Source organism: Streptomyces sp. NPDC091282 (assembly GCF_044757385.1).
Lineage (GTDB): Bacteria > Actinomycetota > Actinomycetes > Streptomycetales > Streptomycetaceae > Streptomyces > Streptomyces gramineus.
The window spans coordinates 397,839-455,509 of the sequence record NZ_JBIVUX010000006.1 but is presented as its reverse complement, the minus strand read 5'-3'; the positions used below and the strand labels follow the sequence as shown (position 1 = coordinate 455,509).

46 protein-coding genes and 1 tRNA gene (2 of these 47 cut by a window edge) are annotated in these 57,671 nt (G+C 72.8%); 16 read left to right on the top strand and 31 right to left on the bottom strand.

The genetic code is table 11. The features are described from left to right. The 5 genes from ACIQOE_RS29210 to ACIQOE_RS29190 all read left to right on the top strand — a co-directional run. Positions 1-583: the 3' portion of an ABC transporter permease gene (locus ACIQOE_RS29210; protein WP_351320847.1), read on the top strand. The gene continues 59 nt to the left of window position 1, outside the view; 583 of the gene's 642 nt are visible here — the last part of the coding sequence; its start codon lies beyond the left edge, outside the window; the stop codon is at positions 581-583. A gap of 1 nt (position 584) precedes the next feature. Further along, complete coding sequence (locus ACIQOE_RS29205) at positions 585-1,247, top strand: ABC transporter permease (RefSeq protein WP_351320849.1); 663 nt, start codon at positions 585-587, stop codon at positions 1,245-1,247. Positions 1,248-1,257: 10 nt separating this feature from the next. Beyond that, positions 1,258-2,187 carry an ABC transporter substrate-binding protein gene (locus ACIQOE_RS29200; protein WP_401414684.1) on the top strand — a complete coding sequence of 310 codons (930 nt, stop codon included), beginning with the start codon at positions 1,258-1,260 and terminating at the stop codon, positions 2,185-2,187. Between the two features lie 146 nt (positions 2,188-2,333). Beyond that, a complete protein-coding gene (locus ACIQOE_RS29195; protein ID WP_399012686.1) occupies positions 2,334-3,026 on the top strand; it encodes a carbonic anhydrase in 693 nt (230 codons plus the stop codon). A 73-nt stretch (positions 3,027-3,099) separates the two neighbouring features. Beyond that, complete coding sequence (locus tag ACIQOE_RS29190) at positions 3,100-3,519, top strand: hypothetical protein (protein ID WP_351320855.1); 420 nt, start codon at positions 3,100-3,102, stop codon at positions 3,517-3,519. 365 nt (positions 3,520-3,884) lie between these two features. On the opposite strand, the gene ACIQOE_RS29185 is transcribed toward ACIQOE_RS29190, so the two are convergent. Further along, positions 3,885-5,276 carry a cystathionine beta-synthase gene (locus tag ACIQOE_RS29185; RefSeq protein WP_362644481.1) on the bottom strand — a complete coding sequence of 464 codons (1,392 nt, stop codon included), beginning with the start codon at positions 5,274-5,276 and terminating at the stop codon, positions 3,885-3,887. A gap of 149 nt (positions 5,277-5,425) precedes the next feature. Between ACIQOE_RS29185 and ACIQOE_RS29180 the strand changes: the two genes are divergently transcribed. The 3 genes from ACIQOE_RS29180 to ACIQOE_RS29170 all read left to right on the top strand — a co-directional run bounded on the left by ACIQOE_RS29180 (position 5,426) and on the right by ACIQOE_RS29170 (position 8,978). Further along, positions 5,426-6,481 carry an SGNH/GDSL hydrolase family protein gene (locus tag ACIQOE_RS29180; protein WP_365562936.1) on the top strand — a complete coding sequence of 352 codons (1,056 nt, stop codon included), beginning with the start codon at positions 5,426-5,428 and terminating at the stop codon, positions 6,479-6,481. Positions 6,482-6,691: 210 nt separating this feature from the next. Beyond that, complete coding sequence (locus ACIQOE_RS29175) at positions 6,692-7,912, top strand: acetyl-CoA C-acetyltransferase (RefSeq protein WP_365576149.1); 1,221 nt, start codon at positions 6,692-6,694, stop codon at positions 7,910-7,912. Positions 7,913-8,183: 271 nt separating this feature from the next. Next, on the top strand, positions 8,184-8,978 hold the full coding sequence (locus tag ACIQOE_RS29170; RefSeq protein WP_351320863.1) for a hypothetical protein: 795 nt from the start codon (positions 8,184-8,186) through the stop codon (positions 8,976-8,978). 85 nt (positions 8,979-9,063) lie between these two features. Here the strand turns inward: ACIQOE_RS29170 and ACIQOE_RS29165 are convergent, their stop codons facing one another. Further along, complete coding sequence (locus ACIQOE_RS29165; protein ID WP_351320865.1) at positions 9,064-9,375, bottom strand: hypothetical protein; 312 nt, start codon at positions 9,373-9,375, stop codon at positions 9,064-9,066. 118 nt (positions 9,376-9,493) lie between these two features. On the opposite strand from ACIQOE_RS29165, the gene ACIQOE_RS29160 reads away from it, so the two are divergent. After that, positions 9,494-9,724 (top strand): DUF4287 domain-containing protein, encoded by a 231-nt coding sequence (locus ACIQOE_RS29160; protein WP_351320867.1) that lies wholly within the window; start codon positions 9,494-9,496, stop codon positions 9,722-9,724. Between the two features lie 75 nt (positions 9,725-9,799). On the opposite strand, the gene ACIQOE_RS29155 is transcribed toward ACIQOE_RS29160, so the two are convergent. The 6 genes from ACIQOE_RS29155 to ACIQOE_RS29130 form a co-directional block, all read right to left on the bottom strand. Then, positions 9,800-10,660, bottom strand: a complete 861-nt coding sequence (locus ACIQOE_RS29155) for a Bax inhibitor-1/YccA family protein (RefSeq protein WP_351320869.1) — start codon at positions 10,658-10,660, stop codon at positions 9,800-9,802. Positions 10,661-10,855: 195 nt separating this feature from the next. Then, entirely contained in the window at positions 10,856-12,034 is a 1,179-nt protein-coding gene (locus ACIQOE_RS29150) for a 4-hydroxybenzoate 3-monooxygenase (RefSeq protein ID WP_401414679.1), read from the bottom strand. A gap of 195 nt (positions 12,035-12,229) precedes the next feature. Beyond that, on the bottom strand, positions 12,230-12,904 hold the full coding sequence (locus tag ACIQOE_RS29145) for a hypothetical protein (protein ID WP_362644466.1): 675 nt from the start codon (positions 12,902-12,904) through the stop codon (positions 12,230-12,232). Between the two features lie 70 nt (positions 12,905-12,974). Continuing rightward, on the bottom strand, positions 12,975-14,888 hold the full coding sequence (locus ACIQOE_RS29140) for a hypothetical protein (RefSeq protein WP_351320875.1): 1,914 nt from the start codon (positions 14,886-14,888) through the stop codon (positions 12,975-12,977). A 104-nt stretch (positions 14,889-14,992) separates the two neighbouring features. Further along, positions 14,993-15,211, bottom strand: a complete 219-nt coding sequence (locus tag ACIQOE_RS29135) for a hypothetical protein (protein WP_351320877.1) — start codon at positions 15,209-15,211, stop codon at positions 14,993-14,995. 69 nt (positions 15,212-15,280) lie between these two features. Further along, on the bottom strand, positions 15,281-15,496 hold the full coding sequence (locus tag ACIQOE_RS29130; protein WP_351320879.1) for a hypothetical protein: 216 nt from the start codon (positions 15,494-15,496) through the stop codon (positions 15,281-15,283). A 231-nt stretch (positions 15,497-15,727) separates the two neighbouring features. Between ACIQOE_RS29130 and ACIQOE_RS29125 the strand changes: the two genes are divergently transcribed. The 3 genes from ACIQOE_RS29125 to ACIQOE_RS29115 all read left to right on the top strand — a co-directional run bounded on the left by ACIQOE_RS29125 (position 15,728) and on the right by ACIQOE_RS29115 (position 19,847). Further along, positions 15,728-16,123, top strand: coding sequence for a helix-turn-helix transcriptional regulator (locus tag ACIQOE_RS29125; protein WP_401414676.1), 396 nt, complete (start codon positions 15,728-15,730; stop codon positions 16,121-16,123). Positions 16,124-16,277: 154 nt separating this feature from the next. Continuing rightward, positions 16,278-16,538 (top strand): hypothetical protein, encoded by a 261-nt coding sequence (locus ACIQOE_RS29120; RefSeq protein WP_401414674.1) that lies wholly within the window; start codon positions 16,278-16,280, stop codon positions 16,536-16,538. Positions 16,539-16,805: 267 nt separating this feature from the next. Continuing rightward, positions 16,806-19,847, top strand: a complete 3,042-nt coding sequence (locus ACIQOE_RS29115; RefSeq protein ID WP_401414672.1) for an amidohydrolase family protein — start codon at positions 16,806-16,808, stop codon at positions 19,845-19,847. A 63-nt stretch (positions 19,848-19,910) separates the two neighbouring features. Here the strand turns inward: ACIQOE_RS29115 and ACIQOE_RS29110 are convergent, their stop codons facing one another. From ACIQOE_RS29110 to ACIQOE_RS29095, 4 genes are read right to left on the bottom strand one after another with little or no spacing between them, the layout of a single operon-like run. Continuing rightward, a complete protein-coding gene (locus ACIQOE_RS29110; RefSeq protein WP_401414670.1) occupies positions 19,911-21,482 on the bottom strand; it encodes a fatty acid--CoA ligase in 1,572 nt (523 codons plus the stop codon). Positions 21,483-21,504: 22 nt separating this feature from the next. Beyond that, positions 21,505-23,337, bottom strand: coding sequence for a beta-ketoacyl synthase N-terminal-like domain-containing protein (locus ACIQOE_RS29105; RefSeq protein WP_401414668.1), 1,833 nt, complete (start codon positions 23,335-23,337; stop codon positions 21,505-21,507). A 16-nt stretch (positions 23,338-23,353) separates the two neighbouring features. Continuing rightward, positions 23,354-29,815 carry an SDR family NAD(P)-dependent oxidoreductase gene (locus tag ACIQOE_RS29100; RefSeq protein ID WP_401414666.1) on the bottom strand — a complete coding sequence of 2,154 codons (6,462 nt, stop codon included), beginning with the start codon at positions 29,813-29,815 and terminating at the stop codon, positions 23,354-23,356. Continuing rightward, positions 29,812-30,216 (bottom strand): acyl carrier protein, encoded by a 405-nt coding sequence (locus tag ACIQOE_RS29095; protein ID WP_401414664.1) that lies wholly within the window; start codon positions 30,214-30,216, stop codon positions 29,812-29,814. The genes ACIQOE_RS29100 and ACIQOE_RS29095 overlap by 4 nt, the downstream gene beginning before the upstream one ends. Before the next feature lie 35 nt (positions 30,217-30,251). Between ACIQOE_RS29095 and paaI the strand changes: the two genes are divergently transcribed. Then, positions 30,252-30,722, top strand: coding sequence for a hydroxyphenylacetyl-CoA thioesterase PaaI (paaI, locus tag ACIQOE_RS29090; protein WP_399012681.1), 471 nt, complete (start codon positions 30,252-30,254; stop codon positions 30,720-30,722). Between the two features lie 5 nt (positions 30,723-30,727). On the opposite strand, the gene ACIQOE_RS29085 is transcribed toward paaI, so the two are convergent. The 8 genes from ACIQOE_RS29085 to ACIQOE_RS29050 form a co-directional block, all read right to left on the bottom strand. Further along, on the bottom strand, positions 30,728-31,330 hold the full coding sequence (locus ACIQOE_RS29085) for a TIGR03086 family metal-binding protein (protein ID WP_362644446.1): 603 nt from the start codon (positions 31,328-31,330) through the stop codon (positions 30,728-30,730). A gap of 2 nt (positions 31,331-31,332) precedes the next feature. Next, on the bottom strand, positions 31,333-32,733 hold the full coding sequence (locus ACIQOE_RS29080) for a lysine 2,3-aminomutase (RefSeq protein WP_351320897.1): 1,401 nt from the start codon (positions 32,731-32,733) through the stop codon (positions 31,333-31,335). Position 32,734: 1 nt separating this feature from the next. Further along, positions 32,735-34,168 carry an adenylosuccinate lyase family protein gene (locus tag ACIQOE_RS29075; RefSeq protein WP_401414661.1) on the bottom strand — a complete coding sequence of 478 codons (1,434 nt, stop codon included), beginning with the start codon at positions 34,166-34,168 and terminating at the stop codon, positions 32,735-32,737. A 2-nt stretch (positions 34,169-34,170) separates the two neighbouring features. After that, positions 34,171-36,141 carry an FAD/NAD(P)-binding protein gene (locus ACIQOE_RS29070; RefSeq protein WP_401414659.1) on the bottom strand — a complete coding sequence of 657 codons (1,971 nt, stop codon included), beginning with the start codon at positions 36,139-36,141 and terminating at the stop codon, positions 34,171-34,173. Positions 36,142-36,214: 73 nt separating this feature from the next. Further along, positions 36,215-37,945, bottom strand: a complete 1,731-nt coding sequence (locus ACIQOE_RS29065) for a class I adenylate-forming enzyme family protein (RefSeq protein ID WP_365562970.1) — start codon at positions 37,943-37,945, stop codon at positions 36,215-36,217. Then, complete coding sequence (locus ACIQOE_RS29060; protein WP_401414657.1) at positions 37,942-39,297, bottom strand: flavin monoamine oxidase family protein; 1,356 nt, start codon at positions 39,295-39,297, stop codon at positions 37,942-37,944. Before ACIQOE_RS29060 ends, ACIQOE_RS29065 begins: the two co-directional genes overlap by 4 nt. Continuing rightward, positions 39,294-39,515, bottom strand: a complete 222-nt coding sequence (locus tag ACIQOE_RS29055; RefSeq protein ID WP_401414655.1) for a phosphopantetheine-binding protein — start codon at positions 39,513-39,515, stop codon at positions 39,294-39,296. Before ACIQOE_RS29055 ends, ACIQOE_RS29060 begins: the two co-directional genes overlap by 4 nt. A gap of 75 nt (positions 39,516-39,590) precedes the next feature. After that, on the bottom strand, positions 39,591-41,126 hold the full coding sequence (locus ACIQOE_RS29050) for an amino acid adenylation domain-containing protein (RefSeq protein WP_351320909.1): 1,536 nt from the start codon (positions 41,124-41,126) through the stop codon (positions 39,591-39,593). 271 nt (positions 41,127-41,397) lie between these two features. Here ACIQOE_RS29050 and ACIQOE_RS29045 point away from each other — a divergent pair, with 271 nt between their 5' ends. Next, positions 41,398-41,820 (top strand): acyl-CoA thioesterase, encoded by a 423-nt coding sequence (locus ACIQOE_RS29045; RefSeq protein ID WP_399012676.1) that lies wholly within the window; start codon positions 41,398-41,400, stop codon positions 41,818-41,820. A gap of 49 nt (positions 41,821-41,869) precedes the next feature. On the opposite strand, the gene ACIQOE_RS29040 is transcribed toward ACIQOE_RS29045, so the two are convergent. The 11 genes from ACIQOE_RS29040 to ACIQOE_RS28990 all read right to left on the bottom strand — a co-directional run bounded on the left by ACIQOE_RS29040 (position 41,870) and on the right by ACIQOE_RS28990 (position 55,153). Then, positions 41,870-42,358 carry a hypothetical protein gene (locus ACIQOE_RS29040; protein ID WP_365562980.1) on the bottom strand — a complete coding sequence of 163 codons (489 nt, stop codon included), beginning with the start codon at positions 42,356-42,358 and terminating at the stop codon, positions 41,870-41,872. Further along, positions 42,355-43,626 (bottom strand): ATP-grasp domain-containing protein, encoded by a 1,272-nt coding sequence (locus ACIQOE_RS29035; RefSeq protein WP_351320915.1) that lies wholly within the window; start codon positions 43,624-43,626, stop codon positions 42,355-42,357. The genes ACIQOE_RS29040 and ACIQOE_RS29035 overlap by 4 nt, the downstream gene beginning before the upstream one ends. Before the next feature lie 20 nt (positions 43,627-43,646). Further along, entirely contained in the window at positions 43,647-44,915 is a 1,269-nt protein-coding gene (locus ACIQOE_RS29030) for an ATP-grasp domain-containing protein (protein ID WP_365562985.1), read from the bottom strand. A 19-nt stretch (positions 44,916-44,934) separates the two neighbouring features. Continuing rightward, a complete protein-coding gene (locus tag ACIQOE_RS29025; RefSeq protein WP_351320919.1) occupies positions 44,935-46,203 on the bottom strand; it encodes an MFS transporter in 1,269 nt (422 codons plus the stop codon). A gap of 57 nt (positions 46,204-46,260) precedes the next feature. Continuing rightward, entirely contained in the window at positions 46,261-47,508 is a 1,248-nt protein-coding gene (locus ACIQOE_RS29020) for an aminotransferase class I/II-fold pyridoxal phosphate-dependent enzyme (RefSeq protein WP_401414651.1), read from the bottom strand. Then, positions 47,505-48,449 (bottom strand): prephenate dehydrogenase/arogenate dehydrogenase family protein, encoded by a 945-nt coding sequence (locus tag ACIQOE_RS29015; RefSeq protein ID WP_401414649.1) that lies wholly within the window; start codon positions 48,447-48,449, stop codon positions 47,505-47,507. Before ACIQOE_RS29015 ends, ACIQOE_RS29020 begins: the two co-directional genes overlap by 4 nt. Further along, positions 48,446-50,515 (bottom strand): aminodeoxychorismate synthase component I, encoded by a 2,070-nt coding sequence (pabB, locus tag ACIQOE_RS29010; protein WP_399012674.1) that lies wholly within the window; start codon positions 50,513-50,515, stop codon positions 48,446-48,448. Before pabB ends, ACIQOE_RS29015 begins: the two co-directional genes overlap by 4 nt. Then, a complete protein-coding gene (locus tag ACIQOE_RS29005) occupies positions 50,512-51,750 on the bottom strand; it encodes a HemK family protein methyltransferase (RefSeq protein ID WP_351320927.1) in 1,239 nt (412 codons plus the stop codon). The genes pabB and ACIQOE_RS29005 overlap by 4 nt, the downstream gene beginning before the upstream one ends. 29 nt (positions 51,751-51,779) lie before the next feature. Further along, the gene (locus ACIQOE_RS29000) at positions 51,780-53,246 is read right to left on the bottom strand and encodes an FAD-dependent oxidoreductase (RefSeq protein ID WP_351320929.1); all 1,467 of its coding nucleotides are present in this window, start codon (positions 53,244-53,246) and stop codon (positions 51,780-51,782) included. Positions 53,247-53,535: 289 nt separating this feature from the next. Beyond that, the gene (locus tag ACIQOE_RS28995; protein ID WP_351320931.1) at positions 53,536-54,558 is read right to left on the bottom strand and encodes a DUF5937 family protein; all 1,023 of its coding nucleotides are present in this window, start codon (positions 54,556-54,558) and stop codon (positions 53,536-53,538) included. Between the two features lie 512 nt (positions 54,559-55,070). After that, positions 55,071-55,153: transfer RNA gene (locus ACIQOE_RS28990), tRNA-Leu, on the bottom strand. Positions 55,154-55,578: 425 nt separating this feature from the next. On the opposite strand from ACIQOE_RS28990, the gene ACIQOE_RS28985 reads away from it, so the two are divergent. Both ACIQOE_RS28985 and ACIQOE_RS28980 read left to right on the top strand, forming a co-directional pair. Further along, positions 55,579-56,373, top strand: a complete 795-nt coding sequence (locus ACIQOE_RS28985; protein ID WP_365563157.1) for an ABC transporter ATP-binding protein — start codon at positions 55,579-55,581, stop codon at positions 56,371-56,373. After that, on the top strand, positions 56,373-57,671 hold the 5' portion of the coding sequence (locus ACIQOE_RS28980) for an ABC transporter permease (protein ID WP_401414646.1). It continues 1,230 nt past the right edge of the window; 1,299 of the gene's 2,529 nt are visible here — the first part of the coding sequence; it begins with the start codon at positions 56,373-56,375; its stop codon lies off the right edge, out of view. Before ACIQOE_RS28985 ends, ACIQOE_RS28980 begins: the two co-directional genes overlap by 1 nt.

Sequence of the window (57,671 nt, the reverse complement as noted above, 5' to 3'; positions counted from 1 at the left end):
CTCCCACCTCCAGGCGGCGATGACCGCGGTCCTCCTCGGCCTGCTGATCTCGCTCCCGCTCGCGGTCCTCGCCCACCGGGTACGCCCACTGCGCGGCTTCCTGCTCGGCCTGTCCAACGTGCTCTTCACGATCCCCTCGATCGCGATCTTCGTACTGCTGCTGCCGGTCAGCGGCCTGACCCGCACCACCACGGTCATCGGACTCACCGTCTACACCCTGGTCGTGCTGCTGCGGAACACCGTCGAGGGCCTGGACTCGGTGCCCGCGAAGACCAAGGAGGCGGCCAAGGCGATGGGCACCCGGCCCCTGCGCACCCTCCTCACCGTGGAACTCCCGCTGGCCCTCCCGGTGATCATGGCGGGCGTCCGGATCGCCACGGTCATGTCCATCTCGCTGGTGAGCGTCGCCACCTACATCGGCGACGGCGGCCTCGGCCAGCTCTTCACCGACGGCTTCCAGCGCGACTTCCCGACCCCGGTGATCGCGGGCGTGGTGCTCACCATCCTGCTCGCCGTGGTCGCCGACGCCCTGCTGGTGGCCCTCCAGTACGTCCTCACCCCGTGGCGCAGGAGGCGAGCCTGAGATGTACGAGCTGTTCAAGAACCTCGGCACCTGGCTGACCAGCGGCTCCCAGTGGGCCGGCCCGGACGGCATCGGCCACCGGCTCGCCGAGCACCTCCAGTACTCGCTGCTCGCGACCCTGATCGCCGCCGCGATCGGCCTCCCGGTCGGCCTGCTCATCGGCCACACCGGCAGGGGCGCGTTCGTCGCCATCAACCTGGCGTCCTTCGGCCGCGCGCTGCCCACCGTCGGCCTGGTCGTGCTGGTCTTCCTGGCCGGCGGCCTGTCGATGCTCCCGGTGTACGTGGCGCTGGTCGCCCTCGCCGTACCGGCCATCGTCACCAACACCTACGCCGGGATGACGGCCGTCGACCCGGACGTCCGCGACGCCGCCCGCGGCCAGGGCATGCGCGGCCACCAGGTCCTCCTCCAGGTCGAACTGCCGCTGGCGCTGCCGCTGATCATGACGGGCCTGCGCCTGGCGCTCATCCAGGTCGTCGCCACCGCCACCATCGCCGCCTACGTCTCCTTCGGCGGCCTCGGCCGCTACGTCTTCGACGGACTCGCCCAGCGCGACCTCGTCCAGGTGCTCGGCGGCGCGGTGCTCGTCGCGGTCGTCGCCATCGCCCTGGACCTGCTCCTGAGCGGCCTCCAGCGCTTCCTCTTCCGCCACCGAACTGCCTAGGGACCAGAAGATGAACCGTCGTACCCTCCTCGGTGGCCTGCTCGCCGCCGGATCCGTCCCCGCCCTCGCCGCCTGCTCCGGCGGCATCACCTCCCTGAACGAGAGCAGCGGCTCGGCCGCGGGCGGCGGCTCCAGCAAGGGCGGGATCACCATCGGCACCGCCAACTTCACCGAGAACCAGGTGCTCGGCTACCTCTACGCGGCCGCCCTCAAGGCCGCCGGCGTGCAGGTGAAGGTCCGCCCGAACCTCGGCACCCGGGAGATCGTGATCCCCGCGCTCAAGGCCGGCGACATCGACCTGCTGCCCGAGTACCAGGGCGCCCTCCTCAACTACCTGGCCCCGAAGGACACCTCGTCGGACCCGGGCACCATGCAGAACGCGCTGGCGACGGCCCTGCCCGCCGGCCTCCAGGTGCTGCCGTACGGGCAGGCCGCCGACTCCGACTGCTTCGTCGTCACCAGGGCGACCGCGAGGACGTACGGCCTGGCCTCGCTGGCCGACCTGGCGAAGCAGAACGGCCAGCTGGTCATCGGCGCCGCGCCCGAGGTGAAGAAGCGCCGGGTGGGCGCGGTCGGGCTGCAGGAGGTGTACGGCGCCCGGTTCAAGGAGTTCAAGTCGCTGGACTCGGACGGCCCGCTGGTCAAGGGCGCCCTGAAGAAGGGCGACGTGGACGTGGCGAACCTCTTCACCACCGACACCGACATCGCGGCCAACGACTGGGTGGTGCTGAGCGACCCGAAGAACCTCGTCCCAAGCCAGCACATCGTGCCCCTGATCGCCGACCGCAAGGCCGACTCCACGGTCCGCAAGGCGCTCGCCCGGCTCGGCAACCTCCTGACCACCGAACAGCTCACCGAGCTGAACAGCCAGGTGGACAACGACAAGAAGGACCCGGAGGACGTGGCGGACGCGTACGCCGAGCAGCACGGGCTGGTCTGATCACGAAGCCGTATCGCATGATCGATGAGCCGCTGACGGAAGTGCCAAATGTCCGCAAACAGACACGCGGAGTGACGGTGCATGTGCTTACGGTGATGATGTGCCAACAGCACGCACCTGACCTCTGTGAACTCTGAGGAAGCGTCATGGCCTCGAACCGCAGGGCCTTTCTGACCGCCACCGCAACCGCCACCGCGACCGCAGCCGGCGCGCTGGCCGTCGTCCCCGCCCAGGCGACGGCCGGCACCGGCCGGCCGCCCGCTCCGGCGCCCGCCACCGCGCGTGCCGCGCTGGACGAACTCCTCGCCGGCAACCGGCGGTACGCGGCGGGCCGGCCGCGCCGCCCGCAGGACGTCGTCGGCCGGCGCCGGCTGCTGGCCGGCGGCCAGCACCCGTTCGCCGCCGTCCTCGGCTGCATCGACTCCCGGGTCGTCCCCGAGCTGGTCTTCGACCAGGGTCTCGGCGACCTGCTGTGCATAAGGACGGCCGGGCAGGTGCTGGACGAGGCCGTGCTCGGTTCCCTCCAGTACGGCGTGGAGGAGCTGCGGGTCCCGCTGGTCGTGGTGCTCGGCCACGAGCGCTGCGGGGCGGTCGCCGCCACCCTCGGCCGGCTGCGCACCGGCGCGGCCGTCCCCGGCCACCTGGAACTCCTCGTCGAGGAGATCTCCCCGGCCGCCCGCCGCACCAGGGCGCTGCCCGGCGACTGGGCCGAGCACACCCTGCGGGCGCACACGGCGTGGGTGCGGGACGCGATCCGCGCCGACCCCGCGTTCGCGGGAGCCACCGTGGTGGCGGCACGGTTCGACCTGGACAGCGGGCTGGTGGCGCTGCTGCCGTGAGGGCGGTCCCCCGGACGGTTCCGGGGGTCTGCCCCAGTGCGCCGGGCCCGCCGGGCGCCCTAGCGTGGGCCGCATGACGGACGCCCGTGACACCGATCTGAAGAAGGACCTCGACGCCATCCTGCACACCCGCAGGGACCTGGGGCCCGAGTACGAGTCGGAGCTGGCCGACTCCTTCCTGGAGAAGATCGACCAGCGCATCGACGGCGCGGTCGAACGCCGGCTGCGCAGGGTCCTGGCCGAGCAGCAGATGCAGCAGGCCAGGGGTGCGCGCAGCAGCCGGGCGAGCGATTCCTGGGGCGAGCGCTTCGGCTTCGGGATCGTGTCGCTGGTGCTGGCGGTCCCGCTGTCGGCGATCGGCGGCGGCGTCGCGCACCTGCCGGGCCTGGTGGCCGCCTGGGCGGGCATCGTCGGTATCAACGTGGCCCAGGCCGTGCGCCTCAACCCCGGCATGTTCGGCCGCCGCGACCGCGACGACCGCGACGCTCTCTGACACCCCGGGCGACGGCCACGACCGGGCCCGGCGGCGGGGGAACGTAATGCGCGGGGACCGCCGCACCCCCGTTTCCGGGGGGCGGGACGACGGCGGTCCCCGCGAGGGACGCGAGCCGGGTCAGGGCCGGGCTTGCACGTCCTGGCGTCCATGGAGGTCCGGGAGCCGCTCCGGAGGTCCTTGGACGTTCGGTGCCGGCCGGGGCGGGGAGCCGCTCCCGCCCTGCCGACATCCACCAATGTGCCGGAGCCGTGTTAAGCGTGTGCTGCGCGGACGTGACACGCTCGTACCACTTCCGCGAAGTCCACCGCTCGGACACGGGACGGCAAGTTCCCCGGTGTCACGGCCGGTTCACCGGACGTTCGTCAGTGCTTGCCGCCCTTGGCGAGAAACGCCAGCAGGTCCTGCCGGCTGATGACGCCCTTGGGCTTGCCCTCGACGAGGACGATCGCCGCGTCCGCCGCGCCCAGCACCGTCATCAGGTCGCCGACCGGCTCGCCGGAGCCGACCTGCGGCAGCGGCCCGCTCATGTGCTTCTCCAGCGGGTCCTGCAGCGAGGCCCGCTTGCTGAACAGCGCGTCGAGCAGCTCGCGTTCGACGACCGAGCCGACGACCTCGGCGGCCATCACGTCCGGGTGCCCGGCGCCGGGCTTGACGACCGGCATCTGCGAGACGCCGTACTCGCGCAGCACCTCGATGGCCTCTCCGACGGTCTCCTCCGGGTGCATGTGGACGAGGGACGGGATGGAGCCGCCGGCCTTGTCGCTGAGCACGTCGGCGACGCGGGCGCTGGAGCCCTCGTCCTCCAGGAAGCCGTAGTCGGCCATCCACTCGTCGTTGAAGATCTTGCTGAGGTAGCCGCGGCCGCTGTCCGGCAGGAGGACGACGACCACGTCGTCCGGGCCGAGCCGCTCGGCGACCCGCAGCGCCGCGACGACGGCCATGCCGCAGGAGCCGCCCACCAGCAGGCCCTCCTCCTTGGCCAGGCGCCGGGTCATCTGGAAGGAATCCTTGTCGGACACCGCGACGATCTCGTCGGCGACGGTCCGGTCGTAGGCGGTGGGCCAGAAGTCCTCCCCGACGCCCTCGACGAGGTACGGGCGGCCCGATCCGCCGGAGTAGACGGAGCCCTCCGGGTCGGCGCCGACGACCTGCACCCGGCCCTCACTGGCGTCCTTCAGGTAGCGGCCGGTGCCGGAGATGGTGCCGCCGGTGCCCACGCCCGCCACGAAGTGGGTGATCTTCCCCTCCGTCTGCTCCCACAGCTCGGGGCCGGTCGAGTGATAGTGCGACAGCGGGTTGTTCGGGTTGGAGTACTGGTCCGGCTTCCAGGCGCCGGGGGTCTCCCGGACGAGCCGGTCGGAGACGTTGTAGTACGAGTCCGGGTGCTCCGGGTCGACGGCGGTGGGGCAGACGACGACCTCGGCGCCGTACGCCCGCAGCACGTTGATCTTGTCGGTGCTGACCTTGTCGGGGCACACGAAGATGCACTTGTACCCCTTCTGCTGGGCCACGATCGCCAGCCCCACCCCGGTGTTTCCGCTGGTCGGCTCCACGATGGTGCCGCCGGGCCGGAGCTCTCCGCTCTTCTCGGCGGCCTCGATCATCCGCAGCGCGATGCGGTCCTTCACGGAACCGCCCGGGTTGAAGTACTCGACCTTGGCGAGCACGGTGGCCTGGATGCCCTGGGTGACGCTGTTGAGCCTCAGCAGCGGGGTGTTGCCGACGAGACTGATCATCGAGTCGTGGAATCGCACCGTTGTCTCCGGTTGCTTTCAAAAGAAGTGGTCCTGGTGGTGCGGCCAGCCTAAGGCCCGCTCCGGAGGTTCACTCCCCGTTGAGATTGACGCACGGGCTGTACGGGGCAAGGAGTGGATGAGCGGCAACGAGGAGGTGGCGGCGACGTATGTCGAGCATGTCGAGGGCGCGCGTGGCCCGGCGGATCGCGGCCGGGGCGGCGTACGGCGGAGGCGGGGTCGGACTGGTCGGCGCGGCCGCGGTGGGCCTGGTGCTGGCCGAGGTGCGGATGGCCCGGACGGCGGTGGGCAACGGCAACAGCGGCGGCCGGGTCCCGGTGGCGGACGGCCGCTACGGCGACGCGTACGGCACCGGCGAGGCTCCGCTGCGCCTGGTGATGCTCGGTGACTCCACGGCGGCGGGGCAGGGCGTGCACCGGTCGGCGCAGACCCCGGGCGCGCTGCTGGCGTCCGGTCTCGCGGCGGTCGCCGAACGGCCGGTCGAGTTCGTCAACGTGGCCCTGCCCGGCGCCCAGTCCGACGACCTGGACCGCCAGGTGGCCCTCGTGCTGGGCTCGGCCTCGCCGCCGCCCGACGTCTGCGTGATCATGATCGGCGCCAACGACGTCACCCGCCGGATGCCGCCGACCCGCTCGGTGCGCCACCTCTCGGCGGCGGTCCGCCGGCTGCGCACGGCGGGCGCGGAGGTGGTGGTCGGCACCTGTCCCGACCTGGGCACGATCGAGCCGGTACGGCAGCCGCTGCGCTGGCTCGCCCGGCGCGCGTCGCGCCAGCTGGCCGCCGCCCAGACGATCGGCGCGGTCGAGCAGGGCGGCCGGACGGTGTCGCTGGGCGACCTGCTGGGCCCCGAGTTCGCGGCGAACCCCCGTGAGCTGTTCGGACCCGACAACTACCACCCCTCGGCGGAGGGCTACGCCACCGCCGCGATGGCGGTGCTCCCCACCGTCTGCGCGGCCCTCGGCCTGTGGCCGGCGGACGAGGAGCGCCCCGACGTCACCCGCCGCGAGGGCTTCCTGCCGGTGGCCCGTGCGGCGGCGGAGGCCGCGGCCGAGGCCGGCACGGAGGTCACGGCGGCGATGCCGACCGGGCCGCGCGGGCCGTGGGCCCTGCTGAAGCGCCGCCGGCGCCACCAGGTCGAGCCGTCCGCGCCGCCCGCCGACCCGGCTTCCCGGGAGGCGAGGTCGAGGGCGGGGACGTCGGAGTAGAGGACGGCGAGGCGTACGGCGTGTCGTCGGGTGCGGCGACGGGTGCGGCGCCGCCGCGGCCGGACGCGCGGTTCCGCGCGCCTCTTGGCGGCCCGCACCACCAAAGCAAGCGCTTAGAAAGTGCGGTCAGTGTCACATGCCGACACCCGTGACCGATGACGTACGTACGGGTAACTTCCCAAGCACCCCTGCCAACCCATTGGAGCCGTGATGCCCGAAGCCGTCATCGTCTCGACCGCCCGCTCCCCGATCGGCCGTGCCGTCAAGGGCTCCCTGAAGGACCTGCGGCCCGACGACCTCACCGCGACGATCATCCAGGCCGCCCTCGCGAAGGTCCCCGAGCTGGACCCCAAGGACATCGACGACCTGATGCTCGGCTGCGGCCTGCCCGGTGGCGAGCAGGGCTACAACCTCGGCCGGATCGTCGCCGTGCAGATGGGCATGGACCACCTCCCCGGCTGCACGATCACCCGGTACTGCTCCTCGTCCCTCCAGACCAGCCGCATGGCGCTGCACGCCATCAAGGCCGGCGAGGGCGACGTGTTCATCTCGGCCGGTGTCGAGACGGTCTCCCGGTTCGTCAAGGGCAGCTCGGACGGCCTCCCGGACACCACGAACCCGATATTCGCCGAGGCCCAGGCCCGTACCGCCGCCACCGCCCAGTCCACCGGTTCCACCTGGCACGACCCGCGCGAGGACGGCCTGGTCCCCGACCCGTACATCGCGATGGGCCAGACCGCCGAGAACCTGGCCCGGGTCAAGGGCGTCACCCGTCAGGACATGGACGAGTTCGGCGTCCGCTCCCAGAACCTCGCCGAGGAAGCCATCAAGAACGGCTTCTGGGAGCGGGAGATCACGCCGGTCACCCTGCCCGACGGCACGGTGGTCAGCAAGGACGACGGCCCGCGTGCCGGCGTCACCATGGAGGGCGTGGCGGGCCTGAAGCCGGTCTTCCGCCCCGACGGCCTGGTCACGGCCGGGAACTGCTGCCCGCTGAACGACGGCGCGGCCGCGGTGATCATCATGTCCGACACCAAGGCCCGCGAGCTCGGCCTCACCCCGCTCGCCCGGATCGTGTCGACCGGCGTCACCGGCCTCTCCCCCGAGATCATGGGCCTGGGCCCGGTGGAGGCCTCCAGGCAGGCCCTCGGCCGCGCCGGCCTGACCGTCGACGACATCGACCTGTTCGAGATCAACGAGGCGTTCGCCGCCCAGGTGATCCCCTCCTACCGCGACCTGAACATCCCGCTGGAGAAGCTGAACGTGAACGGCGGCGCCATCGCCGTCGGCCACCCCTTCGGCATGACCGGCGCCCGGATCACCGGCACGCTCATCAACTCCCTCCAGTTCCACGACAAGCAGTTCGGTCTGGAGACGATGTGCGTCGGCGGCGGCCAGGGCATGGCGATGGTCATCGAGCGCCTCAGCTGAGTCCCTGAGTAACCGTCACGGGACCTACCGTGACGCCACGGCCCGGTGTTCGAGAAAACCCCGAACACCGGGCCGATTTGTGATCCAATCTCCCCCAGGATGTGACCTATCTCCCTCGGGGGGATATCGCCGCAGGTCAGCGCCATTGTCCAGCTATACACGCGGGTCAAAGCCCTGTCCGTTTCGTGACGTTACGCACTGACAGCTTGATAGTCCACCCTTCAAGCTGATGTAGGAAGTCGGGGGTCGACTTTGAACCGGGAGTACGTCAGTGAGCGCCATGCCGATCGCCTTGCTGCTCACCACGGCCGCCACGGGCGCCGTGGGCGTCGCTGTCCTGCGCACTGTGATGAAGCTGCGCCGTCAGGTCGCCGAGCTGCACACCCAGCTTGCCCAGAACCAGGCCGCCGCGATGCGCGCGCTGCTGCCGGCCGCGCGCAGTCACGCGGACGCCGAGCAGATACGGGCCGCCGTGGCCGAGGCGCTGGCCGAGGAGCGGGAGCGGGAGCTGGCCGAGGCGCGGGCCTTCTGGGCCGCGCAGGAGGCGCGTGACGCCTCCGACACCCCCTCGCTGCTGGGCCTCGCGGACGGCGAGCCGTTCCTGCCCCGGCACAGCGACTTCGCGGGCCTGGAGCCGGTCGCCGAGCAGACCGCGGACGCCGACGACTTCGCCGGGGGCGCCGCCACCGATTCGCCGGAGCTGGCCGCGGCCCGCCGCCGGCACCCGTCGCACCCGGACTTCGTGCCCGTGCAGTCGCCGGTGGTGAACGACCACGAGCGCACGGTCGCGACGCTGGAGCAGCTGGCCGAGTCCCAGGTCGAGCTCTCCGACGTGCGGCCGGGGCCGCTGGGCACGCTGGACGTCTACGTCTTCGCCGACGGCACGACCCTGTGCATGACGCCGGGGCACCGGGAGACGGCGGAGCGGCTGGCGGCGGCGCTGAACGCGGGGGAGACGCCGTACCTGCTGGGCGGGTCCGGGATCTCCGGTGCCTACACGCTGACGTTCGCGTGCGGCGAGGAGAACGTGTACATCCTGGCGGACCGGGTCATAGCGTCGCTCTGAGCGCGGTGCGTGTCCGGGTGCGGGTGCGATGTGGCTGGTCGCGCAGTTCCTCCCCCAGCCCCTGAAGGGGCGCGACCAGCCGTTCTCACACCCCCGCCTTCTTCTGTGCCTCCTCCACCAGGCGGACCGCGTCGCCGACCTGCGCGTCGCTCTCCAGGACCACCGCCAAGTCGTTGCCGGCCACCGTGATTTGGTCGGCGACCGCGAACATCCCCGCGTCCGGCATCTCCCGGGCCTCGCCGCCGGGCTCCTCGACGTCCTGCGCCCAGTTGGCCAGCTGCCTGGCCAGCGACAGCGCCTCCGCGGCGGCTCCCCGCTGCAACCGACTCTGCGGCGCCGCCCTCAACTTGTCGGCGAAATGCTCCACGGCACGGGTAAGAGGCGTCGTATCAACCACGCGGTGAGCGTAACGCCTGGCGTCGGCTGTCCTGTCCCGACTGTTGCCAACACGCCAACACTCAGGCACGGTGACGTGAAGGACCGGCTACAACCCCCTTTGCGCACCGGAGGCGCCGATGTCCCAAGTCTTCTCCGAGGAGACCCATCGCAACATGCTCGCCCGCATCCCCCATTGCACCGGTCGTGAAGTGTCCGACTGGCTGCGCACCGTCGACGAAGGCCCGGCCCTCTTCCGCTTCGAGGAGAAGGTCAGCTGGCTCCGGCACGAACACAACCTCGCGTACGGCCACGCCAAGGCACTGGTCCACGAGTACGACCTGAGGAGGGCCGCGCGCAAACTTCTCTAGGCGCGCACGGACGGCGAAGGGCCCCGGGGGTGCCGGGGCCCTTCTCGGTTCGCGCGCGGCCCGGGGCCGCCGCCGCTAGTCGTTGCTGCTGAAGATCGCCACCAGGCGCAGCATCTCGACGTAGATCCACACCAGCGTCAGCGTCAGGCCGAACGCGGCCAGCCAGGCCTCGTTCTTCGGGGCGCCGTACGCGATGCCGTCCTCGATCTGCTTGAAGTCGAGGGTCAGGAAGAACGCGCCGAGCAGGATCGCGATGATGCCGACGATCGCGCCGAGCGGACCGAAGCTGCGCAGCCCGCCGTCACCGGCGACGCCGAACGCGACCAGCAGCAGGTTGACCGCCATCACCAGCACGAAGGCGATCGCGATGGCCATGCCGATGCGGGCGTAGCGGGCGGTGACGCGGATCCAGCCGGCCTTGTAGACCAGCAGGGTCGCGCCCGTGACCGCCATGGTGCCGAGCACCGCCTGGAACGGGGCGCCGCTCCACCGGCTGTTGTACATCTCGCTGATCACGCCGAGGAAGACGCCCTCGAAGGCGGCGTACCCGAGGATCAGCGCGGGCACCGGGGTGCGCTTGAAGCTCTGGATCAGGGCCAGGACCATCGCCACGATCGCCGAGCCGAAGGCCAGGCCGTAGCTGGTGGTGGAGACCGGCAGCAGCGCCCAGGCGAGGGCGGCGCCGACGGCGACCGTGCCCAGCGTCATCGCCGAGCGCAGGACCACGTCGTCCATGGTCATCCGGCCGGTGGCGGCCGGGGCCTGCGGCGGGGCGCCCTGCTGGACGTCCTGCTGGGCGTAGGGGTTGTTCGCGTACGGGTTCTGCGCGTACGGGTTGCCCTGTGCGTACCCGGCCTGCGGCGCGGCGTTGAAGCCCGCGTAGCCGTTGTCGCGGCTGAACCCCCGTCGCGAGAAGACCGGGTTGCTGCTCCTCATTTCACTCCTCCATGGCCGCCTCGCGCGGCCTTGGCATCAAGAGTAATGGATTGGCAAAGGAATGACCCTCGTACCTGGGGAGGATCTTTCCCTCGTCCTGCTGCGCAACACGCTACGCGGACCCCTCATTCCCGGCCATGGAGGGCTTCATTCCATGACGGAGTCGCGACACGCCCGGAACCCGCCGGAGATGCCTCAGGCGTCCAGCGGGAAGCCCGTGTAGGCCTCCGCCAGGTCGGTCTCGGCGCCCCGGTGGGAGGCGATCCGGCCGAGCCTGGCCAGCTGGAGCCGGGCGTCGAAGGGGGTGTCGGCGGGTCCGCGGTGCAGCAGGGTCGTCAGGTCGTACGAGAACCGCTCGGCCTGCCAGACCCGGCGCAGGCAGGTCTCCGAGTAGGTCTCCAGGAGCTCGGACGAGCCGGTGTCGCGCTCGTGGACGAGGGCACGGGCGAGGGTGACGACGTCGCCGACGGCGAGATTCAGCCCCTTGGCCCCGGTCGGCGGCACGATGTGGGCGGCGTCCCCGGCGAGGAGGACCCGGCCGTGCCGCATGGGCTCGTGGACGTACGACCGCATGGGCGTCACCGACTTCTGGGTGACCGGGCCGCGTTCCAGGCGCCAGTCGTCGCCGGTCTCCAGGCGCCGCTCCAGCTCGTCCCAGACCGCCTGGTCGGTCCAGTCGCCGGCGTCCGTGCCGGCCGGGACCTGGAGGTAGAGGCGGGAGACGGACGGGGAGCGCATGGACAGCAGGGCGAAACCGCGGTCGTGGCGGGCGTACACCAGTTCGTCGTGGGAGGGCGCGACGTCGGCGAGTATGCCCAGCCAGGCGTAGGGATAGGTGCGCTCGTAGACCCGGGAGGAGGACGCGGGGAAGACACCGCGGGTCACCCCGCGGAAGCCGTCGCAGCCGACGACGTACGCGCACTCCAGCACGTCCTGCCGCCCCGCGTGGCGGAACCGCACCCGCGGCCGCTCGCTCTGCGCGTCCTCCACCGCCAGCGCCTCCGCCTCGAAGAGCAGCGGACCGCCCTCCTCCAGCTGGAGGGCGATGAGGTCCTTGCAGACCTCGGTCTGGGCGTAGACGGTCACGGACCGGCCGCCGGTGAGCGCGGGGAAGTCCACGCGGTGACGGCGTCCGGCGAACCGCAGCTCGATGCCGTCGTGGCGCAGGCCCTCGCGGTCCATCCGGGCCCCGGCGCCGGCCGCGCGCAGCACGTCCACCGTGCCCTGCTCCAGGATCCCGGCGCGCTGGCGGTGTTCCACGTAGGCGCGGTCGCGGCTCTCCAGGACGACCGAGTCGATGCCGGCGTTGTGCAGCAGCCGGGCGAGCAGGAGCCCGGCGGGTCCGGCTCCGATGATGCCGACGGTGGTGCGCATCAGGTCGATCCTTCCGTGGACGGGGCGCCGACGCCCTCGCGGAGACCCCGGAGTTCGCCTGGTGAAATTTCCTTCACACCGGTCCCCGAAGTCTCCGTCCGCACCCGCCCCCTGTCAATGGACACGCACCGGCCGCCCGGCCCACCACAGGCGGTGGCGGGCCGGGCGGCCGGTGCGGTCGGCGGCGGCGCGGGATCAGCGGCGCGGCCAGCCGTCCAGGTGGCGGTGGAGGGTGACGTCGGAGTGCGGGTCGCCCTTCGGCGCGTTGGCGACCGCGTCGTGCAGGACGGCGGTGACCTCGGCGGCCAGGCCGTCGGCCTTCGTGCGCAGCTCGTCGGCGGGCAGCGTGGAGCGGCTCAGCGCGTCCAGCCGGTGGTGGATGTCCGCGAGCTTGCCCCGCGCGGTGGCGTCGAGGAGCAGCGGGTTCGGGGTGGAGACCACGAACTGGTAGGCACCGGCCAGGGTCTGGCAGCCCGTGCACTCCTTGTTCGCGGCGTCGCTGAGGTTCACCGCGTTCAGCCGCGTGTGCTCCCCGGCGACCGTGACGATCTGGAAGGACAGCGCGACCGAACGGCAGTGGTCGTCCGCCGAGCAGCCCGCCGAGACGGCGTTGGCCTGGTTGCGGACGGTGGCGGCGTTGACCTTGCCGAACTGCCGGACGGTGAACGAGTCCCGGATCTGGGTGTGGTGACCGCGGTCGGCGTGGCTGAAGACGTGGTCGGAGGCGAACGCGGCGTGCGGCATCGCGGTGGCCGCCTGCGCGGGCACGGCGGTGGCGGCGCCCGCGACCCCGGCGGCGAACAGGCCGATCCGGACGGCCCGCCGGGTGAGCGGACCTGGGGTGGTGCGTGGTTTTCGGTGACTGCTCATGGATGCTCCAGTGCTCCTGTGCTTCTGCGGTGAATGGTTCGGTGGCCGGACGCCGGCCCGGAGCCGCTCGTCAGGACGCGGCCGGTGCCGGATCGGGCGTGTCGCTGGCCGGCGGCGGGGTCGGAGTGGGCGTCGGGGACTCCGGGACGCTCTCCGAGGGCGTGGGCGACGGCTCGGGCTGCGGCGCACCGGTCCCGTCGGACGGCGAGGGCACCGGATCGGCGGCCGTTCCCCCGCTGGACGGCACCGGTGACCTGGAGGCGTTCGGGCCGGTCGCGCCGGGCGCCGAGGCGGACGGCGACGCCGAGGCGGACGCCTCGCGCGAGGACTCCGCGGGTGAGGGCCCCTCGCTCGCCCCGGCCGGAAGGCCCGGCACGCCGGAGGCCGGGGCCGACGGATCGCCGGGGCCCGTGGACCGGTCCGGGGTGTCGGCCTGCCGGGCCGGCGGTGCCTCGGTCGGCACCCCCGGCTGCAGGATCGGCGCGATCGGCGGCTGCTTGGGCAGCGGCTTCGGCGTCACCCCGGACACCCAGGCGTAGCTGAGCCCGGTGAGCCCGGCGAGCACGAGGGCGCAGACCACCAGTCGCAGCGCGGGCCGGCCCTCGGTGGTGCGCTTCGCGGCCCGGACGAGCCGCCCGCCGATCTTCACGGACAGGTAGACGACACCGGCCATCGGGCAGAGCAGCATCACGCTGCCGATCGTCCCGACCAGCCCCTCGACGATCTTCCCGTCCACGAACGCCGAGCCGGTCCCGACCAGTTGCTCGGTCAGGGAGCGGACCATGGTGGTGAGGATCCGCGGCAGGTTCCACAGCGCGTACCCGAGTTCACCGATGATCAGCGGGACCATCGTCAGCACCCAGGTGGCGACGATGGTGCGCGCCGACTTCTTCAGTCCGGCAACCTCCTCGCGGGCCTTGTCCCCCCGCGGCCCCGGCACCAGTGCCAGCAGGATCGGCTTGATCTTGCCGTACAGGTCCGGGACCCCGGCCAGGTCGCCGAGGATGTAGTAGCCGTCCAGCCGTACGGCCGGCATCAGCTGTTCCAGGATCTCGAAGTGCCCCAGGTAGACCGTGGCCAGGAAGAACTGCGCCCCGGTGGCGAAGTAGGCACCGGCCATGGCCAGCATGAAGACGATGTTGAAGTAGACGCCGCCGAGGTCGGTGCGCAGCCGCCCGGCCCGGCCGATCCGGTAGACGTCGGTGACGTCGGTGTACATCGAGGGCCAGATGAGGAAGAGCCCGCACCCGATGCAACCGGGGCGGGCTCCGCCGTATCTGCACGCGGAGGCGTGGCCGAACTCGTGGAAGACGAGGGAGGCCACGGTGAGCACGAACACGACGAGGATCAGGACGGGCTGGTCGAGCACCTGGAGGACGGGTTCTATCGCCCCGAAGAAGCCGAACAGCCAGACGTCCATCGCGACGACCGCGGCCAGCACCAGGGCCACCACCACCGGTCGGTGCAGCCAGGACAGCGAACGGGCGATCTTCGCCGTACGCCGCTCGTCGAAGATGACCCGGTGGCCCTTGAGGGCGAGCAGCAGGTCGGAGCGCGGGGCGTCGACCTCGTCGTCCTCCTGGCCCTCGGGGACCGTCACGCCGAGCGGTTCGAGCTTCTTCTCGACGAGGAAGCGGATGTTCTCCCCGCTGACCTCGCGGCCGAAGCGTGCGCTGACCCGGTGGGCGATGGCCTCCACGTCGCGCACGCCGTCGACCGACGACGCCACCAGATACAGCAGCCTCGACAGCTGCACGACCTGCCCGTCCCCCCGACGGGCGATGTACTTGGGCTCGGTGAATCCCGATCCCTGGTACTCGCCGTGCAGCCGCAGTCCCGCGCTCAGCCGCGGGACGGTCGGCGGTGGCTCGGCCACCGGCAGGTTGCCCGTCGCGACCTGCTCGTAGGTGACCGGCCAGCCGCCGGGTCCGGGCACCGGGCCCGTGTCGTGCAGTGCGGCGGTCCCGTCTCCGAGCACCGTCATGTGTGGTCTCCCCCCGGATCCCGCATGCAGTTCCCCCCTGGGCGCCCGCTGGGCGCCGGCCGCGAGCGCCACCGCCGGGGCGACGGCGGTGGCGCTCCCGGGGACTACTGGGTGACGCTGATCGACTGCGCGGCGGACGAGCTGGCGGACGACCACGCGGAGTGGTCGTTCAGCGCGGCGGACTGGTTGGACGCCTCGATGTTGGCGACGTGCTTGGTGACGTTGACCGTCTTGCCGAAGCTGAACTTGAGCTTGCCGAGGGCCTCGCGGCCCGGCAGCAGCTCGGCGGACTCGTTCTCCAGCTCGTTCATGTCCATGCTCATGACGGATGTCCTTTCGTTTGCTGCGCGATGAGGGTGAGGTCGACGCCGGCGCCGTGCGCCGGCACGGCGTTACTGGTGAACGCTGATGGTCTGGGCGGCGCCGGAGTCGGCCACCGACCACGACGAGTGGTCGTTCAGGGCGGCCGACTCGTTGGCGGCGCTGATGTTGGCGACGTGCTTGGTCACGTTGACCGTCTTGGTGATGCCGAACTTCAGCTTGCCCAGGGCCTCACGGCCCGGCAGCAGCTCAGCGGACTCGGCCTCGAGCTCATGGGCGTCCATCATGATCGCTTCCCCCTCAGGGATAGACATTTCCGATCGGACCGAGTCAGGTTCCCCCCGGACTCTGTCCAATCTGGTCGGACGAGCTGTCCAACGAGATTGGACACTAGGCCCTCGGGAACCCGCCGCGCAACCCCTTCCGGAAATCACCCGCTCGGCCGATCGGCTACCCGCCCGTAGAATCGGCCGCGACATGGCGGGACTCCGCAGGCGGCGAGCAGGAAGTGACGGTCAGTGGCCAACGCACTGCAGCAGTTGATCCGTGAGCACCTCGACCGCAAGGGCTGGTCCTACGGTGACGTGGCGCGGCGCGGCGGTATCCCCCGCTCCACCGTGCACCACCTGGCCACCACCGAGCGGGTGGTCCGCATGCCCCAGACGACGACCCTGGAGGGTCTGGCCAAGGGGCTGGAGCTGCCGCTGGAGAGCGTGCGGAGGGCCGCCGCCGAGGCGTGCGGCATCCACGTGTACGACACCTCGCCGGACGCGGAGCCGCAGGGCGCCGCCGACCCCGAGGTCGCGCTGCTCATCGCGAGCGTCCAGAAGCTGTCGGCGGACGACCGCCGGCACGTGACGGCCCTGGTCGAGTCCCTGCTGGACCGTTCCTCCGGATCCGCCAAGAAGAAGTGACCGCCCGCGGACCGCCGCTCGAACGGTATCGGACGTTCTTTCGCCAAGTCGGAAAAAGAATCCGACTCCGCACGAAACCGTGAAGATCCAGGACTAGTCTCTCGTCCTGCCCGGGACGCGAGAGCCGCACGACCACGGGCTCTCAGGGGGACATGTGTTGTTCGTGCACGGCGGACCGGCGACGGCTGTGGTCCGAGGACCCGACGGCGAGTCCGTCGTCCTGCTCTCCGGCGAGCTGCCCGAGGTGCTGACCGACGCGTCGGTCAGCGAACTGCTCGACCTGGCCGCCGCCATCCTGGACACCGCCGAACTGGCCCTCTTCGAGGAGTGCCTCGACGCGCTGCGCCGCAACGGCATGAGAGCGGGCCGCCGCATCGAGGTCGACGGCGCGGTCCTGACCGTCTACGAGGGATGAGCCGGCCGCCCGCGAAGGTTTACGGAAAGTCCCGGTAACGCCTTTCGGATTTCCCGTCACACCGATTCCGCACACGGATTCGAGATAATCACCCCGCGGTCGCGGCATGCCCGTTATAGGGTTCTGACGCCGTATCACGACAGGGGGAAGTCCGTGACATCGAACAGCTCCGATCCGCATTCCGCGCACCAGGAGACAACCGGACGGATATCACGGCGCACGTTACTGAGAGGCGGAGGCGTCGCGGGACTCGGGGTACTCGTACCCGTGGCCGGGAACGCGGACTCCGCCGCCGGTGCGCCCGCCGCGCACATCACCGCCCGGGAGGGCGCCAACCTCGCCGTCTCCCTCGCGCCCGACGGGCGCACCCTCGCCTTCGACGCGCTCAACGCGATCTGGCTGCTGCCCGTCGCCGGCGGCACCGCCCGCCGCCTCACCGAGGACGGACTGGACGCCACCCAGCCGCACTGGGCGCCCGACGGCCAGAGCCTGGTGTTCCAGTCGTTCCGCGAAGGGGCCTACGACCTGTGGCGGATCGGCGCCGACGGGTCCGGGCCGCACCGGCTGACCGACGGACCCGGGTACGACCAGGAGCCGAAGTTCTCGCCGGACGGACGGTTCGTGGCGTTCGCCTCCGACCGCGGCAACGCGGGACGCGTGTGGCTGCTGGACACCCGGACCGGCGCCCTGCGCGCACTGACGCAGGGCGACCGCAACGTCGCCATGCCCACCTGGTCGCCCGACGGACGACAGGTCGCCTACACCGCCGACGGCACCGCCGTCGAAGCCGTGGACATCCACACCGGGACGGTCCGCACCCTGGTGACCGGACCTGCGGACGCGACCCTGTACGCGCCGTCGTTCAGCCCCGACGGCCGGCACGTGGCCCACGTGCGGGTGACCGGGCCCCGCGCCTGGCTGGTGCTGGACGACCGGGTGCTGACCGACGAGGAGGACGTCTTCCCGCTGGCACCCTGCTGGCTCGGCGCCGGCGAACTCCTCTACACCGCCGACGGGCACATCCGCCGCCGCACCCTGGACGGCATGCGGACCGACATCCCGTTCGCCGCCGAGGTGAGCCTCGCCCGGCCCGCCCCGTACCGGCGCCGCGGCCCGGACCTCACCTCCACCCGCCCGCAGGACGTCCTCGGCATCGCCGACCCGGTGCTCTCGCCCGACGGGCGGAGCGTCGCCTTCCGCGCGCTCAACGCCCTGTGGGTGCTGCGCGACGGCGAACGGCCGCGGCGGATCGCGGGCGACGGCTACTGGAACGCCTCCCCCGACTGGTCCCCCGACGGCCGTTCCCTGGTCTACGCGAGCGACCGCGCGGGCACCGCCAACCTGTGGCGCCACGACCTCGCCACCGGTGCCCGCGAGCGGCTCACCGACCTGCCGAACGCCCAGCTCGCGCCGCGCTGGTCGCCCGACGGGACCCGGATCGCCTACCAGGACGAAGCCGGTGCCACCTGGGTGCTGACCGTCGCCGACGGCTCGGTGACCAAGGTCGTGCAGGAGCTGTACCAGCCCGGTCCTCCGGCCTGGTCGCCCGACGGCCGGCTGATCGCGCTGGCCGCGGTCGCGCCGTACTCCCGCCGCAGCAGCAACGGCCACAACCAGATCCTCACCGTCGACCTGGACAGCCGCGAGGTGCGCTACCAGGCCCCGGCGCCGGGGCGTTCGCTGTCCACCCGCAGCGGTGACGGCCCGCTGTGGACGCCGGACGGCCGCCATCTGATCGTGGGCATGGAGAGCCTGGCCTGGCGGATCCCGGTGGACGCCGACGGCCGGATCACCGGCGAGCCCGAGGGGCTGACCGGGGAGACCGCCGACTCCCTGTCGGTCGACGCCCGCGGCACCACCCTGCTGTACCTGTCCGACGGGCGGCTGCGCGCCCACGGCCTGGACGGCTCCGGCACCCGCACCGTCCCCACCCGGCTGACCTGGACCCGCCGTCCCGCACCCGCGGGGCGGACCGTCGTACGGGCCGGGGCGCTGTGGGACGGCACCGGCGACCGGCTCCGACACGACGTGGACATCGTCGTCGAGGACGGCCGGATCACCGAGGTGGCGCGGCGCGGCGGCGTCCGCGGCGGCCGGACGGTGGACGCGTCCGCGCTGACCGTGCTGCCCGGCCTGATCGACACCCACAACCACTGGCACTGGCACGGCCCGCAGTGGGGCGACCGGCAGGGCCGGACCTGGCTGGCGTACGGCGTGACCACCAGCCGGACGCCGGGTGACCCCGCCTACCAGATGGTGGAGAACCGGGAGGCGCTGGCGGCGGGCGCCCGGGTGGGGCCGCGGTACTTCGGTTCCGGGGAGGGGTTCGAGGGGACCCGCGGCCAGCACCGGGTGATGCGTCCGGTCTTCTCGCGCGCCCAGCTCGACCGCGACCTGCGGCGCGCCCTCGCCCTCCGCTACGACCTGCTCAAGTCCTACATCCGGCTGCCGCTGGACCTGGAACGCGAGGTGGTGGAGCGCGGCCACGCGGCCGGCGTGCCGGTCACCTCGCACTACCTCTACCCGGCGGCCCGCACGGGTCTGGACGGGATGGAGCACACCGGCGGCGGCAACCGGCTCGGCTACTCGCGCACCCTGAGCTTCGCGGCCGGCCGGACCTTCCAGGACTCCGTGGACCTGCTCGCCGCGAGCGGCATGTGGATCTCCACGACCACGCTGTTCGCGACGGAACTGTTCGCCGACGACCGGTCGCTGGTCGAGGACGAACGCACCCGGATCCTGTTCCCGGACTGGGAGTACGAGCGGCTGCGGCAGAAGGCGGACGCCGCCGGCTCGGGGCCCGACGCCGAACTCGACCACGCCTGGACGACGGGCGACTGCGACATGCTGCTGCGGGTGCACCGGGCCGGCGGCCTGGTCGTCGCGGGCACCGACGCGGCGCTGGACGACATCGGCATCAGCATCCACCAGAACCTCCGGGCCCTGGTCAAGTACGGGTTCGCGCCCTGGGAGGCGCTCACCACCGCGACCGGCAACGCCGCCCGCTGCCTCGGCCTGGCCGGCGAGCTGGGCGCCGTCGCCCCCGGCCACCTCGCCGACCTGGTGTTCGTCGCGGGCGACCCGCTGCGCGACATCGGCGCGGCCGCGGCCGTACGGCAGGTGATGTCGGGCGGCAGGCTGCACACCGTGCCGGAGCTGCTGGAACCTTTCCGCAGGCCCGCGGGGGCCGCGGAGCGCGTCGCGCACCCGCACCGGGTGCGGACCGCGGCGGCCACCGCCGGACGCGACGCGGACCACTACTGGCACGAGGCCGACCCGCGCCACCAGGGGTGCTGCCGCCAGCGCTGAGCCGGGGCACGGCGAAGGGCCGGGCGGGAGGAATCCCGCCCGGCTCCGCACGTCATTCCGCCGTCAGTTGACCTGACGTTCCCGGTCCGCCCAGAAACGCTCGCGCAATTCCCTGCGGAGAATCTTTCCACTGGGATTCCGCGGAATCCGTTCGACGAATTCGTACCCGCTCGGGGATTTGAAGTCGGCGATACGGTCCTGAAGGAAGAGTTTCAGTTCCCGCGGTTTCGCCGCCGTCCCGGGACGCAGCACGACGAAAGCGCGCACGGCCTCGCCCCAGCGTTCGTCCGGTACGCCGATCACCGCCGCCTCGGCCACCGCGGGATGGCCGCACAGCGCGTTCTCCACCTCGGCCGGATAGACGTTCTCGCCGGCCACGATGACGGTGTCCTTGATGCGGTCGCAGATGTGGACGTAGCCGTCCTCGTCGAGGTAGCCGGCGTCACCGGTGCGCAGCCAGCCGTCGACGAGGGTCTCGGCGGTCGCCTCCTTCAGGCCCCAGTACTCCAGCATCACCGCGGGCGTGCGCAGCCGGATCTCCCCGATCTCGCCGGCCGCCAGCACGGCGCCGTCCTCGCCGGTCACCGCCACCTCGGTCCCGGGGTAGGGGCGGCCCGCCGCGCGCAGCCGGGGGCTGCCCGGCACGTGGTCCCCGGGCGGCAGGCACAGCGCGGTGTTGCCGCTCTCGGTGAGCCCGTACAGCTGCGCCAGATCGCAGCGCAGGGTCTCGATGCACCGCAGCAGCAGCGCCTCGGAGATCGGGGAGCCGCCGTAGGTGACCTTGCGCAGGGAGACGAAGTCCTGCGGGCCGACGCCGGGTTCGGCCAGCATCATCTGCAGCATCGCGGGCACGGCCAGGGTCGTGGTGACGCCGAGTTCCCGGACCAGCCGTACGGCGTCGTGGGCCGAGAACATCCGCATGGCCACGCTCGTCACGCCGGCGTTGAAGCCCTGCATGGCCCACCAGATGCCGGCGACGTGGAAGCCGGGGATGCTGATGAGGCTGACGTCCTCGGACTGCCAGTCGATCCAGTCGAGGCCGTGCTCGGCCAGCAGGCCGGCGACGGCGAAGAAGCTCCGGTGGGCGAGGACGACACCCTTCGGCAGGCCCGTCGTGCCGCTGGTGTAGAGCTGGACCACCGGGTCGTCGGAGCGTGCCTCGATCGCGAGGTCGTCCTGCGCGAACCCGGCACGCCACTCCTCGAAGCCGCTGCCGCCGCCCTGGCATCCGTCCACGCCCACCACCGCGGGCCGGGACGGCAGCCGGGCCCGGGACCGCTCGGCCACGTCCATGTACTCCCGTTCCGCGAAGACCAGTTCGGCCTGCGAGTCGGCCAGGATGTGGTCCACCTCGGCCGCGGTGAGACGCCAGTTGACCGGCACCAGGACGGCGCCCGTCTTGGCGCAGGCGAAGAAGATCTCGTAGTAGTGCTCGGACTCCTTGCCGAGGTAGGCGACGCGCGCGCCCCGGCCGATCCCGGCGGCGGCCAGCGCGCGGGCCGATCGGTTGCTGTCGCGGTGCAGCCGCTCGTAGGTGACCTCGCGGCCCTCGCACACCAGTGCCACCTGCTCGGGCCGCCGCTCCGCGTGGAAGGCCACGGTGTCCACGGCGGTCCGGAGATTCGGATAGTGCATGGGGCGTCCAATCCGTAGACGGTCAGGTCCAGTCGTGGTGGCCGGGCCAGAAGCGCCGGCCGGTCAGCGCCGGCCCCGGCAGCCGCAGCAGCGGCGGGCGCGGGGCGCCGGCGGGCCACAGGGCGGCGAGGTCGGGCGGGTCCCCGGCGAGGTGGCGCCGTGCGAGCCGGGACAGCAGCAGGGTGCGCTCCGGGGCGTCCTCGGGCGCCTCGACGGCGGGCCGGGCGCCGTCCGCGGCCCGGGACAGCTCCCGCAGCAGACCGCCCCGGTCGTGCACCACCGCCGCGTACCGCACCGCCAGGTGGTCCCGTCCCTCGGCGAGCGTGCGGCTGACCGCGGCCGGGCTCCAGTCCGTGGTCTCGCTCAGGTGCCGCAGCAGCCGCCGGGCCGTGCCGGCGAGGGCCGGTTCGCTGTGCCCGGACAGCGGCAGCAGCCACGGCCCGGGGAGTTCCGGGTCGCCGGCCGCGCTGCCGGGAGCGCTCTCCAGGACGACGTGCGCGTTGGTCCCGCAGAAACCGAAGCCGCTCACCCCGGCGCGCCGGACGTCCGTCGCGGGCCAGGGCAGCGGGGCGGCGGCCAGCCGCAGCCCGGTGCGCCGCCACGGGATGTCCGGGTCCAGGTCGTCCGCGCCGGGCTGCGGCGGCAGTTCGGCGTGGGCGAGGGCGAGCGCCGTCTTCATGAGTGCCGGGCCGCCGGAGGCGGTTTCCAGGTAGCCGATGTTCGCCTTGACCGACCCGATGTGCAGCGGCGGCGCGTCCGGGGAGAACCGCCCGTAGGCCTCGGCGATCGACTCGGCCTCGATCTGGCCGCCCAGCCGGGACCCGTTGGCCTGGGCCTCGACGTACTGCACGTCGGCGGCCGTCACCCCGGCGTCGCGCAGCGCCCGCTCGATCACCGCCTTCTGGCCGCGGGCCGAGGCGACGGACATGCTCGGCCGGTCGCCCTGCGCGTGCACCGCGCTGCCCCGGACCAGCGCGTACGACGGACGGCCCGCGGCCACGGCGTCGGCGTACCGCTCCAGGACGACGACGCCGCATCCCTCGCCACGCACGTGCCCGTCGGCCCGGCGGGTGAAGGGCCGGCTGCGGCCGGTCGGCGACAGCATCCCGGCCCGGTCCAGGATGCCCGTGCTGAACGGCGACAGCAGCAGGTTGGCGATGCCCACCAGCGCGATGTCGCACTCCCGCCGCCGCAGGGACTGCACGGCCAGGTGCACCGCGGTCAGCATCGACGAGGAGGCGGTGTCCACGGTGATCGCGGGGCCGGCCACCCCGAGCGCCAGGGCGATCCGGCCCGAGAAGGCGCTCGGGGAACTGCCGGTGCTCATGTGCGGGGAGAGCGCGCCGTCCGGAAGCCCGCCGCGCAGCCAGGCGTACGGGTACTCCACCGGCCCGGCGCCCGCGAAGACGCCGACGCTCGATCGGCGCAGCCGCTCCCGGGACAGGCCCGCGTCCGCGAGGGCCTGCACGGTGACCTCCAGCAGCAGCCGCTGCTGCGGGTCCATGTGCAGCGCCTCCTGCTCCGGGATGCCGAAGTAGGCGGCGTCGAACAGGTCCACGCCGCTCAGGTAGGCGCCCTGGCGCAGCCGGCCGGCCAGCGGCGCCAGGTCGGCCGCGCCGAGGTTCCAGCGCGGCCGGCCGAGGCTGTCGGCCGGCACGCCGGCGGTCTCGGTCGCGAGCACCCGCCCGGTGCGCACCGCGGCCCCCAGGGACCGGGCGTCGTCCAGGCCGCCGGGCAGCCGGCAGCCCATGCCGACGACGGCGACGCCCTGGGTCCGCTCCTGGCGCTGCCGGGCGAGCAGCACCATGAGCTGCTTCTTGGACAGCGTTTCCAGATGGTCGATGTAGCTCGTCACGTTCCCTCGCACCGTCCTACAGCAGGCTCTCGCGCAGCGCCGCCAGTTCCTCGTCGGCCTCCGCCTCGGACAGGTCCTCCACGTCACCGGCGCGGCCCGGCTCCGGTGCGTCCGCCGGTTCCGGTCCGTCCGGGACGAGCGCGCCGTCGACGAAGGCGGCCAGGGGCCGTACGGCCGGGTGGTCGAAGAGGGTGGAGGCGGGCAGCGGGATGCCGAACACCGCCTCCAGGGCGTTCTTCAGCTCGACCGAGGCCAGGGAGTCCAGGCCGAGCGCGACGAACGGGGTGTCGGGGTCGACGTCCTGCGCGGAGTCGTACCGCAGCACCTCGGCGACCTTGCCGCGCAGCAGTTCCCGCAGCGCCGCCTCGCGCTCCGGTTTCGGCCGGGACAGGATCGCGTCCAGGTCGGCCTCGGGCGCGCTCCTGCCTCCGTCGCCCGACAGCAGGTCCTTGAACAGCGCGTTGGCGAACGGCTGGGCGGCGGCGTACGCGTCCCAGTCGAAGACGCCGACGACTGTCTGGGCGTGCGGCCGGGACAGCGCCGTGAACAGGGCGCGCAGCGCGGCACCGGGCGGCACGAACCGCAGTCCCCGGTCCTCGATCCCCTTGATCTGCTGGGCGGTGAGCGAGGCGGCCATGCCGATCTCCGCCCACGGACCCCAGTTGACGCTCAGGCCCGGCAGTCCGGCGGCGGCCCGCCGCTGCATGAGGACGTCCATGTAGGCGTTGCCTGCGGCGTAGTTGGCCTGTCCGGCGGCGCCGAGGACCGCGGCGATCGAGGAGTAGCCGACGAAGAAGCGCACCGAGGGCAGGGCGGCGGCGGCCCGGTGCAGCAGCCAGGTGCCGTACACCTTGGCCCGCAGGACGCTCTCCATGCTGTCCCAGGTCTGGCCCGTCAGCGGTGCGTCGGCGAGGACGCCGGCCGCGTGCACGACGCCGCCCAGCGGGGCGGCCCCGCCGGTGAGGGCGCCGATGATCCGCTCGACGTCGGCCGGCTCGGCGATGTCGCCGTGGTGGACGCTGACCTCGACGTCGTCGCCGAGTTCGGCGGAGAGGTCCATGAGTTCGGGGAGCGTCAGCTGCCTGCGGCTGACCAGCGCCAGGCGGCGGGCGCCGAGCTGCACCAGCTTGCGGGCGGTGGCCAGGCCGAGCGCGCCGAGGCCGCCGGTGACGAGGTAGGTCTCCTCGGCGCTGATGCGGACCGGTTCGGCGGGCCGCTCGTGCTCGTCGCGGAAGGCGATCACGATCTTGCCGACGTTGGCTCCGCGGCTGAGCGCGCCGAACGCCTCCTCGACCTCGTCGAGCGCGTACCCGGCGGTCGGCAGGGCGCCGAGCCGGCCGGCGTCGACGTGGTCGGCCACCGTGCGCAGGATGTCGTGGTTGAGCCGGTCGAGTTCGTCCGGCGGCAGTTCGCTGAGGTCGAAGGTGTGATGGCCGACGTCGGGGCGTTCGGCGTGCATCCGCTCGGCGGACCAGATGCCGATCTTGCCGAGTTCGACGAACCTGCCGCCGTGCGCGAGGGTGCGCAGACCGGCCGGGATGTAGTCCTTGTTGAGGCTGTTGAGGACGATGTCGACGCCCTCGCCGCCGGTGGCCTCGAGGATCTCGTCGGCGAAGTCGAGGGTGCGCGAGTTCATGACGTGCCGTACGCCCTGGGAGCGCAGCAGCGGCCACTTGCGGGGGCTGGCGGTGGCGTACACCTCGGCGCCGGCGAGCCGGGCGAGCTGTACGGCTGCCTGGCCGACACCGCCCGCGGCGGCGTGGATCAGCACCCGGTCCCCGGCCTTGATCTTCGCGAGGTGGTGCAGGGCGTGGTAGGCGGTGACGTACGCGGCGGGCAGCCCGGCCGCCTCGGTGAAGGTGAGGCTCGCGGGTTTGCGCACCACGACGGTGGACGGCACCGTGACCCTGCGCCGCATGCAGCCGATCCGGCTGAGCACCACCTCGTCGCCTGGCCGGAACCCGGCGTCGGGGCCGGCCGCGACGACCGTGCCGGCGGCCTCGAAGCCGAGCGGCAGCGGCTCGTGGGGCAGTCCGTTGTCCAGGGCGTACTGGCGGAGCATCCCGAGGGCGTTGAGGACGTCCTTGAAGTTCAGGCCCGCCGCGTGGACCTCGACGGTGACCTCGTTCCCGGCCGGTTCGCGGTCCTCGGCCGGCACCGGGCGGACCGCGGAGAACTGGCCGTACTCGGTGACGGCCAGTTCGAAGTTGCCGTCCGGTCCGGCGGCGGGTGCGGCGGGCAGCAGGCGCTTGACGTGGCGGATGCCGTCCCGGTAGGCGATCTGGAAGTCGCCGCCCGCGCCGTCGCCTGCCAGCACCTCGTCGGCCAGCGGCCGCGGGTCCGGGCCCGCCAGGTCGAGCAGGGTGGTGCGCAGTGCCGGGTACTCGTTGAGGAGTACCGCGCCGAAGCCCCACAGCGACGCGGCGGCCAGCGGGTCCTGCCCGGTGGTGTCGGCGGGGTCGCCCGGCAGCCACTGCGCGCGTTCGGTGACCAGCAGCACGCGCAGGTCGCGGCCGGAGCCGAGACGTCCGGCGGCGCCGGTCAGGGTGAGCAGGTCGCGGTAGTTGCGCTCGGTCTCCGCGCGCAGCCGTTCGTCACCGGACGGGCCCGGCTCCGGGCTCCAGAACCAGCACAGGTCGGTGACCGCGGGGTGCTCGTCGAGCATCCGGACCGCGGTGGCCGAGTCCGGGGCGTGCAGCAGGGGCACGCCGGCCTCGGCGAGCAGCTGTGCCGCCCCGGCGAGCACGGCCGGGTCGGCGTGGACGGCCAGCACCTGGCGGCCGGACGCGGTGGCGGCGGCCGGGGGCAGTGAGCGCTTGAGCCAGCGGGGCCGTAGGAGCATCCGGTCGGCGGGGTCGGCGGGCGCGCCCGCGACCCGCTTCAGCCGTACCCCTTCGACGGCGAAGACCGGCCGGGTGCCTTCCAGGGCCGCGATGTCGGCGGTGAGTTCGCCCGCCGTCTCGTCCAGGGTCACCTGGATGAGGACCCGCAGGTCCGCCTTGGGCCGCTTGAGGAGTTCGATGCGGTCGAAGCCGACGGGCAGGTAGGTGCCGTCGAGGTCGACGGCCGCGCCGAGGGTCTGCATCGCGCAGTCGAGCAGCGAGGCGCGCAGCTGCTCGGGGGCCGGGGTGTCCAGTCCGCGCAGCTCGCCGACCGCGAAGCCGTCCGGGTAGCGGTCGACGCCCGTGACGCGCCGGAACTCGGGCCCGTAGGGCAGGCCGAGGGTCGCGTAGTGCTCGTACAGGTCCTCGCCGTGGTGCCGTACCTCGCGGGTGCAGGGCCGGTCGGCGGTGGCGCGCAGCCGCCGGATCACGGTGTCGGTGCCGGCGCCGGGGCGGCCGTCGGGCGCGGGGTCCAGGGTCGCGGTGGCGTGGACTCGTTCGATGACGCCGTCCCGGCCGTCCACGCGGCTGACGATCTCCACGGCGGCCGGGCCGCCGTCGGGGTCCTGGCCGGGTTCGGTGCGCAGCCGGGTGCGGACCTCGACCGGCTCGCCCTCCTTGAGGAACAGCGGCTCCAGGATGCGGACGTCCCGGACGGGCCGGGCGGTCTCGCCGTGGACCGCGTCCTGCAGGGCGAGGACGATCTCGACGTAGCCCGCTCCCGGGAAGACCACCTGGTCCATGACGACGTGGTCGGCCAGGTACGCCGGGGTGCCCGGGTCCAGTCGCGTGGCGAACTCCCGCTGCCCGGCGGCGCGCTGCTCGGCGGTGGACACCTCACGGCCCAGCAGCGGGTGGTGCGCGGGTCCGGTGCCCCGGCCGGCGAGGGCGGCGCGGGGGCGTGTTCCCGGGAGGCGGTAGCGCTTCCTGGCGAACGCGTAGCCCGGCAGCGGGACCAGGCGGCCGCGGCGCTCGTGGTGGTAGGCGGTCCAGGAGACGTCCAGGCCCGCCTCGTAGGCCCGCGCGAGGGCGGTGCGGATCGTGTCGGCGCCGGTGTCGGAGCGGGAGGCGCTGGTCAGCCACAGGTGCGGGGCCGCGTCGCCGTTCTGCCGGCCCATGCCGACGAGCGCGGAGGAGGGCCCGACCTCGACGAAGACGTGCCGTCCGCGGGCCTGCACGCAGGCCATTCCGGCGGCGAAGTCGACGGGTTCGGCGATGTGCCGTACCCAGTAGTCCGGTGTGCCGACCTGGTCGAGGACGGCGACCTGTCCGGTGAGGTTGGACACGAAGCTCAGCCGGGGCTCGTGGAAGGCGATGCCGGCGATCGCCTCCCGGAAGGCGTCGGCGACCTCGGCCATGAGCGGGGAGTGGAAGGCGTGCGAGACCGGCAGGGCCTTGGTGCGCACGCCCCGCTCCGCCAGCTTCCCGGCGATCTCGGCCAGCGAGTCCCGGCCGCCCGAGACGACGCACTGCTTCGGGGAGTTGACCGCGCCGAAGCTGACGTCGGCGTACCCCTCCAGCAATGGCGCGACCTCGGCGGCCGGGGCGAGGACGGCGGTCATGCCGCCCGGGGCCCGGACGGACTGCATCAGCTCCGCGCGTACGGCGACCAGCCGGACCGCGTCCTCCAGCGTGAACAGGCCCGCGAGCGCGGCCGCGGTGATCTCGCCGACGCTGTGGCCGAGGAGGACCGAGGGCTGGACGCCCCAGGACATCCAGAGCCTGGCGGTCGCGTACTCCAGGCTGAACAGGGCGGGCTGGGTGTAGAGGGTCTGGTCGATCGCCTCCGCGCTGTCCGGTGCCGTACCGAACATGATGTCCTTGACGGAGCGGCCGAGCCGGTCGGCGAAAAGGCGGTCGCAGGCGTCGAGGTGGCCGGCGAAGACCGGGTGGCGTTCGTACAGGGCGCGGCCCATGCCGACGTACTGCGAGCCCTGGCCGGTGAAGAGGAACGCCACCTGCGCGTCGCGGAATCCGCTGTCCGCGGCGGCCCCGGTGGCCGGGTCCTCGTGCTCCAGGTGGCGGGCGAGCAGGCCGTCCAGGTCGGCACGGGAGGAGACCGGGGCCGCGAGGCGGGCGCCGAGGTGGGTGCGGCCGACGTTGGCGCTGTAGCAGAGGTCCGGCACGGCGAGGTCCGGGTGGGCGGCGAGGAACGCGCGGTGGCTCTCGGCCTGGGCCCGCAGCGCCGGGCGGTCCTTGGCGGAGAGGGTGAAGATCTCGCGGCCGTCGGCGGGTGCGGCGGGCCGTTCGGGCAGGACCGGCGCCTCTTCGAGGACGACCGAGGCGATGGTGCCCGCGAAGCCGAAGGAGTTGACCAGGGCGCGCCGGGGGCCGTCGGCCGTCCAGGGGCGCGGTCCGCCGGTCGGCACGGTCACCCGGTAGCGGTCCCAGGGGATGTGCCGGGAGGGCGTCTCGAAGTTGATGTGCGGGTAGATCGCCCCTTCCCGCAACTGGCACACCACCTTGGCGACGCCGCCGACGCCGGCCGCGGCCTCCATGTGGCCGATGTTCGTCTTCACCGAGCCGACGACGAGCGGCGCGTCCTGGGCGCGGGAATCGGCGAACACGCTGTTGATCGAGCCCAGTTCGATGGGGTCGCCGAGGGAGGTGCCGGTGCCGTGGGCCTCGACGTACTGGATGTCGCCCGGTCCGAGCGAGGCGCTCGCCAGCGCCGCCTTCATCAGCGCGATCTGCGCGGTGCCGTTCGGGACGGTCAGGCCCCCGCTCTCGCCGTCCTGCCGTACCGCGGAGCCCCGGACCAGTGCCAGGACGGTGTCGCCGTCGCGGCGGGCGTCCGTGAGGCGTTTGAGGACGAGCATGCCGGAGCCCTCGCTGCGGGCGTAGCCGTCGGCGGAGTCGTCGAAGGTCTTGCACCTGCCGTCCGGGGAGAGCATGCCCGCGCGCGAGTAGACGACGTGGTTGCGCGGATGGTGGTTGACGTTGACCCCGCCCGCGAGCGCGACGTCGCATTCGCGGCGGCGCAGCCCCTGCACCGCCAGGTGCAGGGCCACCAGCGACGACGAGCAGGCCGTGTCGACGCTCATGCAGGGCCCGCGCCAGCCCAGGAAGTAGGACAGGCGTCCGGCGGCGGCGCTGTGCGCCGTGCCGGCGGCGACGTGCGGGTCGAGGTCGGCGAGATCCAGCGCCTCCATCTCGATCGCGAAGTCCATCTGGCCGACGCCGAGGTACACCCCGCCGTTCCCGCCGCGCAGGGTGTCGGGGTCGATGTGCGCGGATTCCAGCGCACGCCAGGCCGACTCGAGCGCCCAGCGGTGCTGCGGGTCGATGAACTCGGCTTCCTTGGGCGAAATGTTGAAGAATTTCGGGTCGAATTCGTCGAATCCGGAGACGAATCCGCCGCCGGCCGCGAGAGGGCGTTTTCCGGCCGATTCCTCGGCGTCCTGGAGTGCGGCCAGATCCCACCGGTCGGGCGGTACGGGTCCGGTTCCCGCGCGTCCGTCGCGGAGGAACTCGGAGAACTGCTCGATGGTGTCGTTGTCACCCGGCAGACGCAGACCCATGCCGACGACGGCTATGGGTTCGTACTTCTCCAGGAGCAGTTCTCTGACCAAGGCGTCAGTGCGGGTGTCGGTCACTGGTACAGCTCCTTGAGCATGTCGTCTACCAGGTCCTTCGTGGACGGCCCCGCCTGTTCGGCGGCTTGTGGTGCGGCCGTGCCCGCGGCGGCCGGGGCGAACAGTTCCGGGACGACCTCGGCGACCAGGAAGTCGACCAGGTGTCCCACCGTCGGATGGTTGAAGAGATGGGCGGAATCGATCGGGCGGCCGATTCCCTTTTCCAGCCGCTGCCGGATGTCGGTGGCGCCCAGCGAGTTCAGACCGAGTTCGAAATAACTCCGGTCGTAGGGCAGCACATCCGTGTCGTCCATCATGAGTTCACGCTTGAACTCCGGCGCGACGAGCGATTCGAGCAGCGCCCTGCGCTCGGACGGCGGGATTTCTCTCAATTCCTGCAGCCATGGTCCGGACGATGTCATGCTGCTCCTCGACGCCAGCAGATAAGGGGATTTCGATGACGGGGACGGAAACGGCCGGCGCACGGACGGCCGGGACGGCGGACGCGGAACGCGCCGCGCGGCAGCGTGCCGAGGAGCTGTACGCCACGGACCGCACCTGCGCGATGCTGGGCATCGCCCTGGAGGACGCCGGGCCGGGCCGGGCGACGGTGCGGATGCGGCTCGCCGACACCATGGTCAACGGCCACGGGACGGCGCACGGCGGCTTCCTGTTCCTGCTGGCCGACGCGGCGTTCGCGTTCGCCTGCAACACCCACGGTCCGGTGACCGTGGCACAGGGCGCCCAGGTCACCTTCCTGCGCCCGGCCGAGCCCGGCGACGAGCTGACCGCAGAGGCGGTCGAGCGGACCCGGTCCGGCCGCAGCGGCGTGTACGACGTCACCGTGCGGCGGCCGGACGGGACGGTCATCGCGGAGTTCCGGGGCCAGAGCCACATGGTGGGCCGGCCGGTCCGGCGGACGGACTGAGCAGGTCACTTCGGCGACCACCCCGGGTCACGGCCGAGGACCGCGAGCAGGCGGTCCTCGGTGCTCCCCTCGGTCAGCACGAGCGACGGCCGGAACGCCGCGCCCGGACGCTCCCGCGCCGGCCCCTCGGGCACCTCCGTGCGGGCCACCTCCGCCGCGGCGTCCAGCAGATCCGCGTCGTAGGCCGCCGGGACCCCGAGGGAGGCGGCCACGTCCCAGCCGTGCACCACGTAGTCGAGGAAGTGGAAGCCGATGGCGCGGGCGCCGCGGAAGCGCATCTCCGGGTGGATCTCCGGCAGCCAGAACTCGCGCTCCAGCACGCCGTCGGCGGCGAACGCGCCCAGCACCGTCCCGACGGCGTCGGCGTAGGCACGCCCCGGGTCCCGCAGCGGCTTCTCCTCCCACACCGACGCGTCGGAGGTCTCGCCCCAGGCGGCCGCGGCGAATCCCAGGTGCTGTGCCGTCATGTGGGCCAGCAGCCGGCGCAGCGACCAGCCCGCGCAGGGCGTCGGGTCGTCCCACTGGTCGGCACGGACCTCCGCGACGATCTCGGCGCTGCGCAGCACCGCACGGCGGTTGAGGTCGAGGACGCTCTCCTGGATGGTCATCGTCAGCCTTCTTTCCTGTGTCCGTTCTCGCGCCACCAGCGCCGGCCGGGCTCGGCCAGGGTCGCGATCGGGTCGTAGAACGGGTAGCGGCGGGTGAGCGCGTCCGGGTCGTCCAGCTCGATCCCGGTGCGGTAGTTCTTGGTCCAGTGCGAGATACCCAGCTCGCGGTCGTAGTCGGCGAGCTGGTGCACCCAGCGCTTGCCGACGTAGGGCACGTCGCAGACGATCCGCGGGGTGGCATAGCCCGGCAGGTAGCCCATGATCCGGTGCTGCAGTTCCTGCGCCTCCCAGACCGCGACCCGCCAGTGCTCGGCGTTGGGGATCATGTCGCACATGTAGAAGTAGTAGGGGAGGATGTTCGCCTCGCCCTGCAGGGCCATGCTGAGGTCGAGGAGCGCCCTGGGCGTGGTGTTGACGCCGCGCATCAGCACGCCCTGGTTGCGGATGTCCCGGACGCCGACGTCCAGGGCCACCCGGGCGGCCTCCGCCACCAGCGGGGTGACCGACTGGACGTGGTTGACGTGGGTGTGCACGGCGAGGTTGACCGACCGCCGGGCGGCCGTGCGGGCCACCCGCTCCAGGCCCTCGACCACCTGCCGCTGGAGCCAGTGCTGGGGCAGCCCGGCCAGGGCCTTGGTGGCCAGCCGGATGTCCCGGACGCTCTCCAGGTCCAGCAGCCGCATCAGGAACGACTCCAGGCGCGGCCAGGGCACGTTGGCCACGTCCCCGCCCGAGACGACGACGTCGCGCACCCCGGGCGTGCGCTTGAGGTAGTCGACGATCTGGTCCTGGCGGTCGGCCGGTGTCAGCGTGAGCTTGAGCTTGTCGACCTGCGGGGTGGAACCGCCCACCAGGTCCATGCGGGTGCAGTGGCCGCAGTACTGGGGGCAGGTGGAGACCAGTTCGGCGAGGACCTTGGTCGGGTAGCGGTGGGTCAGGCCCTCCACCACCCACATCTCGGTCTCGTGCAGCGAGTCCCGCTCGGCGTAGGGATGGCTGGGCCACTCCGGGTCCCGGTCGCTCGCCACCGGCAGCATGTACCGCCGTACCGGGTCGGCGAGGAAGGCCTCGGTGAACACGACCGGTTCGGCCGGCGCGTGCGGCGCCATGGTGTTGAGCATGTGCGGGGTCAGCAGGATGGACATCGTGGCGAAGCGTCGGCGGTCCTCCTCCAGGTCCTCGTAGAAGTGGTCCTGGAGCAACGGGCCCATCACGGCGCGCAGTTGCCGGAGGTTCTTCACGCAGTGGGCGCGCTGCCACTGGGCGTCGCGCCACTGCTCCCGGGTGATGTCGCGCCAGCCCGGGAAGCGCCGCCAGTCGGGCTCCACCAGGGTGACGCGCTCGTACTCGTACGGCTGCTGGGCCTCCAGTACGCCCGCTGCCGTGTCCCTCAGGGCTTCCATCTCAATCCTCAGCGTTCGACGTGGGCCGGTTGCGGTGCCGGCGGAGCACGCGCTCCACCAGTTCCTCGGCCGCCCCTAGGTAGTTGGCGGGGTCGAGCAGGTCGGCGAGTCCGGTGCCGTCGGGGAGTCCGCCGGCCGGGCCGGGTGCCGCCGCCAGCACCTCCTCGAAGGAGCGGCGGGAGGTGACGGCCTCGCGCGCGACGTCGGCCAGCAGCCGTTTCGCGGCGGCCTTGCCGAGCAGCGGTGCCAGGGCGGCGTTCAGCCGTTCGGAGACGACGGCGCCGCCGGTCAGGCGCAGGTTGCGGAGCATGCGGTCGGGAAAGACCGCGAGCCCCTCGGCGAGCGGCACGGCGGTACGGGCGGCGCCCGCGGCCAGCCGGAGCGCCTCGCGCAGCGGCTGCCACTCCGACTGCCAGCCGCCCGCGGAGCGTTCGTCCTCCGCGAGCAGGCTCTGCCCGAGGACGAGGGCCTGCGCGGGGGCCTGGCGGGCGGCGGAGACGATCATCGTGGCGAGTACGGGGTTGCGCTTCTGCGGCATCGCGGAGGACGCGCCGCTGCCCTCGGCGCCCGGTTCCGCCACCTCGTCCACCTCGGTGCGGGCCATCCCGAGGACGTCGACGGCGAACTTGCCGAGGCCGCCGGTGACGGCGACCGCGGCCCAGCCGAGGTCGGCCAGCGGGGTGCGGACGGTGTGCCAGGGCGCCTCGGGCGCGCGCAGGCCGAGTTCCCCGGCGAAGGCGCCGGTCAGCGCGGCCGCGTGACCCGCCGGGTCGACGCCCGCCAGCCGCGCGTACTCGTAGTACGCGGCGAGCGTCCCGGCGGCGCCGCCGAGCTGGACGGGCAGCGCCGCGCGCACCTGGCGGACCCGGTCGCTCGCGTCCAGCACCAGGGTGAGCCAGCCGGCCGCCTTCGCCCCGAAGGTGACCGGGACCGCGTGCTGGGTGAGCGTGCGGCCGGCCATCGGCGTCACGGCGTGCTCGGCGGCCAGCCGGGCCAGGGCGTCCGCCGTACGGCCCAGGTCGGCGTCGATCCGGGTCAGGGTCCGGCCCGCGAGCAGCATCGCGGCGGAGTCCAGGACGTCCTGGCTGGTGCCGCCGCGGTGCACGAACTCGGCGGCCGCGGGGTCGATACCGGCGACGGCGTCCGTGAGGACGCGGACGAGCGCGACGACCGGATTGGCCGAACCCCGGGCGTCGCGGGCGAGCCGGGCGACGTCCACGGGCCGGGACCGCACGGCGGCCTCGATCGGCGCGACGGCCCACTCGGGCACCACGCCGAGCCGCGCCTGGGCACGGGCGAGCGCCACCTCCACCTGGAGCATGGCCGCCACCCAGGCCTCGTCGGACAGTTCCTCGCCGTGGCCGGCCCACACCGGGGACAGCAGACCGGCGTCGCGGCCGGGGGCGCCGGTGCCCGGCAGGCGGTTCGAGGTCATCGTCACTCTCCTTCCACGGTGGCCACGGGCCGGGCCAGGCGGGTCGCCGCGCCCGCCGCCAGGCAAGCCCGTGCGATGGCGTCCGCGTCGCCGAGGATCACCGAGTCCGAGCCCGGCCGGATGCCCGCGGCGGTGGCCCAGTGGACCGACTCGGTCGGGATGCCGAAGGCGAAACGGCGCGGGTGCACGGCCCCGGACGCCTCCACCAGCCGGTACGGCTTCTGCGTGACCGTCAGCCCGCCCGTGCGGTGGTGCTGGTGCGCGGGGCCGGCGATCACGTAGGGGCGGGCGGCTCCCTGGGCCACGAGGTCGCGCAGCAGCGGATCCCGCGTCGTGCGCACGTCGACCTGCGGCAGGCGTGCCTCGACGAGCGTCGAGACCTCGTGCTCGGAGCCGGGGACGCGCGGGGAGGCGACGACGAACGCCTTGCCCTCGGGCGACGGGCGTACCGTCATGCCGGGGCCGACGACGTGCAGGACGCCTGCCTCGATGAGCGCGGTCATCTCCTCGATACGGCCGAGCGGCGGTCCGATGGAGACGTACGCGTTCAGCGGCGTGTACCAGGACTCCAGGTCGTCGCGGTAGGAGGCGCCGGTGATGCCGGAGTGGTCGACGACGAGCCGCACCTCGTTGCGCAGGTCGCGCATCACGTCCAGGGCGGCCTTCAGCGGACCCCGGACGTTGCCGCGGTGCGCCTCCCGGACGTCCTGGCGCAGATGGCCGAGCAGCCAGTCCCGGAAGTCCGCCGGATCGGTGAACTCCCGGTCGCCGTAGGGACGGGCGACGCGGTCCCAGTCCCAGCGCAGCCCGTCGGCGACCCCGAACCGCCGCAGCAGCGCGGGCTCGCCCTCCGGGCCGGTGGCGCCGCTCCCCGTGTCCGGGCCGACGGCCGCGCGGTACTCGCCGAGGAAGACGTCCGCGTCGTAGCGGCCGCGCTCCTGCGCGATCAGCGCGTGGTAGTAGACGGCCCGGACCTCCAGGTCGACCAGCGGCCACACGTCCCGGCCGAACCCGACCGGCTCGCCCGCGCCGCGCCGCGCCCGCAGCCCGGCGATGACCTGCTCGGTCAGGAACAGCGGGTGGTGCCGCCCGGTGGCTCCCTTCTGGTTCTCGCCGCGCGCGTGGTACGGCACGCCCCGCCGGGAGCCGGCGATCAGGACGGGTTCGTCGCCGGACGGCTGGTAGCGCAGCGTCCCGTCCCTGCGGGCGAAGGAGCCGCCGCGTCCGGTGGTGAGCAGGGCCATGTGGTCGAAGAAGTTCAGCCCCATGCCGCGCAGCGCGACCCGTTCCCCCGGGGCGATCCTCTCCAGCGCGGCCTCGGACGGGTTGCCGGGCGGGATGTAGCCGAGGCCGTGCCGCGCCGCGAAGGCGTCCAGCTCCCGTTCCCCCGCGGTCAGCGGCATGTCGACGTGGCCGACGGCCAGGACAACGGCGTCCAGGCCGGTCAGCCGGGTGCCGTTGGCCAGCGTGACCGTCTGCGTTCCGCCCGGTTCGTCGTGGACCGTGAGCGCTTCCGCGCCGTGCGGTTCGATCGCTATGTGCTCGGGGACGGTGCGCACCAGCCGGTCGAACACCCAGCCCAGGTAGCGCCCGTACAGGGCCCGGGTCGGGTACGAGTCCGGGCCGAGCCGTGCGGCCTCCTCGTACACGTGCGGCGGGTAGGGGACGTAGGGCTTCAGCCGCTCCAGCAGCTTCGCCCACTCGTACAGACTCGGGCCGTGCGAGACGGGACCCTCGCAGGTCACGCTCTCGTCGGTGAACATGGTCACCTGGGAGGCGACGGTGTTCATCAGCAGCATCGGGGGCTGGTTCACCCGCCAGACGCGGCTGCCCAGACGCAGGTACGGATCGACGAGATGCAGCACCGCCCGCTGTCCGGTGACCGTGGCGTTGGCGCAGACACGCTCGACGACGGACAGACCTCGCGGCCCGGCCCCGATCACACACAGGGTTGTGCCGTCGCTCTCCAGCATGCGGGAGTTCATCCTTCGCTCGATGTGACGACTTCGGACGGATCGGGGCCGGGCCGGTGAGGGCCCGGGAACCTCAGCCGCCGGCGGCGGCGCGGTCGGCGTCGCCGAGGAGGGTGGCCCAGCGGGTCCGCAGCTCACGCTTGAGGACCTTGCCGGTGACGCCGGTGGGGAAGTCGGCTAGGTCGCGCGCGACGATGACCTCGGCGAGCCGGGGCAGTCCGGCCGCGGCGAGCGCCTTGCCGGTCCGCTCGCGCAGTTCGCCGGCGGAGGGCTCCGCCACTCCGGGCTGGAGGCGCACCACGGCGATCGGGCGGTGTCCCCGGCCGTCCGGCGCGGGCACTCCGACGACGGCGCAGTCCTGGACCAGGTCGGCGCAGTCGGCGAGCAGCACCTCCTCGGCGGGGAGGCTGTAGACGGGGCCGTCCTCGGTGTCGATGACGTCCACGGTGCGGTCGAGGTGGTAGAAGTTGCCGTCCTCGTCCCTGCGGGCGACGTCACCGGTCAGCCAGTAGCCGTCGAGTTCGAAGCTGCGGGTCAGGTCGGGGTCGTTCCAGTAACCGGGGGTGCGCGAGGGGGTCTTGACGGCCAGCAGGCCGACCGTGCCGACGGGCACCTCGGCACCCTCGGTGTCCAGGACCGCGGCCGCGGTGACGACCTCGGTGGGCTTGCCGACGCAGCGGTCGTTGCGCTCCGACTCCGGCGTGGTGACCTGTCCGAAGAGGGCCATGCCCATCTCGGAGGAGCCGAGTCCGTCGATGAACTGCGAGCCGGGCAGCGGCTCCTCGCTGCTGTGGTCGCGGGGCAGCAGCCACGGCTTGATCAGGCCCGCGGGGCGCTCGCCTAGCTGCACCAGCCGCCGGATGTGGCCGTAGTGGGCGCCGTCGCCGGTGTTGAACCAGCTGTGCACCTTGGCGGCACCCCTGACGGGCAGCTCGCCCGTCGCCAGCTCGACGAAGGTGCGCGGGAAGGAGGCGACCATGGTCGGCCGGAAGGCCTCCATGACCGGTTCCACGGCCGTCCTGCGCCAGTCGCCCATGACCACGGTGGGCAGCCCGAGGAGGGTGGCGGTCAGGAAGTAGCTCAGTCCGCCGGCGTGGGTGTGCGGCATGAGGGACATCAGCCGGTCCTCGGGCTGCGCCGGGAACCGCTCCATGCGCGGCTGCTTGCCCTCCCAGAACTGCCGGTGGGCGAGCATCGTCGACTTCGGTGTGCCGGTGGTGCCGGAGGAGTGGATGAGGGCCACCACCTCGTCGGCCTCGTGCTGGTAGGGGTAGGCGTCGGGCAGCGCGCCGTCCTCCGGGTCGTACGCGCGTATCTCGGCGTTGGGCACGACGAACCGCGGGCGGCGCCGGTTGCCGTCGGCGCGGTAGGCCGCGACCAGCCGGGTCGGGTCGTCGGCGACCAGGCCGACCGCGCCGACGTGGTCGATGTAGCGGACGGCGGTGCGCTCCGGCATCGCGTTGTTGATCATCGCCGGGATCGCGCCGAGGGCGGTCAGCGCCAGGTAGTGGAGCAGCGGTTCGAGGCCCTCGGCGACGAACACCGCCACGGGCTCGCCCGGCCGCACTCCGTTGGCCCAGTACCAGCGCGCGTACCGGTCACGCAGCGCGGCGAGGTCGGTCAGGCTGTGGCCGCGCAGGACGACCTGGCCCCGGTGGTCGGTGGAGTGGCTGTAGGCGTACGGGACGGTGCGGTGCGGGTTGGCCTCCAGTGCCTTCTGGAGGAAGTTGCCGGCGCCCAGCGTCGGGTCGGCCATGAACTGCTGGCGTACGGACAGCGGGGCTATGGGGCTGGGGGCGGTCACAGTGCTCTCCCTGAGGTCGGTTGCTGGTCGGCGGCCTCGGCGGCAGCCCGGTGGCCGGAGCGGATGGCGCCCTCCATCAGCCCGAAGAACGCGGTGCTCGTCTCGGTGCCGGCCCAGTGGACGCGGCCGTGCGGACGGGTCAGTCCCGGGCCCCGGGCGATCCAGTCGCCGGGACCGAACAGGGCCGCGTAACAGCCCTGGCTGTAGGGCTCGTTCAGCCAGTCGGTGACGTGGAAGCCGATGGGTTCGGGCAGGCCGGGAAAGAGGCGGCCGGCCTGGGCGACGGCGGCGGCGCGCTGCTCGGCCAGGGGCAGCGCCGCATACCGTCTGGCCTCCTCGCCGGTGACGAACCCGGTGAGGACGCCCACGCCGCCGGGCGGCGAGTCGTCGACGGTGGACAGCAGCGGTCCGTCCGAGCTGACCGACCATCCGGACAGGCCCGTCTCCCGCCACAGCGGCGCGGGGTGCACCAGGTGCACCTTGACCGCGCAGCCGGGTGCGGTGCGGTCGCCGGAACGCGGCGCGGGCAGGGCCGGCCGGAAGTCGATCCGGTCGGCGAGGACCGGCGGTACGGCGATGATCACGGCGTCGCCGCGGTAGGAGGTGACCGCGGTCCCTACCGTGACGCCGTCGTCGTCCTGCGTCACGGCGAGCACCGGTTCGCCGAGTCGGACGCGGTCCCCGAGCCGGGCGGCGAGGACCTCGCACAGCCGGTGGGCGCCGCCGTCGATCCGTGACTCCTGGGCGCCGCCGGCGAAGGCGTTGAGGTAGCGCAGGCCGCCTCCGGAGCGCAGGTAGAACGCCATGTGCAGGACGGAGACGTCGGCGGGGTCGGCGGCCATCATCTCGCCGAGGAACAGCGGGAAGAACAGCCGGGCGTCGGCGTGGGTGAGGTGCTCCTCGGCCCACTCGGCGGCCGTGGTCGCGTCCAGGCGCTCCGCGTCGGGGGTCAGCCAGGGCGCGTCGACGCGGACCGTGCGGGTCACCTCGTCGAGCAGGTCGAACAGTTCGCCGAGCGCGACCCCGCTCAGCGGCGGGAAGCGGCCCGGCACGCTCTGCGCGTCCGGGGTGCGCGCGTCACCGGTGGTGAGGGCGAAGCGGCTCGCGCCCTCCATGGCGGTCGGTACCGCCTTCAGGTCCGTGTCGGCCATCAGCGCCAGCAGTTCGGTGTGGCGCTCGCCCAGGTAGGCGGCGCCCGCGTCGGCCCAGTCGCCGTCGGCCACCTCGATGCCGTGCGTGCGGCCGCCCACGCGGTCGCGTGCCTCCAGCACCTGGACGTCCACGCCGCGTGCGGCGAGATCATGCGCGGCGGTGAGGCCCGCGAGGCCCGCGCCGACGACCAGGGCCCTCATCGGGTGACGCCCTCGACCTTCTTGGCCAGCGAGCCCGGTGTGGGTGCGTCCAGGAGGTCCTCGAACGACAGCTCCACCCCGCGGGTCCGGGCGACGGCGCTCAGCACCCGCGTCCCGAGCAGGGAGTCGCCGCCCAGCAGGAAGAAGTCGGAGTCGGCGGTGACGCCGTCCGTCTCCAGTACGCGTCGGAAGATCTCGACCATGTCGTCAGAACTCATCGGCTGTCCTCGTCTGTGATGCCGTGGATGTCATCGGGGCGCCGCCGCCGTGGTGCCGGGCGGTGCGGTGTGCCGTCAGCCCCGGGTGCGCGTCGGCGCGGCCGCCGGGGCGTGGCGGTGATGGGTCGCGGCGCGGTCGACCTTGCCGCTGGCGGTGTAGAGCAGTTCGGGTACGACGGTGAGCCGGTGCGGGATGAGGTGGTTCGGCACGGTCTCGCGCAGGTACGCCAGGACGTCCTGGGTGAGGGTGCCGGTCGCGTCGTCGTACGCGTCGGCCACGAGGTAGGCGGCCATGGTGGTGCGGCCCGCGCTCTGCGTCCCCACCACGGCGGCGGCGCCGATCGCCGGGTAGGCGGTCAGCAGTGCCTCGACCTCGGCGGGGTCCACGCGGATTCCGCGCACCTTGATCTCCGCGTCGAGCCGTCCCTCGTGGACGAGGAGGCCGTCGGGCCGCCGGGCGGCCCGGTCGCCGGTGCGGAACCAGCGCTCGGGTGCGTCCCGGCCCGGCCGGGTCACGAAGCGCTCGGCGGTGGCCTCGGGCAGGCCGGCGTAGCCGAGGGCCACCGCGGGCCCGGAGACGAGGAGTTCGCCGTCCGCGCCGATGTCGTCGCCGACGTGCGGCAGCGCGGCGCCGATGGGCACCCGGCCGTCCCCCCACCAGGCGCCGTCGCCCGGCGCCAGCGGGCCGTGCAGGTCGACGGCGTGGGTGATCAGGGTGGTCTCGGTGCAGCCGTAGGTGTTGACCAGCCGGACGTGTCCGGTTCCCAGCGCCCGCCAGTCGGCGAGGCGGGCCGGGCTCACGGCCTCGCCGCCGATGACGACGGTCCGCACCGAGCCGGGCAGGGCCGCGCCGTCCTCGGCCAGGTGCCGGACGAGTTCGTGCCAGAACGCGGTGGGCAGGTCGAGCACCGTGACGCGTTCGGCGGCGACGGCCCTGAGCAGCCGGGGCAGCGAGCCCGTGTAGGCCTCGTCGTGGAAGACCAGGGTCGCGCCGGATGTCAGGGCGGGCAGGATCTCCTCGAAGCAGGTGTCCCAGTTGAGCGACGCGAACTGCAGGACGCGGTCGGCGGGCACCAGGTCGAAGAGTTCGCGCAGCGAGGCGACCGAGGCGTCGATAGCGCGCCGCGGGGTGAGGACCGGCTTGGGCGCGCCGGTGGAGCCGGAGGTGAACAGGGTGTACGCGGGCCGTTCGGGGTCGACGGGGCCGGGGACGGCGGCCGGCCGGTCCCCGGCCCGCGGGGCCGGGTCGGCGGACAGGACGCGCCGGACGCCCCGCGTGCCCTCGGGCGGCCGGGCACCGGGCCGGGCGGCTATCACGGCCGTGCAGCCGGCGGCCTCCAGCAGGGCCCGCTGCCGGGCCGCGGGGAAGGACGGGTCGACGGGGCAGTAGGTGCCGCCGGCGGCGAGTACGCCCAGCAGCGCGGTGACGGTGGCCGGCGACCGGTCGGTCAGCACGCCGACGGCCCCGGGCGACGGACCGAGTCGTGCCGCCGTCGCCCGGATCCGCAGCAGCAGCTCCGCGTAGCTCAGTTCCCGCCCGTTGTGAGATATCGCCGGTTCATCGGGACGTTCGTGGGACATCCTGGTCAGGATGTCGAGTAAGTCCGTCATCGGATTCGCTTTCCATGAGGCGTCGTGACGGCTGCTCTGGAAGGGCCGGATAATTCTGGATCGAATACCGATCGATCTCGGCCAGGTTCGGCATCGACGCTAACACCGCGGCACCCCTCGGAGTCAACCAAAATAATGCTGTGAGCCGACTCACAGCGGAATGCATAATTCCTCTGCGATTCATCGCCTACGAAGCGCCCCGAGGCATGGTTGCACGGAGATCGCCAATGGGGTATGAAGTGAGGAAATACCCGAAGGAGGGCGGTCCGGCATGACAGAGCCGTTTCAGGTGCGCATCGTTGTACGCGGATACGAGCTCGACACCCAGGGGCACCTCAACCAGGCCATCTACCTGCAGTATTGCGAGCACGCACGCTGGGAGAGCCTCCGCGCGGCAGGCATTTCCCAGGACAAGTTGATTTCCACCCGAATTGGCCCGGCCGTGTTGGAGAACACCATGCGGTTCCGGAATGAACTGCGTGGTGGTGACGAGGTCGACGTGACCTGCAAGTGGGTGTGGGGAGACGGCAAGATCTTCCACGTCGAGCAGCAGATCGTTCGCTCCGACGGCGTGCTGGCAGCAGAACTCTCCAGCGTCGCCGGCCTTATCGATCTGGACCGGAGGAAGCTGATCGACAATCCCGCCGATCATTTCTTCAAATTGGCGGAGCGCCCCGAATTCATGGGGTTCTGACCGCCGCCTCGCACCCAGGCGCCGGCGCCCGCGGGGAGACTTCAGCCGCTCATCGCGGCGGGTCCCCGCGGGCGCTTTCCGTTGTCCGGGCGGACGCATTCTCTTTTCGTGGCGATTCTCCGTTCGTCTCCTTCGTCCCGGGCCGCCGAGGGGCGGCCTGGGACAGGGCCAGCACGGCCCGTCCGATGTCGGTGCCCCGGCTGCCGAGCGGCTCGGCGTACCGGCCGAGCACCTGGTTCTCCCACGCCAGCTCCGACTGCGGCAGTCCCGCCGTGCGCCGCTGCGCGTGGTAGTGCCGGGCGAGCGCGGCCCGGCGCAGCACCATCGCGACGATCTGCCCGTCGAGGTTCTCCAGCAGGGCCCGCATGTCGGCGCCGTCCGCGCGCCCCGCGTCCTCCGCTGCCGCCGCCTCCGCCTCCGCCGGGACGGCACGCGACCGGCCGGTGCCGTGCGGTGCCGGCTGCCCCGTGCCGTGCGAGGCCGGCTGACCCGTGCCGTGTGCCGCCTGCTGGCGCCTGGACTCCACCTGTGCGCTCACAGCAGCTCGGGCTCCCCGGCCGTGACCCGGGTGACGAACTCCAGCCGCCCGATGGCCTCCTGGGCCAGTGCGAGTGCCTTGTCCGCGGTGGCGGCACCGGCCCGGGCCTGGGCCAGCCGGGAGTCGGAACTGCGCAGGCCGCGCAGCCGGTCCCCGGCCCGGCCCAGCACCTCCACCCGCACGCCGTCGGGGTGCGGCCCGTCCGCGCCGGCGACCTCCACGAGGACGCCCGCGGCGGGCGCCCCGGCGAACCAGATGGCCTCGCCGCGCCGGTGCCGGGAACCGGCCAGGGCGGCGCGCAGGTCGGGGAGCACCCGCTCGCCCGTGCACTGGCGCAGCTGGTACTCGACCAGGTCCACGCCGGTGGCGTCGGTGACCATGTTCCAGATCTCGTCACCGCCGACCCGCAGATGCGTCTCGATGACGCGGGGGCCGTGTTCGGTGAGCACCACCTCGGTGTGGGTGGGCCCGAACTCCACGCCCAGCGCGTCGAGCGCCCGGACCAGGTGCGTGCGGATCTCCTCCTCCTGGCCGGTGTCGAGCGGCGCGGGCATCACGTGGCCGAGCTCCACCAGACTGGCCGGGTCGGAGTACTTGCGGGTGAAAGCGACGGGCACGTGCTCGCCGCCCTCCGAGAAGGCCTCCACGCTGTACTGCGCTCCGGGGAGGAAGGCCTCGACGACGACCTGGGCCTCCGGCCCGGCACCGTCCGTACCGTCCAGGCCGCGGGCCCGCGCGAACGCGGCCGGCGCCTCCTCGGCCGAGCGGATCACCGAGACGCCCGTACTGGCCGTGCCCCGGCGGGGTTTGACCACGCACGGGTAGCCGTGCTCGGCGGCGAAGGCGACCAGCGCGTCCGCGTCGGGCACCTCGGCGGCGGGGATCGACTCCACGCCCGCCTCGGCCAGCCGCCGCCGCATGGCGAACTTGTCGAAGACCAGCCGCACGGTCTCCGGCGTGTGCGTGGCGACGCCCAGGGCCCGGCCGGCCTCGACCGCCGCCTCCTGGCACTGGTCGCCGAAGGTCGCGATGCGCGTCACCGGCTGCACGGCGTGGACGGCGCGCGCCAGTTCGGTCCACTCCGCGGCGGGCGCGTCGGCCCCGACCGCGACGATCCGGGCGTGCTCCCCGGCCTCCTCCACCTTCGCCAGGTGGTCGATCCGGCACAGCACGCTCGTCGAGTACGTGCGGCCCAGTCGCTTGCCCCGGGCGCGGATGCGGCCGGGGATGTCATATCCGTTACCGAAAATCAGGATGTGTTCTGACATGGTGTTACTTCTTCCGATGATCAGTCATGATTCGGCTCGGTGGTCACAGTGATCTTTCCGGCGAGCTGCCGGGCGAGCGCCAGGGCGGCCGCGGTGTCCGGGCCGGTGACCAGGACCTGGCCGACCCGGTCCCAGCTCGCCCGCAGCGGCCGTACGGTGCCGCCCACCTCGACCGCGACGTCCAGCCCGACCACGCCCTCGTGGGTGCGGGCCTCCTCGACGCCCTCGACGCCGGTGACCCGGCCCGGCTGAGCGGTGAGGAAACAGGTCGCGGCTGCGGCGCGGGCCGGTGGGGGCGCCTCGATCGCGGGCAGCACCCCGGCGGCCCAGCCGACGGTGTACGTCTCGATGTCGACGCCGTACGCCGCCTCGACCAGCTCCATGATCCGGTCGCCGCCGGGCCGTCCGTGCGACTCGATCACGCGGGGACCGCGCGAGGTCAGCTTCACCTCGGTGTGCGCGGGACCGTGGCGCAGCTGAACCGCGTCGAGGAACGCGCCGACACAGTCCCGTACCGCCTGCTCGTCCGCGGCCGGCAGGCGGGCCGGCAGAGCGTGCCCGGACTCGACGAATCCGGCCGCGGTGCTCTTCTCGGTGACGGCGAGCAGGACGTGCCGGCCGTCGAAGCTGAGCGACTCGACGCTGTACTCCGGCCCGTCCAGGTACTCCTCCATCAGGAAGCGCCCCACCGGGAAGTAGGCGGCGAACGGATGCCCGGTGCTGCCGCGCAGCGCGGTGATCGCCTGCCAGGCGTCCTCGGCCGCTTCCGGCGTCTCGACCAGGCGCACCCCGAAGCTGGCGGCCGCGTCCACCGGCTTGACGATGAAGGGATGGCCGTACCGGGCGCCGAACCGCTCCAGCGCGGCCCGGTCCTCGGCCACCGCGGCGGCGACCGCGCCGGGCCCGCCGGCCAGGTGCGCCCGCATCTCCGCCTTGTCGCGCATCAGCCGGGCGCACAGGTGGGTGTTGCCGCGCAGGCCCAGCGCGTCGCAGATCAGGCCGACGGGCTCCACGCCGGGCTCGGTGATGGTCGCCACGCCCGAGAAGCCGAAGACCTGGTGCGCGGCGGTCACCAGGGGCCGCAGGACCGACCAGTCGGTGTAGTCGGCCAGCAGCGCCGCGCGGACCAGCTCCGCGTACTCGGGCCGGTACTCGTCGGGACGCTGGACGTTGACGACGTCCAGGCCGAGTCCGCGGGCCTTGCGGACGGTCTCCAGCCGGCCGCCGATGAGCAGCACCGTGCGGCCTTCGCCGCCCGCCGCCGCGGGAACTCCCCCGTCCGAACCCATTCCCCCGTCTCCCTTCCCTTCAGTCCCTGGTCAGTTGGTGGTCGGCCGCGTCCACGGTGTCCGGCACCGCGTCACCCTGGGCGGCCAGGGTGCGCTCTCCCCACCGCACGACCGGCACCATCGCCAGGCCGGCCGCGACGAAGAGGGCGCCGAGCAGGATCCAGCCGGGCGCGCCCCAGTAGACGAGCAGCCCGGTCAGCGCGAGCGGACCGACGATCTCGGCCACCGTCAGCCCGGACCCGAAGAACGCCTGGTACTGGCCGTGCTTGCCGTCCGGCGCGAGACCGAAGCTGATCTCCCAGCTGCCGGCCATCTGCATCATCTCGCCGACCGTCTGCACCCCCGCGGCGGCGATCAGCAGCAGCACCGCCGACCAGGCGGAGTCACCGCTGCCGGAGAACGCGAAGACGACGCAGCCCGCGCCGAGCAGCAGCCCGCCGCGCACCACGTAGCGCGCCCCGCTCGCCAGGTCGGTCACCCCGCGCGCCACGCGCACCTGGAGGACCACGACGGCAAGCGTGTTGAGCACGAACATCACCGACAGCACCCACTTGGGGGCGTCGGTGTGCCCGACGATCCACAGCGGCAGCGCCACGTCGATCAGCGGCACGTGCAGCACGAGGACGAGGTTGAGCAGGCTGACGGCGACGTAGGGCCGGTCCCGGAACACCGTCTTCGTCCGCTCGCCGTCGGCGGGCGCCGGGGTGGGGGCGATGGGCGGCACCCGCCACAGCACCGCGGCGGCCACCGCGAAGGCCGCGGAGTTGAGCGCGAACGCCGCGAGATAGGCGCCGTGCGTGTCGAAGAGCAGCACCACGCCGCCGAGCGCTGCGCCCACGGAGAGCCCGGCGTTGTAGCTGGCCTGGAGAACGGCGCGGACCTTGGTGAGGTTCTCCTTCGGCACCACTCCGGCCAGCAGGGCCTGCTGGGCCGCGGAGCCGCTGCGCTGCCCCACCGCGTACAGGCACGCCGACAGCACGAACAGCGGGAAGGAACGCACCACCAGGTACGAGCCGACGGCCACCGCCGCGCACAGGAAGAAGAACACCGCCGTCCCCCGCGCCCCGCGGCGGTCGGCCACGTGTCCCAGCGGCACGCTCAGGGCCAGCGCCACCGTCCACGCGATGGTCAGCCCGAGGCCCAGCTGGGCCGCGGACAGGCCGACGACCTGGGTGAAGAACAGGGCCGCGGTCACGTAGTACGCGCCGTCGCCGGTCCTGCTGATCAGCTGGGCCAGGGCGAGCGTGCGCGCCGGTCCGGCCGGAGGGACGAGGCTCTTCGGGTTCATGTGGCTCCTTGGGCGGGCCCGCCGGGTCGTGGGCTCACCGTTGCAGTGGGGGGACGGTCATGGGGCGATCGGGCCGAGCGCCTCCACAGCGGCCGTCAGCTGGGAGGTCTCGTGGAGTGCGGAGAGCGCGAAGCGGATGAGCCCGGTGCCCTTCGCGACGGTCGGGAAGAAGGCGGGCAGCACCAGGACACCGGCCGCGCGCAGCCGCCTCGCGGCCTCGAACGCCGCCTGTTCGGTGGCGAAGTGCGCCCCGCGGACGGGCGAGCGCTGACCGGCGCTGACGAGCCTGCCGTCGGTCAGCTCGTCGAACAGGGCGGCGTTCCCCCACAGCCGCTCCTGCAGCCGGGCCACCTCGCCGCTCAGGTGCAGTCTGGCCGCCGCCACGTCCGCCGCGAGCAGCGGCAGCATGATGGAGTGTCCGAAGACCAGCGGGTTGGCGAACTTGCGCAGCACCCGCACGTCCTCCTCGCCGGGCAGCACGACGAACCCGCCGGCGCCGCCGAAGGCCTTGGACAGCGAGCCGACCAGCACCACGTTGGCGGGCAGTCCGCCGGTGAAGGCCTCGTAGGCGTAACCGGCGCCGTGTGGGCCGTCGATGGAGATGCCGTGCGCGTCGTCGACGTACAGCAGTCCGCCGGCCTCGGCGAGCGACCGGGCGAGGGTGTCGACGTCGATCAGGCCGCCCATCGAACCGACGCCGTCGACCAGCGCGATGGGGGTGCGGCTCTGCTCCCGTGCGTCGGCCAGCCGTGCCTCCAGGGTCCGCGGGTCCGCCAGGTCGAACCGGCGCACCGGGCCGATCTGCTCCAGGACGCCGCGCAGGACCTGCATCGAGGCGTGGGCGGTCTTCTCCATCAGGAACACCGGGCCGGCACCGGCGACCGGATAGCCGGGGAGCGTGCCGTTGCCCAGCAGCGGCAGCACCCCGAGGTGGACGTTGCTGACGGAGGTGAAGGGCACCACCGGCCGGCCGCCGTAGATCCGGCTCAGCAGGTCCTCCAGCTCCCCCAGGTACACCGGGCGCATCCGGTTGCGCGAGGAGGAGAAGTGCACGCCGAACCGGCTCATCGCGTCCTGCGCGGCCGCGACCAGATCCGGGTGCTCCTCCAGGCCCAGGTAGGAGCAGGAGACGAACTCGACGGCGCGGCTGCCGTCCGCGAGCTCCACCTCCTTGCCGTGGCGCCCGGTGATGACGTGCCCGGTGAGCCCCTCGTCGAAGGCGCGGTCCAGCGAGTCGGTGGTCCTGTCGATGCGGGCGGCGACCCAGTTGGCGGGCTTGGCGCCGCTCAGCTCGTCGGTGATCACGCGTTCTCCTCAGGGTCGGCGGGGGAGGCTGCGGGCAGTTCCGCGAACAGCCCGGCGCACACGTCCCGGAACTGTTCGAGCCGGTCGCCGAAGACACCGGACAGCTGGTGCAGATGGCGCTCGAAGTCCTGCTCGTCGCCGTCGCGGGCGAGAGCGCGCAGTCGGTCCACGCCGTGCGCGAGCGCGTCGCGGGCGTCCGAGGCGTACGGGTTGGCGGACTGGATGTCCCAGTAGACCTCCGGGGTGCCGGAGGAGATCCGGGCCAGCAGCGCCAGCAGGGTGGTGTGCGGCGGCGGCGCGACGGCCGCCAGTTCCGCGATGTCCGCGCCGAGTCCGGCCAGGGCGTGCCCGAAGGCCAGCACGGTGGCGTGGGTGAGGGCCTGGGACACGGCGGCCAGCCGGTCGTGGCGTTCGGCGTCCAGCCGTACGACGTGTGCGCCGCCGCCGGTGACCAGGGCGAGCAGTTCGCCGACGAGCGGGCCGTCGCGCAGGACGACCGCGGCCACCGGGCGGCCGGGCAGGCCGAGCGCCGGGGCGAACATCGGGTTGAGGCCGACCGCCTGGTGGTCCGGCAGCCGGGCGGTGACCGCCTCGGCGATCCGGGTCTTCACCGACAGCGTGTCCGCGAGCAGTGCGTGCCGCGGCAGGACGCCGGCCAGGGGGGCGGTCGCGGCCAGCGCCACCGGCTCGGGCACCGCGAGCACGAGCAGGTCGCAGGCGGCCAGTTCGGCGCGCAGCGCGTCGTCCGGTGCCGTGATGTCGGCCTTGAGCGCGCGGACGCCGGGCCGGGCGGCGCCGGCGGTCTCCGGGTCGGCCGCGCAGACGTCGAGGCCGGCGTCGGCGAGCACGGCGGTGAACAGGCGGCCCACCGCGCCGGATCCGCCGGCCACCACGCAGCGCCGCAGTCCGGGCCCGGCCGGTGCGGGCGGGTGCGCGCTCATGCGGCCCCCGTCCCGCCGCCGGGCGTGCTGCCGGCGATCGCCGCCGTCATCGTCCGGGACTTCACGAGGGTCTCCTCGTACTCCTCGACCGGGTCGGACAGGGCGATCACGGCCCCGCCGACGCCGAAGGACGCTCCCTCCGGGGACGCCACGATGGTCCGGATGACGATGCTGAGGTCGGCGGCGCCGCTCAGCGAGAACCAGCCGAGCGCGCCCGAGTAGACGCCCCGCGGGCCCTCCTCCAGCCGGTCGATGATCTCCAGGGTGCGCAGCTTGGGCGCCCCGGTCATCGACCCGCCGGGGAAGCAGGCCCGCACGCAGTCCACCGCGGACGTGCCCGGACGCAGGGTGCCGCGCACGGTGCTGACGAGCTGGTGCACGGGCGGGTAGGTCTCCACGTCGAAGAGCTTGGGCACGTGCACGGACCCGACCTCGCACACGGTGTTGAGGTCGTTGCGGAGCAGGTCCACGATCATCAGGTTCTCGGCGCGGTCCTTGTCGCTGGAGCGCAGGTCCCGCGCCAGCGCGGCGTCCTCCTCGGGCGTGGCGCCGCGCGGCCTGGTCCCCTTGATCGGCTTGGACTCGGCGGTCCCGTCGACGCCGATGGACAGGAACCGCTCCGGCGAGGCGCTGAGCACCGCCACTCCCGGGAAGTCCAGCAGGGCTCCGTAGGGGACGGGGCTGATGCCGCGCATCAGGCGGTAGGTGTCCAGCGGGTCGAGCACCGTGGAGGTGGTGACCATGTTGGTGAGGCAGATCTCGTACGACTCGCCGTTGCGGATCTCCTCCAGGCACTCGTCGATCCGGGCCAGGTAGTCCCCGCGGCCGTGCCGGGGCACCAGGGACGCGGCGGCCAGCGGGAGCGCGTCGACCAGCGGGCTCCGCGGCCGCGGGACCTCCGCGGGCAGCACGTCGAGCCGGCCCGCGGTGCTGTCCAGCCACTTGAGGGCGTCCGGGTCGTCCGGCGCGGTGCCCAGGCACAGCAGGTAGGTGGTCTGCTCGGCGTGGTCGACGGCGATCGCCCGGTCCGCGAAGAGCAGCGCGGCGTCCGAGGTGGGCGAGGTGTGCGCGGCGGCGGCGCCGGTCTCGGCCTTCAGTTCGTAGCCGAGGTAGCCGACGTAGCCGAGGTTGAAGGCGAACGGCAGCGAGTCGTCGGCGGGTACGGCGCGGCGCCGCAGCTCCGCGTCGAGGTAGCCGAAGAAGCCCTGGGACAGCACCTCGTCGGGCCGTCCCGCCCGCTCCACCCGCACGGTCCGGGTGCCGACCCGGTAGGTGACGTACTCCGCGAGCGGGCCGGTGCCGTCCCCGAGCACGGAGAAGCGGGCGTTGCCGTCGGCGTGGGAACCGCTGTCCAGCCAGAAACTGTGCCGCTTGCCGGCGAACAGCTCGGCGTAGGCGGCCGCGGTGTCGGGCGCGCCGGGCAGTCGGCGCACCAGCAGGTGGTACGGCGACGGGGTCGCGGCGGGGGCCTGGGCGCGGCGGGCGCGGGTCAGGTCGCGGAAGTTGCCGAGGAGTTCGCGGCCGTACTCGGTGGAGATGGACTCGGGATGGAACTGCACGCCCCACACCGGCTCGGTGCGGTGGCGCAGTCCCATCAGGACGCCGTCCTCGGTCCAGGCGATGCCCTCCAGGTCGTCGGAGAGCGAGGTGACGGTCAGCGAGTGGTAGCGCACCACGGAGAAGGGCGAGGGAAGTCCGGCGAAGATGTCCGTCCCGTCGTGGCGGACCGCGGAGACCCGGCCGTGCATCGGTTCGGGCGCGTGCTCGACCGTGCCGCCGAACAGTTCGGCGATGCCCTGGTGGCCGAGGCACACGCCGAGCACGGGCAGGCCGGACTCGCGGATCGCGCGGGCGCTCACGCCGAAGTCCCGCTCCCGGCCGGGGCGGCCGGGCCCCGGCGACACGACGACGTTGTCGTAGTCGCCGAGGTGCAGCGCGGACCAGTCGACGTCGTTGCGGACGACGGTCGGCGGCTGGCCGTTCACCTCGCCGAGCAGCTGGTAGAGGTTGTAGGTGAAGGAGTCGTAGTTGTCGATGAGGAGCGTGCGCACCGGGTGAGTGGTCATGATCCGTCGCCCGTGGCCTGCGTGGGCTCCGCGCCGATGACGATGTCCTCGACCCGGCAGGTCTCCTCGATGACCAGGTCGTAGAGGCGGCGCAGGAACGTCTGGTCGACGCCGTACTCGGCGCCGTAGCGGGCGGCGCGTTCCTGCACGATGCCGATCCGGTGCGGCTGCATCATCGGCACCGCGTGCTCGCGCTTGTGCTCCGCGATCCGCACGCAGCACTCGATGCGGTCCCGCAGGGTGTCCAGCAACCGGACGTCGATCCGGTCGAGTTCGGCACGGAGTCCCGCCAGTCCGGCCTCGGCAGTCGAGGTCGTGGTCATGCTCGTGCTCCCGTCGTCTGCCGTGCGGTACGTCGTCGTGGAGCGGGGCCGCCGCTCCTGGTCGAGGTGGCTCTCGGCGTCCGCGAACGCGCCGGTCCCGGCGAGCAGGTCCGGCACCACCTCGCGCTGCGCGTCCCCGTGCTCGATCGCCAGGCCGCCGCCGACGCGGAGCAGCCGCGCCGCGCACGCGACGACGGCGCGGATGACGTCGAGTCCGTCGGTGCCCGCGAAGATGGCCCGGGCGGGGTGGTGCCGGCCCCATTCCGGCAGCAGTTCGGTGCCGGTGGGCACGTACGGCGGGTTGGCGAGCACCAGGTCCACGCGGCCGTCGAGGGCGGCGAGCAGTTCCGGGTCCGTGACATCCCCCGCGTGCACGGTGACCGGAGTGTCGCCCGCCGCCGCCCGCGCGGCGGCGTTGTGCCGCGCACAGGCGAGCGCGGCCGGGTCGAGGTCGACGGCGTGCACCTCGGCGTCGGGCCGGGCGTGCGCGAACGCCAGGGCGAGCGCGCCCGAGCCCGTGCACAGGTCGACCACGACGGGCGCCCGTTTCCCGCGCACCGCCGACAGGCCCCAGGCCAGCAGGAGTTCGGTGGGGAACCGGGGGACGAACACGTCCTCGGTGACGGCGACCTCGATGCCGCCGAGCCGGGCCCGCCCGGTGAGATGACCGAGCGGGATCCGGGCGGCGCGGCGCGCCACGAGGGCGCGCAGTTCGGCCGCGGCGGCCGCGGGCACCGGCCGCCCGGCGGGCTCCAGGGGTCCGTCCGGAAGACCCAGCACATGGGCTGCCAGGGCTTCCGCGTCCTCCCGCGGGCTCCACACCCGGGCCTCGGCGAGCGTGCGCTCCGCTTCCCGGAGCAGGGCGTCGAGGCGCTCGTCCTCGACGTGCTGAGCGAGTGACTGGTCGGGCACGGTCCGTCGGTCCTTTCCCCGTGGTCGTGTCAACTGGCGGCGGCCGCGTGGCTGGCCGCGTAGTAGTCGCGCAGTGCCTGGGCGATGGAGGGGTGGATGCGCGAGGAGGCGAGCAGCTCCGGCGGCGGGGTGAAGGCCGGGTCGAACTCGTCCGCGATCCGGGTGTAGGCCACGCGCAGGTAGTGCTCGATGGTGAACGGCCACTCGACGGGCACGGTCCAGTTGGACTCGTAGCCGGTGGCGAGCATGTGGGTGACGGTCGCCTCCACGATCTCCTCGCGGCTGAGCGGCTGGATCGGCGAGCGGACCGGGCGGAACAGGTCCAGTTCGATGCCGGGTTCCTCGCCCAGCAGGAGAGCGGTCATCTCCCGGGCGAGCAGCGGGGACAGGGTGAGTCCGTCGCGGTAGGTGCCGGTCATCATCCACAGGCCCGCGAGTTCCGTCTCACCGAGCAGCGGCATGCCGTCGAGGGCGACGGGCCGGTTGCCGACCTGGATCGCGCGCACTCCGCTCTCGCCGAGGTTGCGGCGGACCTGGCGGTTGCCGCAGTTGAGCAGGAAGAGCACGTCCGAGATGAGCGGGGTCTCGCGCGGCTCGGGCGAGATGATGTTGGTGGCGCCCACGTAGACGTGTCCGGCGCCGCGCGGGACGACGTGCAGCCCGCACGCGAAGGCGCGGTTGGGCGTGCGGATGACACTGCGCGGTGCCGTGCCGTCCTCGGTGTCGACCAGGGCCGAGACACCGTACCCGCTGATCAGCCGCGGGATCCGGGCCGCCTGGTCGGGGACCGTGTCCAGGACGGCCTGGGACGCGGAGCCGGCGGCCAGCACCAGCTGCTCGGTGGCCAGTACGGTCCCGGAGTCCAGTTCGACGCCGCGCACCCGGCCGTCGGCGTGGTCCACCCGCACCGCCTGCTCCGGGATCAGCGTGCCGCCTGCGGCGAGGAACGCCGCCTCCAGCTGCGCCAGCAGCGCGTGGGCGTTCACGGCGTGCTCGTTGGGCAGGTACATCGCCTGCAGCGGACGGGCGGTGGGCTCGGCGTCGAGCCACTCGATGTCCTCGGCATCGATGTCCTCGAACTTCTCGCCGTACTCGATGAGGGTGTTGCGGATCGCCTTGAAGTTCTGGGTGTCGATGTCGGGCACGCCGACGGTGTTCAGCATGACGACGGTGCCGTGGGCGGTCAGCAGGTCGGTGCCGTCGGAGTCGGGCGCCAGGCCGGCCAGCCACTCGGGCCACAGCTTGCTTGCCTGGTAGGCCCAGTCGAGCTTGGTGCGGCCGTAGTCGCTCTTGAGCAGAGTGGTGGTGACCTCGCCGAACGTGCCGAGCATGGCACCCGCGGCCGAGGACGCCGCCTTGGGCCGGTGCGGACGGCCGAGCACGGCCACGTTCAGGTCGCGACGGGCCAGGGTGAGGCCGAGGGACAGGCCGAGCGAGCCGTTTCCGACTACGACTACGTCGTGGAAGCGGTTGTCCTCGGACATGGTTGCGGGCACCAGGATGTTCCCTTCGGGTCGGGCCGGGAGTGTGACGTGGATGAAGGCGTGAAGGACGTGGAAGTCGTGGGAGATACGGGCTCATGACAGCCGGATGTCCGGCCGCCGACACCTCGGCCCGCCTGTCTCCCGCCCTGCGGACGGTCAAGGGCCCGAGTTCGTCTCGGTCAACGTCGCACCGTGAGCGAAACACACCTGCGAGGGCGTCCCCAACGCTTTTAGCCCCCGCTAAAACCGACCTAGGACCGCTGTCCTCGGCGGTTTCTCCGTCCGCTCGGGCGAGCGGCGGTCAGGCCGACAGGCGTCCGGCGCCGGGCGCCACGGCGCCCCGTACGAGCGCCTCGCCGGTCTCGGTGAGCGAGTGGATGACCCTGCGGCCGTGGCGTCGGCTCGTCACCAGGTCGCACTCGCGCAGCACGGCGACGTGCTGGCTGATGGCTCCGGGAGTGACGTTGATGGCCTCGGCCAGGTCGCCGGTGGAGGCGGGTACCAGCAGAGCCTCGAGCACCGCGGAGCGGACGCCGCCGAGCAGCGCGGCCAGCGGGCTGGGCTGGTCGGAGGTGTGCCGGTGCCACATCTCCTCGACGCCCGTCCTCGGGTAGACGATCATCGACTGCTGCGGCGGTGTCATGGTGAGCACCTCGGGCCCGCAGAACACGCTCGGTACGAGCACGATGCCCCGGCCGCCCAGGTCCTCCTGGTAGTCGTAGGCGCTGCGCACCGTGAGTTCCTGGTCCCGCCAGGCGATGCGCGGGTTCAGGGAGGAGAACACGGGGGCCGCGCCGGAACCCTCTATCACCTGCATGCGGGAGCGGATGTCGGACTGCAGTCCGCCGTGCAGCCGCCGCCAGTGCGGCTCCAGCGCGAGGTCCCAGTAGGTCTGCAGCAGATCCGTGATCAGGGCGATGGCCTGGGCCGGCTGGGCCAGCATGTGCCGGTGCAGCGCGGCCGCCTCCTGACGCCAGGTCACGGGCGTGCCGGGGTCGGCGGCCATCCAGGACACCTCGGCGACGAAGTGTTCGCTCGGGGTCGCGCGGACCATCTCCAGCTCTTCGGCGATCTTCCGCGGCCCGGTGCCGTCCGGCGGCGGGGTGAGGAAGTCCGGGATGTATCCGGTGGGCGGGATCAACGCGCGTAGCGGCAGGAGGTCCATGGTCCGCAGCCGCGCGCGGACGTCGTCGGCCCACGGCTGGTGCCGCCTTCTGCGCTCGGCCGAGCCCAGCATGCGGATGCTGTATACGGCCTCCCCCAGCGGAGAGGGCGAGAATCGAACCCTTGCGATGTCGTCCACGGTCGCCGAGAAGCGGATCATGTTTCCCCCATGTCCCCGTTGATGCCGCTCCGGTAGATGGCGCAGCGGCACACGGAAGACGATAGGACGCCGCAGTGACAGCCGAGGCGCTCCGATGGCGCGAATTCACCTGACCCGATCCCGCACGGAAGCACGCATTCCCAGACGTGGCGCACCGCGTCCCGCCTGGTGAGCACTCCCCGCAGTTGGCCGGAACCACTACGTCCGGTGTCGGACGTACCGGGCATTCAAGGTGATTCCGGCGCACGGCGGTGACGGAGCGCTCGACCGGAGAGATCAAGGAGTGACGGACGCCCGAGATCGACGCGGCCGGGCGAGCGGCTGCGGCGCGGACCGCAACCGGAGCCCACCGGCAGGCGATGGCGTGAATACGACCCTCCGCCGGACGCCGGCCCGGCCGCGCACGCGACGGGATCCCGCAGGCGGGGCCGTACCGCTCCGTCCGATACGACGGACGCGGACCCCGGCGCCAACCGGACCTACGGGAAGGAAAAGTGTGATCAGTGCGAAAGTGCCCGGAACCGGACTTGAACCGGTACGCCCGCGAGGGGCAGCGAGGTTTAAGCTCGCCGTGTCTGCATTCCACCATCCGGGCAGGCCATGGGCTTCGCAACGAGATTCCGAGCCTATCGGGAGGCGTCCCCCGAACAGCGGACGGACGACCCGATGTTGTCTTATTTTATTGACGTCTGAGGGTGCATCAGCCACCGGAACGGGCCATCCGCACTTGCCAATAGCGTTACGCGCGGTGGGTGCGCACGTACGTGGAATGACGGAATTTCACCGTCCGAACAAGGGGGCTCCACCTGTTCTCGACGGACGGACCTCAGGGTCCGCCGTCATCCCCAGGTATGACGCGGCGCCCTCCGGTCCCCCCTCGGTCGCCCCCCGGAACCGGAACTGCGGCTGACTACACGGGCCCGATCGGCCGGGACGATGGTCACGTCCCCATGAACGCCGTCGTCCCGACAGGAGCGCCCTACCGTGTCCACCACGCCCTCCCCCCAACTTCGTCCGGGGGTGCCCGCAGCCGACCGGCGGACCACCTCCGTGGCCGCCCGTGCCACGGAGCTGTCCAAGATCTACGGGCAGGGTGAGACGCAGGTCGTCGCCCTGGACCGGGTCACCGCCGAGTTCCGGCAGGCCGAGTTCACCGCGATCATGGGCCCCTCCGGCTCCGGCAAGTCCACGCTGATGCATTGCGTGGCGGGCCTCGACACCTTCTCCTCCGGCTCCGTGCGCATCGGCGAGACCGAACTCGGCTCCCTGAAGGACAAGCAGCTGACCAAGTTGCGCCGGGACAAGATCGGGTTCATCTTCCAGGCCTTCAACCTGCTGCCGACGCTGACCGCGCTGGAGAACATCACCCTCCCGATGGACATCGCGGGGCGGAAACCGGACAAGCAGTGGCTCGACAACGTGATCCAGATGGTCGGCCTGAAGGACCGGCTGAGCCACCGGCCCGCGCAGCTCTCCGGCGGCCAGCAGCAGCGCGTCGCCGTGGCCCGCGCCCTCGCCTCCCGCCCCGAGATCATCTTCGGTGACGAGCCGACCGGAAACCTGGACTCCCGCTCCGGCGCCGAGGTGCTCGGCTTCCTGCGCAACTCCGTGCGGGAGCTGGGCCAGACCGTCGTCATGGTCACCCACGACCCGGTGGCCGCCTCCTACGCGGACCGTGTCGTCTTCCTCGCCGACGGCCGGATCGTCGACGAGATGTACCGGCCGACGGCGGACGGCGTCCTCGACTTCATGCGCCAGCTTCCCGGCAGCGGCCCGCAGACCTCCGAGCCCGACGCGAAGGGCCTGGCCCGCTGATGTTCCGCACCGCGCTGCGCAACGTCCTCGCGCACAAGGCCCGGCTGCTGATGACCGTCCTCGCCGTGATGCTCGGCGTGGCCTTCGTCTCCGGCACCCTGGTCTTCACCAACACCATCTCGGACGCCTACCAGAACAGCTCCGCCAAGGGCTTCGGCGGCGTCGACGTGGCCGTGCAGGCCAAGTACCAGGACTCCAAGGGCGATCAGGTCGGCAAGACCCCCGACCTCACCCAGGCCCTGCTGGACCGGGCCGCGAAGGTCCCCGGGGCCGCCTCCGCCACCGGCGTGGTCTCCGGCTTCACCGCGATCGCCGACAAGCACGGCAAGCTGATCGGCGGCGGCTGGCAGTCCGAGGGCGGCAACTACTGGGGCGCCGACGACTCCCGCTACCCGCTGGTGAGCGGCCACGCGCCGAAGGGCGCGAACGAGGTGCTGATCGACTCCAGGACCGCCGAGCGGGCCGGTTACAAGGTCGGCGACACCGTGCGGATCTCGGTGAACGGCCCGGTCCTGAAGCCCACCGTGGCCGGCGTCTTCACCACCGACGACGGCAACGTCGCGGCCGGCGGCAGCCTCGCGCTGTTCGACACGGCGACCGCGCAGCGGCTGTTCGGCACGAAGGGCGCGTACGACGAGATCGACGTGACCGCGAAGTCCGGCACCGGACAGGCCGCCCTCAAGGCCCAGCTGGACCGGGCGCTGCCGAAGAAGCTCGTGGAGACCACCACCGGGCAGAAGCTCGCCGACGACCAGGCCGAGGCCATCTCCAGCAGCATGAGCGGCCTGCGCCAGGGCCTGCTGGTCTTCGCCGGCATCGCGCTGTTCGTCGGCACGTTCATCATCGCCAACACCTTCACCATGCTGGTCGCCCAGCGCACCAAGGAGCTGGCGCTGCTGCGCGCGGTGGGCGCCTCCCGCCGCCAGGTCACTCGCTCGGTGCTGATCGAGGCGTTCGTGGTCGGCGCGGTGGCCGGGGTCGCCGGTCTGGTCGCCGGTATCGGCATCGGTGCCGGACTGCGCGCGCTGATGGGCTCGTTCGGCGCGACCGTGCCGGACGGCCCGCTGGTCGTCAGCCCCGGCACGGTGGTCGCCGCCCTCGCCGTCGGTGTGGTCATCACCATGCTGGCCGCCTGGCTGCCCGGCCGCCGGGCCGCGAAGATCCCGCCGGTCGCCGCGATGAGCGCCCTGCACGCCGCCCCGACCACCAAGTCGCTGGTGCTGCGCAACACGATCGGCGCGCTGTTCTCCGCGGCGGGCGTGACGGTGATCCTGGCGGCGACCACGATGAACGGCAGC

Bases quoted from the DNA above. Each gene is read 5' to 3' on its own strand.
- ACIQOE_RS29205 (WP_351320849.1), top strand. From the start codon at position 585: ATGTACGAGCTGTTCAAGAACCTCGGCACCTGGCTGACCAGCGGCTCC.
- ACIQOE_RS29200 (WP_401414684.1), top strand. From the start codon at position 1,258: ATGAACCGTCGTACCCTCCTCGGTGGCCTGCTCGCCGCCGGATCCGTC.
- ACIQOE_RS29195 (WP_399012686.1), top strand. From the start codon at position 2,334: ATGGCCTCGAACCGCAGGGCCTTTCTGACCGCCACCGCAACCGCCACC.
- ACIQOE_RS29190 (WP_351320855.1), top strand. From the start codon at position 3,100: ATGACGGACGCCCGTGACACCGATCTGAAGAAGGACCTCGACGCCATC.
- ACIQOE_RS29180 (WP_365562936.1), top strand. From the start codon at position 5,426: ATGTCGAGCATGTCGAGGGCGCGCGTGGCCCGGCGGATCGCGGCCGGG.
- ACIQOE_RS29175 (WP_365576149.1), top strand. From the start codon at position 6,692: ATGCCCGAAGCCGTCATCGTCTCGACCGCCCGCTCCCCGATCGGCCGT.
- ACIQOE_RS29160 (WP_351320867.1), top strand. From the start codon at position 9,494: ATGTCCCAAGTCTTCTCCGAGGAGACCCATCGCAACATGCTCGCCCGC.
- ACIQOE_RS29155 (WP_351320869.1), bottom strand. From the start codon at position 10,660: ATGAGGAGCAGCAACCCGGTCTTCTCGCGACGGGGGTTCAGCCGCGAC.
- ACIQOE_RS29150 (WP_401414679.1), bottom strand. From the start codon at position 12,034: ATGCGCACCACCGTCGGCATCATCGGAGCCGGACCCGCCGGGCTCCTG.
- ACIQOE_RS29145 (WP_362644466.1), bottom strand. From the start codon at position 12,904: ATGAGCAGTCACCGAAAACCACGCACCACCCCAGGTCCGCTCACCCGG.
- ACIQOE_RS29140 (WP_351320875.1), bottom strand. From the start codon at position 14,888: ATGACGGTGCTCGGAGACGGGACCGCCGCACTGCACGACACGGGCCCG.
- ACIQOE_RS29135 (WP_351320877.1), bottom strand. From the start codon at position 15,211: ATGAGCATGGACATGAACGAGCTGGAGAACGAGTCCGCCGAGCTGCTG.
- ACIQOE_RS29130 (WP_351320879.1), bottom strand. From the start codon at position 15,496: ATGATGGACGCCCATGAGCTCGAGGCCGAGTCCGCTGAGCTGCTGCCG.
- ACIQOE_RS29110 (WP_401414670.1), bottom strand. From the start codon at position 21,482: ATGCACTATCCGAATCTCCGGACCGCCGTGGACACCGTGGCCTTCCAC.
- ACIQOE_RS29095 (WP_401414664.1), bottom strand. From the start codon at position 30,216: ATGACATCGTCCGGACCATGGCTGCAGGAATTGAGAGAAATCCCGCCG.
- paaI (WP_399012681.1), top strand. From the start codon at position 30,252: ATGACGGGGACGGAAACGGCCGGCGCACGGACGGCCGGGACGGCGGAC.
- ACIQOE_RS29085 (WP_362644446.1), bottom strand. From the start codon at position 31,330: ATGACCATCCAGGAGAGCGTCCTCGACCTCAACCGCCGTGCGGTGCTG.
- ACIQOE_RS29080 (WP_351320897.1), bottom strand. From the start codon at position 32,733: ATGGAAGCCCTGAGGGACACGGCAGCGGGCGTACTGGAGGCCCAGCAG.
- ACIQOE_RS29075 (WP_401414661.1), bottom strand. From the start codon at position 34,168: ATGACCTCGAACCGCCTGCCGGGCACCGGCGCCCCCGGCCGCGACGCC.
- ACIQOE_RS29070 (WP_401414659.1), bottom strand. From the start codon at position 36,141: ATGCTGGAGAGCGACGGCACAACCCTGTGTGTGATCGGGGCCGGGCCG.
- ACIQOE_RS29060 (WP_401414657.1), bottom strand. From the start codon at position 39,297: ATGAGGGCCCTGGTCGTCGGCGCGGGCCTCGCGGGCCTCACCGCCGCG.
- ACIQOE_RS29055 (WP_401414655.1), bottom strand. From the start codon at position 39,515: ATGAGTTCTGACGACATGGTCGAGATCTTCCGACGCGTACTGGAGACG.
- ACIQOE_RS29050 (WP_351320909.1), bottom strand. From the start codon at position 41,126: ATGACGGACTTACTCGACATCCTGACCAGGATGTCCCACGAACGTCCC.
- ACIQOE_RS29045 (WP_399012676.1), top strand. From the start codon at position 41,398: ATGACAGAGCCGTTTCAGGTGCGCATCGTTGTACGCGGATACGAGCTC.
- ACIQOE_RS29035 (WP_351320915.1), bottom strand. From the start codon at position 43,626: ATGTCAGAACACATCCTGATTTTCGGTAACGGATATGACATCCCCGGC.
- ACIQOE_RS29030 (WP_365562985.1), bottom strand. From the start codon at position 44,915: ATGGGTTCGGACGGGGGAGTTCCCGCGGCGGCGGGCGGCGAAGGCCGC.
- ACIQOE_RS29025 (WP_351320919.1), bottom strand. From the start codon at position 46,203: ATGAACCCGAAGAGCCTCGTCCCTCCGGCCGGACCGGCGCGCACGCTC.
- ACIQOE_RS29015 (WP_401414649.1), bottom strand. From the start codon at position 48,449: ATGAGCGCGCACCCGCCCGCACCGGCCGGGCCCGGACTGCGGCGCTGC.
- pabB (WP_399012674.1), bottom strand. From the start codon at position 50,515: ATGACCACTCACCCGGTGCGCACGCTCCTCATCGACAACTACGACTCC.
- ACIQOE_RS28995 (WP_351320931.1), bottom strand. From the start codon at position 54,558: ATGATCCGCTTCTCGGCGACCGTGGACGACATCGCAAGGGTTCGATTC.